The organism is Nonomuraea sp. NPDC050643, from assembly GCF_040654715.1.
In the GTDB taxonomy this organism is placed as follows: Bacteria; Actinomycetota; Actinomycetes; order Streptosporangiales; family Streptosporangiaceae; genus Nonomuraea.
The window spans coordinates 281804-338566 of record NZ_JBFAIM010000005.1; the positions used below are offsets into that span (position 1 = coordinate 281804).

The 56763-nt window shown below is 71.3% G+C and carries 51 protein-coding genes (1 of these 51 running past the window's edge); 27 read left to right on the plus strand and 24 right to left on the minus strand.

Annotated features, from left to right (window positions below):
- Nucleotides 1–784 carry the 3' portion of a pseudaminic acid synthase gene (gene pseI / locus AB0I15_RS09095; RefSeq protein ID WP_358092085.1) on the plus strand. Its footprint begins 260 nt before the window's first position, so only the last 784 of its 1044 coding nucleotides appear in the window; its start codon lies off the left edge, out of view; it ends in the stop codon at nt 782–784.
- Here pseI and AB0I15_RS09100 read toward each other — a convergent pair.
- Entirely contained in the window at nt 781–1800 is a 1020-nt protein-coding gene (locus AB0I15_RS09100; RefSeq protein WP_358092087.1) for a hypothetical protein, read from the minus strand. The two genes, pseI and AB0I15_RS09100, sit on opposite strands and share 4 nt — an antisense overlap.
- Nucleotides 1797–2537 (minus strand): NTP transferase domain-containing protein, encoded by a 741-nt coding sequence (locus AB0I15_RS09105; protein WP_358092089.1) that lies wholly within the window; start codon nt 2535–2537, stop codon nt 1797–1799. Before AB0I15_RS09105 ends, AB0I15_RS09100 begins: the two co-directional genes overlap by 4 nt.
- Nucleotides 2538–2629: 92 nt before the next feature.
- Between AB0I15_RS09105 and pseB the strand changes: the two genes are divergently transcribed.
- Nucleotides 2630–3607 carry a UDP-N-acetylglucosamine 4,6-dehydratase (inverting) gene (gene pseB, locus AB0I15_RS09110; RefSeq protein ID WP_358092091.1) on the plus strand — a complete coding sequence of 326 codons (978 nt, stop codon included), beginning with the start codon at nt 2630–2632 and terminating at the stop codon, nt 3605–3607.
- Nucleotides 3607–4731 (plus strand): DegT/DnrJ/EryC1/StrS family aminotransferase, encoded by a 1125-nt coding sequence (locus AB0I15_RS09115; RefSeq protein WP_358092093.1) that lies wholly within the window; start codon nt 3607–3609, stop codon nt 4729–4731. Before pseB ends, AB0I15_RS09115 begins: the two co-directional genes overlap by 1 nt.
- Here AB0I15_RS09115 and AB0I15_RS09120 read toward each other — a convergent pair whose 3' ends face one another.
- Genes AB0I15_RS09120 through AB0I15_RS09130 form a run of 3 tightly spaced genes read right to left on the minus strand, consistent with a single transcriptional unit; the run spans nt 4732 to nt 9145 of the window.
- Complete coding sequence (locus AB0I15_RS09120) at nt 4732–6618, minus strand: glycosyltransferase family 2 protein (RefSeq protein WP_358092095.1); 1887 nt, start codon at nt 6616–6618, stop codon at nt 4732–4734.
- A gap of 20 nt (nt 6619–6638) precedes the next feature.
- Nucleotides 6639–8261 carry a hypothetical protein gene (locus AB0I15_RS09125; RefSeq protein ID WP_358092097.1) on the minus strand — a complete coding sequence of 541 codons (1623 nt, stop codon included), beginning with the start codon at nt 8259–8261 and terminating at the stop codon, nt 6639–6641.
- Nucleotides 8258–9145, minus strand: coding sequence for a hypothetical protein (locus tag AB0I15_RS09130; protein WP_358092099.1), 888 nt, complete (start codon nt 9143–9145; stop codon nt 8258–8260). Before AB0I15_RS09130 ends, AB0I15_RS09125 begins: the two co-directional genes overlap by 4 nt.
- A 133-nt stretch (nt 9146–9278) precedes the next feature.
- Here AB0I15_RS09130 and AB0I15_RS09135 point away from each other — a divergent pair, with 133 nt between their 5' ends.
- From AB0I15_RS09135 to AB0I15_RS09180, 10 genes are all read left to right on the plus strand, one after another.
- A complete protein-coding gene (locus tag AB0I15_RS09135) occupies nt 9279–9527 on the plus strand; it encodes an acyl carrier protein (RefSeq protein ID WP_358092101.1) in 249 nt (82 codons plus the stop codon).
- The gene (locus AB0I15_RS09140) at nt 9502–10260 is read left to right on the plus strand and encodes an SDR family oxidoreductase (RefSeq protein WP_358092102.1); all 759 of its coding nucleotides are present in this window, start codon (nt 9502–9504) and stop codon (nt 10258–10260) included. Before AB0I15_RS09135 ends, AB0I15_RS09140 begins: the two co-directional genes overlap by 26 nt.
- 43 nt (nt 10261–10303) lie before the next feature.
- Nucleotides 10304–11617, plus strand: a complete 1314-nt coding sequence (locus AB0I15_RS09145; protein WP_358092104.1) for an AMP-binding protein — start codon at nt 10304–10306, stop codon at nt 11615–11617.
- A complete protein-coding gene (locus AB0I15_RS09150) occupies nt 11614–12639 on the plus strand; it encodes an acyl-protein synthetase (RefSeq protein ID WP_358092107.1) in 1026 nt (341 codons plus the stop codon). Before AB0I15_RS09145 ends, AB0I15_RS09150 begins: the two co-directional genes overlap by 4 nt.
- A complete protein-coding gene (locus AB0I15_RS09155; RefSeq protein WP_358092109.1) occupies nt 12639–13844 on the plus strand; it encodes an acyl-CoA reductase in 1206 nt (401 codons plus the stop codon). Before AB0I15_RS09150 ends, AB0I15_RS09155 begins: the two co-directional genes overlap by 1 nt.
- Nucleotides 13841–15952, plus strand: coding sequence for a hypothetical protein (locus AB0I15_RS09160; RefSeq protein WP_358092111.1), 2112 nt, complete (start codon nt 13841–13843; stop codon nt 15950–15952). The genes AB0I15_RS09155 and AB0I15_RS09160 overlap by 4 nt, the downstream gene beginning before the upstream one ends.
- Before the next feature lie 114 nt (nt 15953–16066).
- Entirely contained in the window at nt 16067–17275 is a 1209-nt protein-coding gene (locus tag AB0I15_RS09165) for a glycosyltransferase (RefSeq protein WP_358092113.1), read from the plus strand.
- Nucleotides 17276–17278: 3 nt separating this feature from the next.
- On the plus strand, nt 17279–17980 hold the full coding sequence (locus AB0I15_RS09170) for a class I SAM-dependent methyltransferase (protein WP_358092115.1): 702 nt from the start codon (nt 17279–17281) through the stop codon (nt 17978–17980).
- Nucleotides 17981–18075: 95 nt separating this feature from the next.
- Nucleotides 18076–18717, plus strand: coding sequence for a polysaccharide deacetylase family protein (locus AB0I15_RS09175; protein ID WP_358092117.1), 642 nt, complete (start codon nt 18076–18078; stop codon nt 18715–18717).
- Nucleotides 18718–18746: 29 nt separating this feature from the next.
- Nucleotides 18747–20360: a hypothetical protein gene (locus tag AB0I15_RS09180; RefSeq protein WP_358092119.1), complete on the plus strand. Its 1614-nt coding sequence runs from the start codon at nt 18747–18749 to the stop codon at nt 20358–20360.
- 3 nt (nt 20361–20363) lie between these two features.
- Here AB0I15_RS09180 and AB0I15_RS09185 read toward each other — a convergent pair whose 3' ends face one another.
- The 3 genes from AB0I15_RS09185 to AB0I15_RS09195 are packed head-to-tail and all read right to left on the minus strand — an operon-like array spanning nt 20364 to nt 23625.
- Nucleotides 20364–20831, minus strand: coding sequence for a response regulator (locus tag AB0I15_RS09185; protein WP_358092121.1), 468 nt, complete (start codon nt 20829–20831; stop codon nt 20364–20366).
- Nucleotides 20828–22450 (minus strand): ATP-binding protein, encoded by a 1623-nt coding sequence (locus tag AB0I15_RS09190; RefSeq protein ID WP_358092123.1) that lies wholly within the window; start codon nt 22448–22450, stop codon nt 20828–20830. Before AB0I15_RS09190 ends, AB0I15_RS09185 begins: the two co-directional genes overlap by 4 nt.
- Complete coding sequence (locus AB0I15_RS09195) at nt 22447–23625, minus strand: fused response regulator/phosphatase (RefSeq protein ID WP_358092125.1); 1179 nt, start codon at nt 23623–23625, stop codon at nt 22447–22449. Before AB0I15_RS09195 ends, AB0I15_RS09190 begins: the two co-directional genes overlap by 4 nt.
- Nucleotides 23626–23896: 271 nt before the next feature.
- Between AB0I15_RS09195 and AB0I15_RS09200 the strand changes: the two genes are divergently transcribed.
- Together AB0I15_RS09200 and AB0I15_RS09205 are read left to right on the plus strand one after the other, a co-directional pair.
- On the plus strand, nt 23897–25648 hold the full coding sequence (locus AB0I15_RS09200; protein WP_358092127.1) for a DUF1996 domain-containing protein: 1752 nt from the start codon (nt 23897–23899) through the stop codon (nt 25646–25648).
- 151 nt (nt 25649–25799) lie between these two features.
- Nucleotides 25800–26198, plus strand: a complete 399-nt coding sequence (locus AB0I15_RS09205; RefSeq protein WP_358092129.1) for a hypothetical protein — start codon at nt 25800–25802, stop codon at nt 26196–26198.
- A 7-nt stretch (nt 26199–26205) separates the two neighbouring features.
- Here AB0I15_RS09205 and guaA read toward each other — a convergent pair whose 3' ends face one another.
- Nucleotides 26206–27753: a glutamine-hydrolyzing GMP synthase gene (gene guaA / locus AB0I15_RS09210; RefSeq protein WP_358092131.1), complete on the minus strand. Its 1548-nt coding sequence runs from the start codon at nt 27751–27753 to the stop codon at nt 26206–26208.
- Nucleotides 27754–27848: 95 nt separating this feature from the next.
- Here guaA and AB0I15_RS09215 point away from each other — a divergent pair, with 95 nt between their 5' ends.
- Nucleotides 27849–28769: a hypothetical protein gene (locus tag AB0I15_RS09215; protein ID WP_358092133.1), complete on the plus strand. Its 921-nt coding sequence runs from the start codon at nt 27849–27851 to the stop codon at nt 28767–28769.
- Here AB0I15_RS09215 and AB0I15_RS09220 read toward each other — a convergent pair.
- Together AB0I15_RS09220 and AB0I15_RS09225 are read right to left on the minus strand one after the other, a co-directional pair.
- Nucleotides 28760–29581, minus strand: coding sequence for an SDR family NAD(P)-dependent oxidoreductase (locus AB0I15_RS09220; RefSeq protein WP_358092135.1), 822 nt, complete (start codon nt 29579–29581; stop codon nt 28760–28762). The two genes, AB0I15_RS09215 and AB0I15_RS09220, sit on opposite strands and share 10 nt — an antisense overlap.
- Nucleotides 29582–29641: 60 nt before the next feature.
- The gene (locus tag AB0I15_RS09225) at nt 29642–31135 is read right to left on the minus strand and encodes a DUF885 family protein (RefSeq protein WP_358092137.1); all 1494 of its coding nucleotides are present in this window, start codon (nt 31133–31135) and stop codon (nt 29642–29644) included.
- 88 nt (nt 31136–31223) lie between these two features.
- On the opposite strand from AB0I15_RS09225, the gene AB0I15_RS09230 reads away from it, so the two are divergent.
- Nucleotides 31224–31967, plus strand: a complete 744-nt coding sequence (locus tag AB0I15_RS09230; protein ID WP_358092139.1) for an N-acetyltransferase — start codon at nt 31224–31226, stop codon at nt 31965–31967.
- A 22-nt stretch (nt 31968–31989) separates the two neighbouring features.
- Here AB0I15_RS09230 and AB0I15_RS09235 read toward each other — a convergent pair whose 3' ends face one another.
- The 3 genes from AB0I15_RS09235 to AB0I15_RS09245 are packed head-to-tail and all read right to left on the minus strand — an operon-like array spanning nt 31990 to nt 35154.
- Entirely contained in the window at nt 31990–32997 is a 1008-nt protein-coding gene (locus tag AB0I15_RS09235; protein ID WP_358092141.1) for a pyridoxal-phosphate dependent enzyme, read from the minus strand.
- A gap of 45 nt (nt 32998–33042) precedes the next feature.
- Nucleotides 33043–33624, minus strand: a complete 582-nt coding sequence (locus AB0I15_RS09240; protein ID WP_358092143.1) for a TetR/AcrR family transcriptional regulator — start codon at nt 33622–33624, stop codon at nt 33043–33045.
- Between the two features lie 24 nt (nt 33625–33648).
- The gene (locus tag AB0I15_RS09245) at nt 33649–35154 is read right to left on the minus strand and encodes a succinic semialdehyde dehydrogenase (protein ID WP_358092145.1); all 1506 of its coding nucleotides are present in this window, start codon (nt 35152–35154) and stop codon (nt 33649–33651) included.
- Nucleotides 35155–35227: 73 nt separating this feature from the next.
- Here AB0I15_RS09245 and AB0I15_RS09250 point away from each other — a divergent pair, with 73 nt between their 5' ends.
- From AB0I15_RS09250 to AB0I15_RS09260, 3 genes are all read left to right on the plus strand, one after another.
- Entirely contained in the window at nt 35228–37474 is a 2247-nt protein-coding gene (locus tag AB0I15_RS09250; protein WP_358092147.1) for a WD40 repeat domain-containing serine/threonine protein kinase, read from the plus strand.
- A 31-nt stretch (nt 37475–37505) separates the two neighbouring features.
- Nucleotides 37506–39479: a beta-propeller domain-containing protein gene (locus AB0I15_RS09255; protein ID WP_358092149.1), complete on the plus strand. Its 1974-nt coding sequence runs from the start codon at nt 37506–37508 to the stop codon at nt 39477–39479.
- 153 nt (nt 39480–39632) lie between these two features.
- Nucleotides 39633–40889, plus strand: coding sequence for a S8 family serine peptidase (locus AB0I15_RS09260; protein ID WP_358092151.1), 1257 nt, complete (start codon nt 39633–39635; stop codon nt 40887–40889).
- A 106-nt stretch (nt 40890–40995) separates the two neighbouring features.
- On the opposite strand, the gene AB0I15_RS09265 is transcribed toward AB0I15_RS09260, so the two are convergent.
- Nucleotides 40996–42732, minus strand: a complete 1737-nt coding sequence (locus AB0I15_RS09265; RefSeq protein WP_358092153.1) for a glycerol-3-phosphate dehydrogenase/oxidase — start codon at nt 42730–42732, stop codon at nt 40996–40998.
- An 82-nt stretch (nt 42733–42814) separates the two neighbouring features.
- Nucleotides 42815–43585 (minus strand): DeoR/GlpR family DNA-binding transcription regulator, encoded by a 771-nt coding sequence (locus AB0I15_RS09270; RefSeq protein WP_358092155.1) that lies wholly within the window; start codon nt 43583–43585, stop codon nt 42815–42817.
- Between the two features lie 128 nt (nt 43586–43713).
- Here AB0I15_RS09270 and AB0I15_RS09275 point away from each other — a divergent pair, with 128 nt between their 5' ends.
- Genes AB0I15_RS09275 through AB0I15_RS09290 form a run of 4 tightly spaced genes read left to right on the plus strand, consistent with a single transcriptional unit; the run spans nt 43714 to nt 47465 of the window.
- Nucleotides 43714–44586, plus strand: a complete 873-nt coding sequence (locus AB0I15_RS09275; RefSeq protein ID WP_358092157.1) for an SIS domain-containing protein — start codon at nt 43714–43716, stop codon at nt 44584–44586.
- Nucleotides 44583–45716, plus strand: a complete 1134-nt coding sequence (nagA, locus tag AB0I15_RS09280; RefSeq protein WP_358092159.1) for an N-acetylglucosamine-6-phosphate deacetylase — start codon at nt 44583–44585, stop codon at nt 45714–45716. Before AB0I15_RS09275 ends, nagA begins: the two co-directional genes overlap by 4 nt.
- Nucleotides 45716–46630, plus strand: coding sequence for a 1-phosphofructokinase family hexose kinase (locus AB0I15_RS09285; RefSeq protein ID WP_358092160.1), 915 nt, complete (start codon nt 45716–45718; stop codon nt 46628–46630). The genes nagA and AB0I15_RS09285 overlap by 1 nt, the downstream gene beginning before the upstream one ends.
- A gap of 10 nt (nt 46631–46640) precedes the next feature.
- Nucleotides 46641–47465, plus strand: a complete 825-nt coding sequence (locus AB0I15_RS09290; RefSeq protein WP_358092162.1) for a class II fructose-bisphosphate aldolase — start codon at nt 46641–46643, stop codon at nt 47463–47465.
- Here the strand turns inward: AB0I15_RS09290 and AB0I15_RS09295 are convergent.
- Nucleotides 47455–47889, minus strand: a complete 435-nt coding sequence (locus AB0I15_RS09295; RefSeq protein WP_358092164.1) for a GNAT family N-acetyltransferase — start codon at nt 47887–47889, stop codon at nt 47455–47457. The two genes, AB0I15_RS09290 and AB0I15_RS09295, sit on opposite strands and share 11 nt — an antisense overlap.
- A gap of 142 nt (nt 47890–48031) precedes the next feature.
- Nucleotides 48032–48604 carry a TetR family transcriptional regulator gene (locus tag AB0I15_RS09300; RefSeq protein WP_358092166.1) on the minus strand — a complete coding sequence of 191 codons (573 nt, stop codon included), beginning with the start codon at nt 48602–48604 and terminating at the stop codon, nt 48032–48034.
- Nucleotides 48605–48676: 72 nt separating this feature from the next.
- Between AB0I15_RS09300 and AB0I15_RS09305 the strand changes: the two genes are divergently transcribed.
- Entirely contained in the window at nt 48677–49243 is a 567-nt protein-coding gene (locus AB0I15_RS09305; protein ID WP_358092168.1) for a dihydrofolate reductase family protein, read from the plus strand.
- Nucleotides 49244–49257: 14 nt separating this feature from the next.
- On the opposite strand, the gene AB0I15_RS09310 is transcribed toward AB0I15_RS09305, so the two are convergent.
- From AB0I15_RS09310 to guaB, 5 genes are all read right to left on the minus strand, one after another.
- Entirely contained in the window at nt 49258–49566 is a 309-nt protein-coding gene (locus AB0I15_RS09310; RefSeq protein WP_358092170.1) for an SDR family oxidoreductase, read from the minus strand.
- A complete protein-coding gene (locus AB0I15_RS09315; protein ID WP_358092172.1) occupies nt 49566–50753 on the minus strand; it encodes an RNA polymerase sigma factor in 1188 nt (395 codons plus the stop codon). Before AB0I15_RS09315 ends, AB0I15_RS09310 begins: the two co-directional genes overlap by 1 nt.
- A 61-nt stretch (nt 50754–50814) precedes the next feature.
- A complete protein-coding gene (locus tag AB0I15_RS09320; protein WP_358092174.1) occupies nt 50815–51069 on the minus strand; it encodes a hypothetical protein in 255 nt (84 codons plus the stop codon).
- Between the two features lie 63 nt (nt 51070–51132).
- Nucleotides 51133–52254 (minus strand): GuaB3 family IMP dehydrogenase-related protein, encoded by a 1122-nt coding sequence (locus tag AB0I15_RS09325; RefSeq protein ID WP_358092175.1) that lies wholly within the window; start codon nt 52252–52254, stop codon nt 51133–51135.
- 6 nt (nt 52255–52260) lie between these two features.
- On the minus strand, nt 52261–53742 hold the full coding sequence (guaB, locus tag AB0I15_RS09330; protein ID WP_358092176.1) for an IMP dehydrogenase: 1482 nt from the start codon (nt 53740–53742) through the stop codon (nt 52261–52263).
- A 590-nt stretch (nt 53743–54332) separates the two neighbouring features.
- Between guaB and AB0I15_RS09335 the strand changes: the two genes are divergently transcribed.
- Nucleotides 54333–55322 carry a helix-turn-helix transcriptional regulator gene (locus AB0I15_RS09335; protein WP_358092178.1) on the plus strand — a complete coding sequence of 330 codons (990 nt, stop codon included), beginning with the start codon at nt 54333–54335 and terminating at the stop codon, nt 55320–55322.
- A 39-nt stretch (nt 55323–55361) separates the two neighbouring features.
- Nucleotides 55362–55739: a DUF5319 domain-containing protein gene (locus AB0I15_RS09340; RefSeq protein ID WP_358092180.1), complete on the plus strand. Its 378-nt coding sequence runs from the start codon at nt 55362–55364 to the stop codon at nt 55737–55739.
- A 109-nt stretch (nt 55740–55848) separates the two neighbouring features.
- On the opposite strand, the gene AB0I15_RS09345 is transcribed toward AB0I15_RS09340, so the two are convergent.
- Nucleotides 55849–56484, minus strand: a complete 636-nt coding sequence (locus AB0I15_RS09345; RefSeq protein ID WP_132334441.1) for a sigma-70 family RNA polymerase sigma factor — start codon at nt 56482–56484, stop codon at nt 55849–55851.
- Nucleotides 56485–56763: the final 279 nt, after the last annotated feature.

Sequence of the window (56763 nt, forward strand, 5' to 3'; positions counted from 1 at the left end):
CCACACGCCGTGGGAGTGGCATGAGCCGATCTTCGAACGGGCGCGGGGGCACGGGCTCGCCGCCTTCTCGGCCCCCTTCGACCCCACGGCGGTGGAGCTGCTGGAGAAGCTGGGCGTGCCGGCGTACAAGATCGCCTCTTCGGAGATCGTGGACCTGCCGCTGATCCGGCTCGTGGCCGCCACCGGCAGGCCGCTGATCATCTCGACGGGCATGGCGACGGCCGGGGAGATCGACGCCGCGGTGTCGGCCGCCCGCGAGGCGGGCTGCACGCAGCTCGCCGTGCTGTCGTGCACGGCCGCTTATCCGGCCGAGCCGTCCGAGAGCAACCTGCGCTCGCTGCCGCTGCTGGCCGCGCTGACGGGAGCGGTCGTGGGGCTGTCCGACCACACGCCGGGGCTCGGGGCCGCACTGGCGAGCGTGGGCCTCGGGGCCTGCCTGATCGAGAAGCACGTCACGATGGCGCGGGCCGACGGCGGGGTGGACGCGGCCTTCTCCCTGGAGCCGGCCGAGCTCGCGGCGCTGGTGGTGGAGAGCGAGCGGGCCTGGCGGTCGCTGGGGAGCGCCGTGATCGGGCCGCGCCCGTCCGAGCGCGAGGGGCTGCGCTTCCGCCGCTCCCTCTACGTCGTATGCGACGTCCGCGCCGGCGAGGAGGTGACCCCGGCCAACGTCCGCTCGATCCGGCCCGCCGGCGGTCTGCCGCCCGACGCCGCCGCCGAGGTGATGGGCCGGCGCTTCACCCGCGACGTGCCCCTCGGCACGCCGCTCGGCTGGGACCTGGTCTAGATCGCCCGGCCGGCCATCCTGAGCAGGGCGTCGGCGACACGCTCCCGGCCCCTGCCGTCCACCAGGCCACGGCCCCGGCGGCCGTGCTCCTCGCGGACGGCGGGGTCGGCGAGCAGACGGGACAACACCCCGACGGCCCCCGCGCCCACAGAGGCCGCCGGTGACGGCGCGTCCGTCAGGGACGGTGACCGGCCGAGCCCGGCGGCCACTCCCCGGCCGACGAGCTCCTCGTAGCCGATGAGCTGGTTGCCGGCCACCCAGGTCAGCGCCGTGGGCACGCCCAGGTGGCACAGCTCCCAGATGGCCGAGCCGGCGGCGGTGACCACGAGGTCGGCCCCGGCCATGAGCTCGGGCAGCCGGTCCGTCGGCGGGATCACCGTGATCGGGCCGCCCGCCTCGAACGGCGCCGGGCTGACGACCGTGCCGTGGAACGGCCGCCCGGTCGCCAGGAGCGCTCGCGCCCAGGCCGGGGCGACGCCCGCGCTGTCGGTGCCGCCGAAGAAGCACAGCACCCGGGGCACCCGGCCCCCGCCCGCCGCCCGCCCGAGCCGCCGCACGCTGTCACGCAGCAGCACGTACGGGGCTCCGGCCAGGCGCTCACCGTGGAAGGGCCGCCGTTCGGCGCCGAGGTTCTGATCCAGGTAGAGGTCGGCCTCCTGGCCCAGCGGATCGCCGTCCACGATCGCCAGCACCGGCAGGCCGGCCTTCCGCAGCACCGCCCCCGTCCCCTCCGGCAGGCGGTAGGAGTCGAGCACCACGGCGCCGAGCCTTAGCCGCGCCGCCAGCGCCGCCAGCCCGGCGGGCTCGGCCGGTGCCGGGACCAGCGTGAACCCGCGTCCGTTGAGCTGCGCCAGCGCCCACGCGGAGTCGCGTACCTCGCCGAGGAAGACCACCTCGGTGCCCCGGGCGCTCAGCTCCTCCGCCAGCGCCACGCAGCGCACCAGATGCCCGACCCCGCTCCCCGCCCCGGCGTCGCAGCGGAAGCCGACCCGGACGGGGCGCGCCTCGTCTTTCACGCGTCCTGCAACGCCTTCTGCCGCACGTGGGCGTTGAGCCCGCACACCTCGGGCCGCTCGCGCAGCCAGCCCACCAGGGTCCTGACCGGCAGGCAGCGGTCGCCGAACTCGTCGACCACGGCGGAGATGAGCCGCCAGTCGTCCTCGGTGTCGAGCGTGACCCGCAGGTCGTCGGCGACGGGCCGGTAGGCCAGCCCGAGCAGCCGGGCGTCGCCGGGGTCGGCGTAGATGGAGGAGGTGACGTGGGTGCGGTGGTAGGCGGTGGCCTCCTCGTCGGCCCGCCGCAGCGCGGGCCGGCCCGCGATCTCCACGTCGAGGCCGCGCGGCAGCGTGCCGGCCAGGCTCGTGCCCAGGTAGTCGAGCCCGGGTACGGCCCGGAAGACCAGCGCCGCCTCCCTGATCACGACGGGGTCCAGCAGCGGGCAGTCGGCCGTGAACCGCATCACGGCATCCCAGCGCCGTCCGTCCAGCGCCCGCATGAACCGGGTCAGCACGTCGTCCACGGGCCCCCGGTAGGAGGCGACCCCGAGTCGCTGACACTCCGTGACCACCGCGTCGTCGGCCGGCTCAGTAGTGGTGGCCACGACGAGATCGTCCAGGGCCCCGGCCTCGCGGGCGGCGCGGACCACCCACCCCAGCACAGAGCGTCCGCCCAGGTCGCGCAGTACTTTTCCGGGCAGGCGGGTGGACCCCATGCGAGCCTGAACTATTCCGACAATACGCAACCGAAGCCCCATTCCCCCATGTGACCCTGCGTGGTCGTTCGATCGCGTTATGCTACATGCTGCTCAGACGACTACAGCGCGTAAGCGCGATTTCAGGGGGCCACGTGAGCATTCTCAGTGGATCGTCGATTCTGATCAGCGGAGGAACGGGGTCCTTCGGCAAAGCCTTCATCCGCCACGCGCTCGACTCTCTCGGAGTCCGGCGCCTGGTGGTCTTCTCCCGCGACGAGCTCAAGCAGTACGAGACCAGGCAGCTCTTCAGCGACGACGAGCGGCTGCGCTGGTTCATCGGTGACGTCCGCGACCGCGACCGGCTGTCCCGCGCCATGCACGGCATCGACTACGTGGTCCACGCCGCGGCGCTGAAGCAGGTGGACACGGCCGAGTACAACCCGTTCGAGTACGTCCGCACCAACGTGGCCGGATCCCAGAACATCGTGGAGGCCGCCATCGACTGCGGCGTGCGCAAGGTGGTCGCGCTCTCCACGGACAAGGCGTCCAGCCCGATCAACCTCTACGGCGCGACGAAGCTGGTCGCCGACAAGCTGTTCGTGTCGGCCAACCACTACGCCGCCGCCCACGAGACCCGCTTCGCCGTGGTCCGCTACGGCAACGTGGTCGGCAGCAGGGGCTCGGTGATCCCGCTGTTCCAGCGGCTGGCCGAGCAGGGCGGCAGCCTGCCGATCACCGACAAGCGCATGACCAGGTTCTGGATCACGCTCGAGCAGGCCGTCAGGTTCGTGGTCGACTCGTTCGACCTCATGCAGGGCGGCGAGCTGTACGTCCCCCGCATCCCCAGCATGCGCATCACCGACCTGGCCGAGGCCCTGGCCCCGAACAGCTCGATCTACGAGGTCGGCATCCGCCCGGGCGAGAAGCTGCACGAGGAGATGATCGGCCCCGACGACGGCCGCAGGGCGCTGCGGCTGGCCGACCGCTACGTGGTCCAGCCCACGATCGCGACCTGGGGCTACGCGCCGCCGCAGGCCGGCGAGCTGCTGCCCGAGGGCTTCTCCTACCGCTCCGACACCAACGAGCACTGGCTGTCGGTCGACGACCTGCGCGGCATGGTGGCGGGCTGATGCTGCCCTACGGACGGCAGTCCATCGCGGAGTCCGACATCGAGGCGGTCGCCGAGGTGCTGCGCGGCGACTGGCTGACCACGGGCCCCGCGGTGGCCAGGTTCGAGGCGGAGCTGGCCCGCTGGACGGGCGGTGTGCCCTGCGTGTCGGTCACGTCGGGCACCGCGGCGCTCCACGTCGCGTACGTGGCGGCCGGGGTACGGGCGGGCGACCAGGTGATCACCTCGCCGCTCACGTTCGTGGCCACGGCGGCCACGGCCGCGCTGCTGGGCGCGCGGGTGCTCTTCGCCGACGTGCAGCCCGACACCGGCAACCTCGACCCCGACGCCGCCGCCGCGCTGGCCACCTGCCGGACGCGGGCGATCACGGCGGTGGACTACGCGGGCCATCCGGCCGACTACGACGAGCTGCGGGAGGTCTCCGACCGGATCGGGGCGGTGCTGGTGGCCGACGCCGCGCACTCGATCGGGTCGGCGTACAAGGACCGGCCGGTGGGGTCGCTGGCGGACCTGACGACGTTCTCGTTCTTCCCGACCAAGACCGTGACCACGGCGGAGGGCGGGGCGGTGGCGGCGGCCGACCCCGAACGGCTCGGGCGGGCCGCCCGGTTCAGGAACCACGGCCTGGTACGCGACCCCGCCGGGCTGCGCGCTCCCGGCGAGGGCGGCTGGCATCAGGAGGTGCACGAGTTCGGGCTCAACTACCGGCTGCCCGACGTGCTGTGCGCCCTCGGGATCAGCCAGCTCGCCCGGCTCGAAGGCTTCCGCGAGCGGCGTACGGAGCTGGTCGCGCGCTATCACCGGCTGCTGCGCGACGTCCCCGGGCTGGCGCTGCCCGTCCAGCGCGCCTACGTGCGGCCGAGCCGGCACCTCTACCCGGTCAGGATCCTCGGCGGGCGCAGGCGCGAGGTCTACGACCGCATGCGCGCCGCCGGGATCGGCGTGCAGGTCAACTACCTGCCGGCGTACTGGCATCCGGTGTTCGAGGACCTCGGCTACCGGCGTGGCCTCTGCCCTCAGGCCGAGGCCTACTACGCCGAGGAGCTGTCGCTGCCGTTGTTCCCCGGCCTGACGGACGCCCAGCAGGACCGGGTGGCGCAGACGCTGGCCGGCATCCTCGCCTGATCACCGCTCGGCGAGCATCAGGCAGCCGTCCTCGCCCCTGTCGATGAGGAAGCGCCGGTCCGCGACGGTCGCGACCGGCCGCTCCTTCGTGCGGACCAGGGGCCGGATGGGCCGACCCTGGTCGATGACGACCTCCCACCACGACTCGTGGCCCACGCTCTCGTCGATGTCGGCCAGCGGCACCCGGGCGTGGAAGTCCTGGCCCGCCAGCACGACCGGGAAGTACATCTCCTCGCCGTCGCTCCTGCGCCGCAGCCGCAGCACCGGATCGCCGTCGCCGACGTCGGACATCTCCCCCGAGAACACCAGGTCCCCGCCGTCCACCCGGCACTCGCCGATGACCGCCTGCGCGTTGCGCAGCCGTACGCCCCACGCCCCCTTCGCGGTACGCACGGGCACCAGCCACACCCCCGACCTGCGCCGCGGCGCCGGGACCAGGGGCGGCAGCCAGCGCGGCCCGGCCACCCTGCCGTCGAGCCGCAGCCCGTTGCCCCGCAGCCGCAGGCACAGGTCCCAGTGGCCGCGCCGGGCGAGCTGCGCCCGCGACAGCGCGGCCGGGTCGAACGTGAACGCGAACGGGAACGCGTGCTCGGGCAGCCGGACGCCGTCCTCCTGCTCGACCCGGTCCCACGTGGCCGCGCTCTCCTCCTCCGACAGCAGCACGCTCTCGCCCGTGCCGCGCTCCTCCATCCAGACCCGCACGCGCACCCGGCGCAGGTCGCCCACGTCGAACGTGCCGAGCGCCACCCGGCCCGAGCCGCGCAGCACGCCGTCCCTCCAGTCGAGGCTCACCAGCCTGGCCTGCAGGCCCAGCTCGCCCGAGACCTCCGACAGGTGGCCCGGCATCGCCGGGTGCCTGCCGTACCAGCGTCTGCGCAGCAGGCCGGACGGGCCGACCTTGGGCCACAGGCTGCCCTGCCTGGCCTGGGTGAAGACGCCGGACAGCTCCTCCAGGCGGCGCCGGTGCAGCAGGTGGACCTGCAGGCGGCGCTCGAACGGGATGCTCTGCCAGGCCTCGCGCGACACGCCGTCGAGGTAGCGGACGGCCAGGTCGACCAGCTCCGGGTCCGCCGACGGGCCCATGGCGGCCAGGGCCTCCACGGCTACGCCCATGTCGATGTCGAGCGTGTCGCGGTCGAAGTCGGGCTTGAGCCTGGGCGCGTCGCGGGCGAGCAGGTCGGCCGTCTGCAGCACCGACAGCAGGCGGTCGCGCAGGTTGCCCGGCTCCAGGCGGCGCTGGGTGATCGAGGCACCGGGCTCGTCGCGCTGCCGCCAGTGGTAGACGATCCTGGCCAGCACGTCCACCGAGCGGGCGCCGACGTGGGCGGCCATGGCGACGGGCTGGTCCTCGTACATGCGCTCGGGGAAGCTGAGGCCCAGACGGTCCCAGAAGGAACGGCGGTAGACCTTGTTCCAGAGCATGCGGTCGCGGATCAGCAACGGGTGGCGGGTGATGTGGGTGCGCTTGGCCGGCTTGGCGAACGCCTCCCGGTGCGCCCACGACGGGATGAGCAGATTCCGGTAGAGGCGCATGACGTTGCCGCAGGCCAGGTCGGAGCCGGTGGTCTCCAGCGAGGACACCATGCGCTTGAACGCGTCGGGCGGCACGGTGTCGTCGCCGTCCACGAAGGCCAGGTAGCGGCCGCTCGCGTGGCGCACGCCGATGTTGCGCGCGTGCCCCACACCCCGGTTGCCCTGCCTGATGAGACTGATCCGGCCGTCGCCGGCCTGCCTGGACTCGACGACGGCCGGACCACCGTCGCCGCTGCCGTCGTCCACGCAGATCACCTCCAGATCCGCCAGTGTCTGGGCGGCGATGGAGTCAAGGCAGGGTCCGATGTACTTCTCGACGTTGTAGAACGGGACGATCACTGACAGAACCGGCACTTGCACTCCTCATCGTTTCGTCAGCCGGACAACAGGCGTATGACACGGCGGGCGACCTTGCCGGGGCGCGCCAGGCGGCGGGAGAGGCGGTATCCGAGCGTCCGCCGGTAGGCGCCGGCCTTGCGCTGGGTCCTGCGCAGCTTGGCCTTGGCCCTGACCAGCTCGCGTTCGCGATAGGAGAGCTTGGTCTCCAGGCGCGAGATCCGCGCCAGCGCCGCGGTGAGCTGGTCGGCCAGGCGGTCTCTCGCGCCCAGCAGGTCGCGGTAGGTGGGCGCCTGCTCGGCCAGCTCGGCGGGCCTGCCGAGGTCGGCGTCGAGCTTGCGGGCCCGGTCGAGGTCGCCGGGGTCGCAGGGCCGCCCGGCCATGCCGCACAGGGTCAGCGTGAGCTGGTCGGCCTCCAGCGGCCAGGGCCACGGGTGGTGGTGACCGGCCGCCAGCAGCCTGACGGCGAAGCGCCACAGGATCCGGCACAGGACCACACGCGGCTCGGGCGTCCTGGACGAGCCCGTGGACGACCCGCTGGGCGGGCTGATGGCGGCGAAACGCGCGCCGTCGTGGACCAGGCCGTCGGCCGACGCCGACGGGTCGCCGCCCGCCTCGACCCAGGCGGCCAGGCCGGCGAGCAGCTCGCGGACGGCCTTCACGTCCTCGCGGGCGCACGCCTCGACCAGGATCTCCTCGAGTACGCGGCCCGCGGGGATCTCGTGCTCCTCGCCGCCGGGAAGGCGCCGGGTGCCCGCGGAGGTGAGCTCGTACAGGGACGAGCCCTCCTCGATGAGGCCCAGCGGCAGCTCCACCGCCCGCGCCCGGTCCGTGCCGTGCGGCGGGCGGGTGGCCACGGCCAGCCACAGCGGGGCCAGCTCCTCCCCCAGCCGGTGACGGAACACCAGCCTGGTCAGCCTGAGGGGATCGGCCACCAGCATGCGGTCGCCGTCCCTGGCGCTCAGCGGGAACGTGAGCGCCTCGGGCAGGTCGAAGGCGAGCGCCTCCCTGGACAGCAGCGAGCGCGGCGCCTGCCTGCCCGGGTAGGCCGCGTAGCACCGCTGCACGCTCAGCCCCGCCGACTCCAGCCCGAGGTCGAGCGCCCCGGGGCCGCTGGGATAGCTGGGGTCGAAGCCGTGCGGCGCCCACTGGTCGTCGGCGCCCTCCCGGTCGGCGGGCCTGGCCTCCACGAACCGGTCCACGCCCAGGTCGTTGCGGACGCCGAGCAGCAGCCGCCCGCCCGGCGCGACCAGGTCGGCCAGCGCCTCCAGCGACTCGTTCCAGGCCGCGGCGGGCGCCTCGGCGGAGTGCGTGCGCAGCAGCCCGTCGAGCGCCAGGACCAGGTCGTACGGCTCGCCGGCGTCGAGCGCCTCCAGACGCCCGCAGAAGACGTCGAGCACGGGATGCCGCTCCCCCAGCGCACAGGCGTCAGGGTAGGAGCGCAGCAGCACCGCCGCCGAGGCGGCCCGCGCGACCACGTCGTCCACCAGCACCAGCGGGTGCGGCCCGACCAGCAGCACCCGGCCGCCCGCCGGGACCAGCCGCCTGATCAGCTCCAGGGCCGCGCCCCGCCAGTCCGTGACGCCGGCCAGGTTGCCCATGTCCGACCACAGCAGCATCTCCCCGCCGATCAGCCGGACGTTCTCGGGTGCCTCGTTCATCTGCGGCTCCCGCAGGCGACTGCGCTCTCCCGCGCCCGCTTCCATCCGAACATTCGCCGTAGCTCCTCCGGTGTCGCCTGATACTCGAATCCCAGCTCGCGCCGCGCCACTTCCACCGCCAGCCCGGGATCGACGCTCGTGCCGTGCAGTTCGGGCCAGAGACGCATGCGGCGGGCGGTGCCGCCGTATTCGGGACGCTCGTCCTCGAACTGCATCGGATCCCCGTACACGGCCACGTCGCATCCCACCGAGGCGCCGTAGAACAGCGCGCTGCCGAGCCGGTTGGAGGCCACCCTGCGGTGGCGCCGCAGCTCGACGAGTTGCTTGCGCAGGAAGTCGCGGCCTTTCCCCTCCCAGCGGGAACCGCGCTCGCCATGGCAGATGACCCGGAATCCCCTCGATTCATATGATTGCCGAATGTCCGGATTTGCGAATTCCAGCCAATAAAGGCAGACCGTGACCGGACCAGTCTCGACATTTCGTATTTCGTCGGCGAGCCGGGCGTGGTCACCGCTGACGGAATGCTTTTCCCAGCCGTGAAAGGGATACCAGATCGTACCCTTGCGATCTGGCCGCACACCCAGATCGGGCTCAAGGTAAAGAAGGTAAATCCAGGGCGCCCCGATCAGGTAGTGGCCCCGGCGGCCCATCGACCAACCCCGGCGGCGCAGCACGTCCGACCAGATGAAACGGGGATAACCGGGGCTGCACCAGTGGTCGTTGGGCGGAAATCCATGGAGATAGTTCCATCCATGCTGGAGGAAACCTTGGATGCGCTTTGGCGACTCCTCCGGCAGGCCACAGTATCTGCCGAGTATGCGGGAGTGCCCGTACCAGTGATTGGATTCGTCCATCATTTCCCCCGTACGGTTGCCGTGTCCCATCCGACATTCCCAGCCCCCAACACGGGTCACGCCTCGTTATACGGTTCCATTACCCAGGCCGGAACGTTGGTTTCTCATGGATCGCGATTGCGGCTACACTGCGTCGTGGCTTGAGGACAGAGAGTGAGTGATCATGAGTCATCTCGATCGCCTGCGGGCCGTCTTCCGCACGGCGCTCAACCTGCCCGCCGACACCGACGTCGACGACCTTGAATACCGGGCCATCCCGCAGTGGGACTCCCTGGCCCACATGGCGCTGATCGCGGCCATGGAGGACGAGTTCTCCGTCATGATCGACACCGACGAGATGATCGACATGAGCTCGTTCACGAAGGCGGCCGAGCTGCTGGAGAGACATGGCGTCGGCGCCGCCGCCCGCTGACCCCAGGGTCGCCCTGGTCACCGGCTCGACGACGGGGATCGGCCGGGCCGTGGCGCTCGCGCTGGCCGCCCGCGGTCACGAGGTCGTGCTGCACGGCCGCGACGAGGAGCGCGCCGCGAAGGCGGCGGCCGAGGCGGCGGCCACGAGCGGCGGCCCGGTGGGCTCCGTCCACGGCGACGTGGCCGATCCCGCCCAGGTCTCGGCCATGATGCGGCAGATCCACCTGCGGCACGGGCGGCTCGACGCCCTCGTGGTCAACGCCGGTGTGCACGAGGCCGGGCTGCTCGGCATGACCCGCCACGAGAGCGTCAACCGGCTCTTCGAGGTCAACGCCATCGGCGCCACCCACACGCTGCAGGGCTCGGTCAGGCTGCTGCGCCGGGGCACCTCGCCCGCCGTCGTGCTGGTCTCCTCGGTCATGGGCCGGGCGGGCGGTCCGGGGCAGGCGGTCTACTCCGCCACCAAGGCGGCCGTCATCGGGCTCACCCTGGCCGCCGCCAAGGAGCTCGGGCCCGCCGGGGTCAGGGTCAACGCCGTGGCGCCCGGCTACATCGAGACCGGCATGCTCTCCACGCTCGACGACGAGGCCCGCGCGGCCACGGTCGCCAAGACCCCGCTCGGCCGGCTCGGCGGCCCCGACGACGTGGCCGACGCGGTGGCGTTCCTGCTGTCGCCGGAGGCCCGCTTCATCACCGGCCAGGTGCTCGGCGTGGACGGAGGGCTGGTGCCGTGACGTGCGTGGGAGAAGGGCCGGGTGCCGAGGGAGGGCTGGTGGCATGAGGTTTCCTCATCCGGAGGCGCGGCTCGTCGTCGCGGGAGATCCGGAGGGCGGGCTTTCCGGCGCCCGGCTGGCGGGCCATGTCGCCCAGGCCGCCGAGCGGCTCGCCGGGCTGCGGCCGGGGCCGCTGTTCCGGGGGATGCGCAACGATCTCGCGTCCGTGCTGAGCTACCTCGGCGCGTGGCACGCCGGGCGGCCGATCGTGCTGCTCGACCCCCACCTGCCGGCCGAGACGCTGGCCGAGCTGTCGGAGCGGTTCAGGCCGGCCGCGCTGGCCGGCTTCACCCACGCGCCCGACGGCCCGCCGCCACCGCGCCACGACGTGCCCGACCCGCATCCCGACCTGGCCGTCCTGCTGACGACCTCGGGCTCGACGGGCAGTCCCAAGCTCGTCCGCCTCTCGCGCCAGGCCGTCCTCGCCAACGCCGCCGCCATCGCCCAGGCCCTGTCGATCGGTCCCGGCGAGATCGCGCCCACGACCCTGCCGCTGCACTACAGCTACGGCCTGTCAGTGCTCAACAGCCATCTGGCGGCCGGCGCGACGGTGGTGCTGACCGAGGACACGCTGATGACGCGGTCGTTCTGGACGCTCCTCGACGCGCACCGGTGCACGTCGATGGCCGCCGTCCCCTACCAGTACCACATGCTGCGCCGCCTGCGCTTCGACGGCGCCGGCCATCCCTCGCTCACGACGCTCACCCAGGCGGGCGGGCGGCTCGCGCCCGACCTGGTGAAGGAGTTCGCCGGGCAGGTGGAGCGCCTCTACCTCATGTACGGCCAGACCGAGGCCACGGCCCGCATCGCCGTCCTGCCCCCCGACCGCCTCGCCGGCAGGCCGGGCTCGGCCGGGCTCGCCGTCCCGGGAGGGCGGCTGACGATCGAGGACGGCGAGGTCGTCTACCACGGGCCCAACGTCATGATGGGCTACGCCGACACTGCGGCCGACCTGGCCAGGGGCGACGACCTGGGCGGGGTGCTGCGCACGGGAGACCTCGGGTCGCTCGACCCGGAGGGGTTCCTGACCATCACCGGCCGGCTCAAGCGCATCGCGAAGGTCTACGGCGTCCGCGTCAACATGGACGACGTCGAGCGGCTGCTGCGCGACTCGGTGCCGGTGGCGGTCACCAGCGGCGACGACCGGCTGACGATCTGGGCCGAGGGGCTCGACGTGCCGGGGTGCGTGGAGCTGGCCCGGCGGCTGGCGGCCGAGCTGCGCATCCACTGGGGCGGCTTCGACGTACGCGGCATCGACCGGCTGCCGCTGCTGGCCACCGGCAAGGTGGACTACCGGGCGCTGGAAGCCGGAGCGTGAGCGTGTTCACCCTGGCCGCCCCCGAGCGCGAGTCCGTGCTGCTGCCCGAGCTGGCGGAGCTGACCGAGCGCCACCGCCGGGCCTGCCCGCCCTACCGCCGCATCCTCGACGCCACCGGCGCCGCGCCCCCCTATGAGCGGGTGAGCGACCTGCCGTGGCTCCCGGTGCGGCTGTTCAAGACGCACGAGCTGCGCAGCGTGCCCGAGGAGCAGGTCTTCAGGGTCCTGACCTCGAGCGGCACCACGGGGCAGCGGCCGAGCCGGATCTACCTCGACCGGGAGGCCGCGGCGGCGCAGACCCGGATGCTGGCCGCCACGCTCAGGGTGGTCCTGGGCGAGCGGCGGCTGCCGATGCTGGTGGTCGACAGCCGCTCCGTCGTGCGCGACCCCACGCTGAGCGCCCGCGGCGCCGGCGTGCTCGGCATGATGAACTTCGGCCGGGACCACACGTTCGTGCTCGACGAGCAGGGGCGGGTGGACGCCGAGGCGGTCAAGACCTTCCTGGCGCGGCACGGCGGCGAGCGGTTCCTGGTGTTCGGGTTCACGTTCATGGTCTGGCTCTATCTGCGCGACCTCGGCGTGGACCTGTCGCAGGCGGTCCTCGTGCATTCCGGCGGCTGGAAGAAGCTGGCCGAGCAGGCGGTCGACAACGCCGAGTTCCGGCGGAGGCTGGCGGCCGAGTGCGGGCTGAGCAGGGTGCACAACTTCTACGGCATGGTCGAGCAGATCGGCACGATCTTCCTGGAGGGCCCCGACGGCGACGGGCTCTACTGCCCCGACTTCGCCGACGTCGTGATCCGCGACCCCGAGACCTGGCAGGAGGCGCCGCCCGGCGAGCCGGGGCTGATCGAGGTGGTCAGCACGCTGCCCACGTCCTACCCGGGCCACGTCCTGCTGACCGAGGACCTGGGCGTGGTGCGCGGCGTCGACGACGGCGGCTGGCCGGGCAAGCGCTTCGAGGTCCTCGGCAGGCTCCCGCGAGCCGAGGCGCGCGGCTGCAGCGACACCTTCGGGCAGGGCTGATGCTCGACGTCAGATTCCCGGCCGCCGGGAGCGTGCCCGTCAAGACCCTGCTCGGGCAGGTGGGCGGCGTCCTGGAGGTGGGCGACGAGCGGGTCCGCGCGTTCCTCACGGCCTTCGGCAGGCGCCTGCTGCGGCCCGCGCTGGCGCGCCGCCATCCGGAGCTGGGCTCGCTCGGCTTCTTCCTGCGCCCCAGCGAGCTGGCCCGCACCCTGGAAGGGCTCGGGCACGAGCACGTACGCGTCCCGCGCGGCCTGGTCTTCCACGTCCCGCCCGCGAACGTCGACACGGTCTTCGTCTACTCCTGGGCCCTGTCGGCCCTGATGGGCAACCGCAACGTCGTACGCCTGTCGCCCCGCTCCGGCCCGGTCGCCGAAACCATCGTGGAGACCCTGCACGAGGCGCTGGCCGAGGCCGACCCCGTCGTCGCCGCCAGCCAGCGGATCGTCTCCTACGACCGCTCCGACGAGATCACCGCCGCGCTGTCGGCCGCCTGTGACCTGCGGGTGGTGTGGGGCGGCGACGACACCGTGCGCGAGATCCGGCGTCACCCGCTGCCGCCGCACGGCCGTGACCTGACCTTCCCCGACCGCTCCTCGTTCGCCGTCGTGCGCGCGGCGGCCTGGCTGTGCGCGCCGAGGGCCGCGCGGGTCACGGTCGCCGAGGGGTTCGTCAACGACACCTACTGGTTCGACCAGGCCGCCTGCTCCTCGCCCAGGACCGTGTTCTGGGTGGGGGCCGAGGGCGACTGCGACGCGGCGCGGGCCGACTTCACCGGGCACGTCTCGCGGGTGCTGACCGTGCGCGGGTGGGGGGTCGACGCGGCGATGGCCGTGGAGAAGCGGGTCTCCACCTACGGGCTGGCGGCCGACGGGCTGGCGGAGAGCGTGGAGTTCCTGGGGAACGCGCTGGCCAATGTGCGACTGGCGGCCGCCGCCGCGGCGCCGCGGCGGTGGCTGGGGGCGGGGACGTTCGCGCACGCCCGGCTCGGGGCGCTGGCGGAGCTGGCCGGCCTGGTCGAGCGGCGTGACCAGACGATGACGCATTTCGGGTTCGGCAGGGCCGAACTGGAGGAACTGGCCAGGGGGCTGGCCGGGCGGGGGGTCGATCGCATGGTGCCCGTGGGCAGCGCGCTGAGCTTTCACCGGGTGTGGGACGGCGTGGATCTGCCGGCCGAGTTCACGCGACTGGTGACCGTGATCCGATGACGCTGGCGCCCGACCGTGCCCACGTCCGCCGGCCGGTCCCGTCCGCGCGGCGGGGGCTCTGGTGGGCGCCCGCCGGGGCCGTCCTCCTCGGTGCGGTGGCGGTCTTCCTGTGGTGCGGGGTGTCCGCGCGCGATCTGGCCGTGTTCGCCGTCTACCTCGGCGCCGGGGTGGCGCTGCCGGGGACGTTGTCGTGGCGGGCCCTGACCGGGGGCGGGAGGTCCCTGGCCGAGGACGTCGCGGCGGGGCTGGCCCTGGGCTACGCGGTCGAGGTCCTGACCTACATCCCCGCCCGGGCGGCCGGGGCGCCCCTGCTCGTGCTGGTGCCGCCGGCCGCCGTGCTGGCCGCGTTCGCGTGCGTGCCCCGGTTGCGGCGGCACTGGCGGGGGGCGGCCGTCAAGGAGCGCATGCCCGCCTGGTGCGCCTGGGCGCTCGCGGGGGTGGTGGTGTACCTGATCGGGTGGAGCACGTTGTTCCTCTACCGGATGCCGCTCTCCGTCGCGTACGTGGACATGCCCTATCACCTGGCGCTGGTCGGCGAGATCAAGAACCACGTGCCGCCCACGCTGCCGTCGGTGCTGGGCGAGCGGCTGTCCTACCACTGGTTCGTCTACGCCGACATGGCCGCCACGAGCTGGGTCACCGGGATCGAGCCCGTGACGCTGGTCTACCGGCTGTCCACGCTGCCGATGACGGCGGCCCTGGTCGTGCTGGTGGCGGTGCTGGGGCGGCGGCTGGGCGGGCGCTGGGGGGCCGGGGTCGCGGCGGTCGGGGTGACGTACTTCCTGTTCGGGCCGGTGCTGGTCGAGGGCGTGGTCTTCACGACGCGGTCGATGTTCACCGCCTGGGCCAGCCCCACGCAGACGTTCGGGGCGCTGCTGTTCGCCCCCGTGGTGCTGCTGCTCGCCGGTGGGCGGGGTCGGGTGGCGATGGTGGTGCTGCTGCTGACGCTCACCGGGGCGAAGGCCACCTATCTGCCGTTGCTGCTGTGCGGGTTGCTGCTCGTGGCGGTGCTGCGGCGGGGGCGGTATCTCTGGGCGGCGGCGATCACGCTGGGCTGCCTGCTGTTCGCCCAGTTCGTGGTGTTCGGGAAGGGAGCGCAGGGGACGGCGGTGTCGCCGTTCGCGACCATGCGGGCGCTGTGGGGGGTGATGGCGCGGGTCGAGCCGCCGGAGCTGGCCTTCGTGCCGATGACGCCGCTGGTGGTGCTGACCGCGGTCCACCTGTTCTGCCTGGCGTGCGTGTGGGGCGGGATCGCGGGGCTGGGCGCGCGGGCGCTGGAGCCGCCGGTCCTGCTGCTGCTGGGGATCGGGGCGGCGGGCGTCGGCGCGGCCGTCCTGCTGGGGCATCCGTCGGACTCCCAGCTCTACTTCCTCGAGGCGGTCCGGCCCTACCTGTCGATCGCGGCCGTGTGCGGGGTGCTGGCGGCGCCACGGCCCCCGTGGCCGCTGGCGGCCGGCATGGCGGGGCTGGGGGCGGGGGCGGCGCTGCTGACGGCGGGGCTGGAGTTCCCCGGCGGGGCGCTGGTCCGGGTCGCGACGCCGTACCTGATGCTGGGGGTGGCGGCGCTGCTGGTGTGGCGGCGCGGCCTCGTGGCGGCGGTGGCGGCGTTGCTGGCGGGCTACGCGGTGCCGACCTCCGTGCGGGACGTGGCCGGGCACGTCACACCCGAGCGGGACGAGCGTGAGCGGCTGATCCCCGACGGGGCGCTGGAGGCGGGGCGGTGGCTGCGCGAGCACTCCGCGCCCGGCGACGTGGTGGCCACCGATCTGCACTGCCGCAACACCTGGCGGGTGCACTGCGACAGCCGCCACTACTGGGTGTCGGGGTTCACCGAGCGCCGGGTGCTGGTCGAGGGCTGGGCGTACGCCGAGAGCACGTTGTCGCGGGCCGAGCTGTTCAGGACGCCGTACCTGACGGTGCCGTTCGCGGATCCCGCCCGGCTGACGGAGAACGACGCGGTGTTCTGGGCGCCGTCGGCGGAGAACGTCCGGCTTCTCGCCCAGAAATACGGCGTTAAGTGGCTTTTCACCGGGATAAATCCGGAATTGGGGAAATTCGCGCGGCTACGGTTCCGGAACGCGACCTCCTCGGTTTATCAAGTGGGCTGAAGGTAAAGGAATCTCCGCCCCGTGGAATGGTGATCAGAAACCGTACGCGCCCCCCTGGACTCCCCCACCAGCATGTCCGTGGACCCACGGCCACGAGCAAGAGCAGGGGAGTCTATGGACACGCGTGCCGCCATGGAGCCGAGCCCCCACGTCCTCGACCCGGCGACCCGCCTGGCGAGTGTGGACATCGTCATTCCCGTGCTCAACGAGGAACGCGCCCTGCCCGGCTGCGTACGCACGCTGACCGGGTTCCTCGACGGCTTCCCGCTGCCGTGGCGCATCACGATCGTGGACAACGGCAGCACCGACGCCACCTGGCCGGTCGCCACCGAGCTGGCCGGGGAGTTCGACCGCGTCCACGCCCGGCGGCTGGACATCCGGGGCCGGGGCGCGGCGCTGCGGGCGGCCTGGCAGGACAGCCCCGCGGACATCGTCGCGTACATGGACGTGGACCTGTCCACCGATCTCGACGCCCTGTTCCCGCTGGTGGCCTCGGTGGCCAGCGGGCACTCCGAGATCGCCATCGGCACCCGGCTGGCGCACGGCTCGCGCACCCGCCGCTCGCTGCGCCGCGAGCTGGTGTCGCGGGGCTACAACGCCCTGCTGCGGTTCGGCTTCGGCGTCCGCTTCAGCGACGCGCAGTGCGGCTTCAAGGCCGCCAGGACCGGCGTGGTCAGGCCGCTGATGGACAAGATCGAGGATGACTCCTGGTTCTTCGACACCGAGTTGCTGCTGCTGGCCGAGCACAACGGGCTGCGCGTGCACGAGGTGCCGGTGGACTGGATCGAGGACACCGACTCGCGCGTACGGGTGGTCAGGACCGCCATCGACGACCTGAAGGGGCTGGCCAGGGTCGCCTGGTCGATGTCGATGGGGCGGGCGGAGGTCGAGGTGACGCGCTCGGAGCCGACGCCCACGCATCCGGACGCGGTGCTGGCCCGGCCTCGGGCGGTGACGATGGCGAAATTCACCTCATTCGCCGCCATAGGCGTTATTTCCGGAATTCTCTACACGCTTCTCTACCTTCCGCTCCGTGAGATCTGGTCGCCGGCGATGACGAATCTGGCGGCGCTCATTCTGACCGGGGTCATCAATATCGAGGCCAACCGCCGGTGGACCTTCACCCGGCGCACCACGGCGCATTTCCGCGCCGCGGTGCTCTTCCTGGCGAACTACGCCCTCACCACCATGGCCGTGCTCTCGGTGCCCCCTGGCGCCGGCCGGCTGGGGGAGGTGGGCGCCGTCGTGGCCACGTACTGCCTGCTCACCCTGATCCGGTTCACCGCTCTGGACCGATGGGTCTTCTCCCGTACAAGGAAATGATCGATGGAAACCTCTGAGATCCACCGCCTGATCGCGCTCGAGGACACCCACTGGTGGTACCGCGAACGCCGGGCCGTCCTGCGCAGGGAGCTGCGCGAGCTGGGCGGACGTCCCGGGCGGGCGCTGGACATCGGCGCGGCGGGCGGCGGGAACACCAGGGTGCTGGTCGAGGCGGGATGGGACGCCATGGCCGCGGACAACTGCGAGACGGCGGTGGAGATGGCCAGGCAGCGCGGGCTCAAGGCGGTCCGCGCGGACGCGCGGGCGCTGCCGTTCGAGCCGGGGAGCGTGGACCTGGTGACCGCGTTCGACGTGCTGGAGCACATTCGCGAGGACTACCTGGTGACCGAGGAGATCGCCCGGGTGCTGGCGCCCGGCGGGCACGCGCTGATCGCGGTGCCGTGCGACATGGCGCTGTGGTCCGCCCACGACGACGCCGTCGGCCACGTACGCCGCTACGGCCGCGACTCCCTGACCGTCGTCGTGGAGAAGGCCGGGCTGACCGTCGATCGCGTCTGGAGCTGGAACGTCCTCCTGCGTCCGCTCGTGGTCCGGCACCGGCGCCGCTCCAGCGGCAGCGACCTGCGGAAGACGCCCTTCCTGGTCAACGCCGGGCTGTCGGCGGTGGTCCGGGCCGAGCGGTACCTGCCGGTCAGGTCGCTCAAGGGCGTGACCCTGTTCCTGCGGGCCCGGCTCGGCAGGTGAGGGTGCCCAGATCGAGACATTAGGCCGTCGTTCAGGTGGGTGAAGTTGGCTCTAGGCTGTGGCATGTGGTGATTCATGCCCTTCTCGCGGCCTCTGTGGCCTTTACCTCCCTGCCCGCGCAAGCCGCGGCGGTCGACTGCGACCGGGTCAAGTGCCTGGCGCTGACCTTCGACGACGGCCCGTCCGAGCACACGCCCACGCTGCTCAAGGCCCTCAAGAAGGCGGGCGCGAAAGCCACCTTCTTCCTGGTCGGCAAGCGGGTGGAGGAGCGGCCGGAGATCGCCGGACAGGTGGTCAAGCAGGGGCACGCGATCGGCAACCACACCTACTCCCACGCCTCGCTGCCCACGCACCGCGACGACGAGATCCTCGATGAGCTCAAGGTCACCCAGGAGGCGATCGAGCAGGCCACGGGGGTGCGGGCGACGATGTTCCGGCCGCCGTACGGGCACACCGACGAGCGGGTGCTCGCGCTGGCCGACCAGGTGGAGCTCGCGCAGATCCTGTGGACGGGCACGACGCTCGACTGGCAGTTGCGCGACACCAAGAAGATCAAGGCCGCCGTGCTGAAGCTGGCCAAGCGCGACGGCGTGATCCTCATGCACGACGTGGTCCCCGCGACCGTCAAGGCCATGCCCGCGGTGCTCAAGGAGCTCAAGAAGCGGGGTTACCACCTCGTCACCGTGCCGACGCTGCTACGCGGCGAGGGGCCGACGGCCGGGGTCAGCTACTTCTAGCGTCCCCGGCGAATCGGGATTGGGAACCCATGGCTAGTGACACCAAGCCGAGGCCGTGGGTCGCACTCGCGACCTTCCTGACCATCCAGGTGGTGCTCGGCTGCTGGTGGGCGGCCCTCTACCCCGGCCTGTTCAGCCGGGACTCGGTCCTCTACCTCCACCACACCATCGTCGGGCCCTGGGTGGGCGATCACTCGGTGCTCTACGACACGCTGGTGTGGCTGAGCCACACCCACACCAACGACCTGGGGGCCGTCACCTTCGCGCAGACGACGGCCATGGCGGGGACGCTGACCTACCTGGCGCAGTCGCTCAAGGCGCTCGGCGCGCCACGGCTGCTGACCACGGTGGTGGCGATGCTGCTGCCGCTGGCGCCGCCGGTGGGCGCGTTCACGGTGGCGCTGTGGAAGGACGTGCCGTTCACGATCTGCGCCGTGGCGATCGCCGGGGTGTGCGCGCGGATCGCGGCCAGGCGTGCCGTCACGTGGCCGACCCTGGCCGGGCTCGGCGTGCTGATGACGGTCATGGGGCTGTTCCGCGCGAACGGCTTCCTCGTCGCGGGCGTCGCCACGCTGGCGCTGGTGGCGATCGTCAGGACCATGCGGATACGGCTCCTGCTGGCCGGCACGTTCGCCGCCGCGCTGCCGCTCGTGCTCACGAACTCCGTGTTCCCGCAGTACGGCATCGTGGCCCCGTCGAAGACGTACGTCTACCACACGGCCTTCGGTGACATCGCGGTCGCCTACCGGGAGCATCCCGAGCTGTTCACGCCGCAGGACATCAGCCTCATGTCCACGGTGGCGCCGCTGAAGCTGTGGTGGGAAGGGGGCACCTGCTACACGATCAACCCGCTGATCTGGCGGCGGGACTTCAGCTGGTACATGGCCGACCTGCGGTCCGGCGAACTGCTGGAGTTGTGGCGGCGGCTGCTGGTCACCGAACCGGAGCTGGTCGTGGACACCCGGCTGTGCCGGGGCGCCATCGCGTGGCGGCCGGTGCAGGACGATCTGGCGACCGGGGGGATGACGTACCGGTTCTCGCGGCGGCCCACGGCGGACTCGTACGTGGGGCAGTACAAGATCTCGGACTTTCCCGAGCGGTGGGTGTTCTCGCTGCGGCCGCTGTCGCTGGAGCTGTACCTGGTGGCCGATCCGTGGCTGACGGGGTCGCTGGCGCCCGAGTACGACTGGGTGTTGTGGCGGGGGGCGTTGTGGGCGTACGTGTCGTACCTGGCGGCGGGGCTGGCGGCGTGGGCGCTGCGGAACCGGTACGCGCTGGGGGTGGCGGCGGTGGTGGCCGGGCAGCAACTCACCGTCCTGGCCAACATCTCGGCGCAGGACTTCCGCTATATGGCCTCGCCCATCCTCATCGGGGCGCTGCTGGTGCCGTTGCTGCTGGGGAGCGTGGGGCGGCTGCTGCTGGCGCTGGTACGGGGGGTCTGGCGGCGACTGCGGCCGTCGAATCGGGCCGCCCCCATGCCGGCACCCGGCCCCTCCCCCGAACCCGACCCGGCACCGGACCCCGAACCGGACCCTGAGCCCTCATCCGAACCTGAGCCCTCGCGCGAACCCGAACCCAAGCCCGCGGTGTCGGAGGATGACGAGCCCACCGAGCCGATCGGCCCGCCGATCCCCGCCGGCTGAGGGTCAGGGGCCGTCGTGGCCGCCGGGGGCGCGGACCCGGCCGGGCAGCCGGACCACCGTGACGAAGAACTCGTCGATCTGCCGGATGACCTCCATGAAACGGTCGAGATCGACGGGCTTGGTCACGTAGGCGTTCGCGAACAGCTTGTAGCTGCGCAGGATGTCCTCCTCGGCCGACGAGGTCGTGAGGACGACGACGGGGATCGAGCGCAGCTCGGGGTCGCCCTTGAGCTTCTCGAGCACCTGGCGGCCGTCGTATTTGGGCAGGTTGAGATCGAGCAGCACCAGGTCGGGCCGGGGCGCGCCCACGTGCGCGCCCCGCTGGTAGACGAAGTCGAGCGCCTCCAGGCCGTCTCTGACGACGTGGAGGTTGTTGCGGATCTTGTTGTCCTCGAACGCCTCGCGCGTGATGAGCTCGTCACCGGGGTCGTCCTCGACGAGAAGCACTTCGATGGGCTGCCCGGTCGTCATGAGCTGGTTCCTTCTTCGTCGGTGCCGTCGGCCACGCGCCGGGAACGGGGCTGGGTCGAGTCGGCAGGCAGAGTGAAGCAGATGCGGGCTCCGCCCGTGTAGGCGGTGTCGAGCCAGATCCTGCCCCCGTGATTCTCGACGATCTTCTTGCACATCGCCAAACCGATGCCCGTGCCACCGTAGGTCTCCCGGCTGTGCAGACGCTGGAAGAGGACGAAGACCTTCTCGGCGAACTCGGCCTCGATGCCGATGCCGTTGTCCGCCACCCAGAACCGCCAGCCGTCCTCCTCGGACGGCTCGCAGCCCAGCCGGATGAGCGGTGTCCGGCCGGGGTCGCGGAACTTGATGGCGTTGCTGATGAGGTTCTGCCAGAGCAGGCTGAGCATCGTGGGGTCGCCGACGACGCTGGGCAGCGGGCCGCTACGTTCGATCTTGGCGTCGGACTCCTCGATGGCGGCCGACAGGTCGTCGAGCACCTTGTCGAGCCTTTCGTCCAGCTCGACGGGCTCGCGGTCGTCGTACATGCGGCCCACGCGGGAGAAGCTCAGCAGGTCGTTGATGAGGACCTGCATCCGGGTGGCGCCGTCGACGGCGAAGCGGATGTACTGAGTGCCCCGCTCGTCCAGCACCTGCCCGTAGCGCTTCTCCAGGAGCTGGCAGAAGGTCGCCACCTTGCGCAGCGGCTCCTGGAGGTCGTGGGAGGCGACGTAGGCGAACTGCTCCAGCTCGGCGTTCGAGCGGCGCAGCTCCATCGCCTGGTCGTCGAGGTCGGCCGCCTGCTCGCGAAGCTGGACCTGCTGCCGGTGCGAGTCGGCCAGGGCCTGCACGATCCGCAGCCGCATCAGGTCGACGTCTCGGGCGACCTCCTGGATGTCGGCGGGGCCGGAGGCCGGGATGGCGCGGTCGAAGTCGCCGGCCGCGATGTGGCGGGAGGCGCCGCGGAGCTGGTCGAGCGGCCGGCCGATCGCGCGGCGCAGCAGGACGGCCATCGCCAGCGCGGCCAGCGGGAACACCACCAGCATGGCGATGAAGGCCCAGTTGCGGATGCGCTCGGCCTCGGTCAGGGCCGCCTTGGCCTGGGTGCGTACGTGGGTCAGGGAGTCGTTCTGGCGCTCCAGCAGCGCCCTGATCTCGTCGAACGCCTGCTTGCCGCTCTCGACCGTGGCCGCGGGCACCGTGCCGTCGCGGCGCTCCTCCTCGGTCATCGGCTCGGCGTAGTCTCTGCGCCAGGCGTTGGCCCGGTCGTGGATGGCGTTCAGGCCGGCGAGGAGGTCGGGCCGCTCGGAGAGCATGGCCGCCACCCGCTCGTGGCTGCGCCGCTCGGCGACCACGCCCTCGGCGTACGGCTGCAGGAACGCCTGGTCGCCGGTCAGCAGGAAGCCCCGCACCCCGGTCTCCTGGTCGACCAGGGCCTTCTGCAACCTGCCCGCCTCGATGCTGGCCGGCGAGATGCGCGCGGTGAGCTGGTCGGAGAGCTTGCTGGTGCGGTCGAGCATGACGGCGCCGACCACGGCGCACACGACGATCAGGATGGTGATCGCGGTGATCATCAGCACGAACCAGCCGTGCACCGTCAGGCGCCGCCAGCCGCCGGTCGGCGCGGGGGAGGTTTCGCTCATGTCAGGTCTTTCCAGCGCAGGTGTACGACGGCCAGGTCATCGGCGTGCGCCTCGGGCGCGGTGATCGACTCGACGTCGGCGATCAGCGCGTCGAGGAAGTGCTCGCCGTCGAGGTGGGAGTGCCGGTGAGCCAGCTCCAGCAGGCCCTCCTCGCCCAGCCAGCGCGGCTGCGGGCCGGGCAGGCGGCGTTCGAAGAGGCCGTCGGTGTAGAGGGTCAGGCCGCCGCCCTTGGGCAGCTCCAGCACGTCCTGGTGCCAGTCCGCCTCGATCGGCAGGCCCAGCGCGAGGCTGTGCTCGGGCTCGGCCAGGGACACCGCGTCGCCGTCGTGCAGCAGCATGCCGGGATGGCCCGCCCGCCACACCCTGACCGTGCGCTGGTCGGGCTCCAGCACGAGCGTGGACATCGTCACGAAGATCTCCGACCCGCCGCGCTCGGCCTTGAGGATGCGCTCGAGCTGGCGCAGCAGGGCGGAGCCGGTCACGCCGCTGAGCACCAGTGCCCGCCAGGCGATGCGCAGGCAGACGCCGAGCGCCGCCTCGTCGGGGCCGTGGCCGCACACGTCGCCGATCACGGCGTGCACGACCTTGTCGTCGGACTCGACGACGTCAAAGAAGTCGCCGCCGAGCGTGGCCGAGCCCCTGCTGGCGCGGTAGCGGGAGGCCACCTCGATCGGCATGCTCTGCAGCAGCGGCGAGGGCAGCAGGCCGCGCTCCAGGCGGGCGTTCTCCTTGGCGCGCATGCGCTCGGCGTGCAGCGCGACGGCGGCCTGCTCGGCCTGCTTGCGCTGCATGGCGTAGCGCAGCGTCCGGCCCAGCATCTCGCCCTCGACGCGGCCTTTGACCAGGTAGTCCTGGGCGCCCGCGGTCACCGCGGCCAGGCCGGCCTGCTCTTCGGCGAGCCCGGTGAGCACCACGACGGCCGCGTCGCCGGCCTCCTCGATGACGGCCGACAGCGCGGAGAACTCGTAGGCGTCGGGCAGGCCGAGGTCGAGCAGCACGCAGTGGGGACGCAGGCGGACCAGCGACCGGCGCGCCTGGTCCACCGAACGTGCCCACTCCAGGCGGACGGCCAGACCGCTGTCCTCCAGCAACGCCTCGACGATCAGCGCGTCCTGCGGATCGTCCTCGACGAGCAGCACTAACGGCTTCAGGTCGTGTTCACTCGCATGGGCCATTGCGGCCTTGCCCACCCTTCTTGACCGCGCACAGAGCACCCAAGTCGTCGACATCCTCAGGTGTCCCACTGCCAACCACGGTCCCGAGTTGGCCCAGGGGTGCCCTCTCTTCCCACCATCTTCGCGTGTATGCGCGCGCGGGCCGATCATTTTCGGCTGTGGGCCGACGTATCGGACGGCATGTTTTCCGGTTGTCGGCTGAACCCTTCCGAGGGCGGGTCCCGTACCTCCCCAAGACCGGACTTTCCTGCCCATCGGAAGGAGCAGTCACATGCGGAATTCATCGGGGGGACGTTTCAGACCGTGGTCAGGGGCCGTCTTCTTAGGCGCGGGCATCGCGCTCGTGCTGGCGGGGCCCCCGGTTTCGGCGGGGACCGGCGTGGTGAGGCTCGACGTCAGCATGAAGAGCGCCGTGGGTCAGACCATCACCTGCCCGAACGTGGCGGACCAGCTTCCTGAGGTCCCCGCCGCCGCCCAGGCCGAAGTCGACCGCAACCTCGCCCAGCTCGACGAACAGCTCCAGGAGGCCAACAACCGACTAGCCACCTCCGCAGGAGAAGGCGGCCCCAACTTCGTCCAGAACGCCATCCTCGGACCCCTCGCCTCCAAACGAGGCGCCGCCATCGACCGCATCGCCCTGGCCATCGGCCGCGTCGCAGCCCGCCCCACCGGCCTGGACGGCCTGGCCACCTGCACACTCGGCGGCGGCAACACCGGCTCCCCCGCACCGCAGGACACCGGCACGCCCGCGCCCGAGGACACCGGCACCCCGGCTCCCGAGCAGTCACCGCCCACCGACGACGGAACGGCCACCCCGCCCCCAGGAGACGGCGGAGCCCAGACCATCACCTGCCCGAACGTGGCGGACCAGCTTCCCGAGGTCCCCGCCGCCGCCCAGGCCGAAGTCGACCGCAACCTCGCCCAGCTCGACGAACAACTCCAGGAGGCCAACAACCGACTAGCCACCTCCGCAGGAGAAGGCGGCCCCAACTTCGTCCAGAACGCCATCCTCGGCCCCCTCGCCTCCAAACGAGGCGCCGCCATCGACCGCATCGCCCTGGCCATCGGCCGCGTCGCAGCCCGCCCCACCGGCCTGGACGACCTGGCCACCTGCACACTCGACGCCGCGGGCACCTCCGACACCGGAGCGACCGGCCCGTCGGCCGCCGACTTCGTCGACATCGAGGACGTCGCGGTCACCGAGCAGCCGAGAGCGGGCGAGAACGCCTCGACCGGCACGTTCGTCTCCCAGTGCGGCACGAACAGCGAGGGGCGCAGCAACCCGGGCAACGTCATCACCGCTCCCGGTGTGTCCGAGGGCGCCCAGACCCAGTACGACTACGTGGGCAACATGTCCGCCGACGCCCTGTCCACCAACGAGAGCCTCGCCGAGTCGAACACCACGTGCCGCAACGAGGCCGACCAGTCGACGTACTTCTGGCCGGTCCTGCGCGTCAGCGGGTCCGGCGACGGCACGGCCGAGGCGGACGGCGGCGCGCCCGTACAGCCGTCGCAGGTACGGCTGGAATACCGCGGCAACGCCGACTCCGAGGTCACGGCGGCGCCGCAGTTCCTCAGGATGCTCTCCGGCGACCCCAGGGCCGCGACCAACGACGGCGCCAACGCCCGCCCGACGTTCACCTGCACCGGTTTCACCGACCGCCTGACCGACAAGTATCCGATCTGCCCCTCCGGCAGCGACCTGGTCCGCGTCCTCGACATGCCGAGCTGCTGGGACGGCCAGAATCTCGACAGCGCCGACCACCGCACGCACCTCGCCTTCCCCGACGAGAGCGGCGCCTGCCCGAGCGGCACGGAGGCCGTGCCGCAGCTACGGATCACGCTCACCTACGACGACGTCCCCGCCGCCGCACCGGACGGTACGGACGTCCCCTTCGTGGTGGACGGCCTCGACGGCGAGCAGAACAGCCCGAACACCGACCACGCGGGCTCCATCAACGTGATGTCGAAGCAGCTCATGAACAAGGTCGTGGACTGCGTCAACAGCGACAGGAGGTGCTGACGCCGTGAACCCGCGCAGGGCCGGACATCGGGTGATGTCCGGCCCTGCGCGGTTGCTGGAGAAAAATCAGATGATCTGCTGACACATCGATCAGTGACGGTGTGTCATGGGAGGTGTACGGGCACGTAACGACCGGTACAGGAAAGAGATCGTGACCGGAACCCCCCAAGAACCGAACGACTCGACATCGGCCCGCCCCAGGGAACTGAGGCTGGCGTTCGTCCTCTTCCTCGTGTCCGCCCTGCCCACGGCGCTCGCCCTGGTGCCCTCCTACCAGTCCGCGCTCACCGGCCTGTACCTGCTGCTCTATCTCTGGTTCGGAATCCGGGCGACGCGCGGCCGGCAGGGCAGTCGGATCGGCGTGACGATCGTGACGGCGGTGGCCTGGCTCCTCCTCGCCCCCGTCTTCCTGGACGCCTTCTCCGGGACCACGGACGAGCTCTACGGACTGGAGTACGCCATCCTCGGCCTGCTCGGCCTGGCCGCCGGCACCTACGCGGTGGCCCTGCTCTACGGCCGGAACGGCAACGCCTATTTCGTCAGCCGCTGAGCGCGGGTCACTCCCACTCGATCGTGCCCGGCGGCTTGCTCGTCACGTCGAGGACCACGCGGTTGACCTCGCGCACCTCGTTCGTGATCCGGGTCGAGATGCGGGACAGCACGTCGTAGGGCACCCGAGCCCAGTCGGCCGTCATCGCGTCTTCGGAGGTCACCGGACGCAGCACCACCGGGTGCCCGTAGGTGCGCCCGTCTCCCTGCACCCCCACCGACCGTACGTCGGCCAGCAGCACCACCGGGCACTGCCAGATCTGCCGGTCGAGGCCCGCCCGCGACAGCTCCTCGCGCGCGATCGCGTCGGCCTCGCGCAGCAGGGCCAGGCGGTCGCGCGTGACCTCGCCGACGATGCGGATGCCGAGACCCGGGCCGGGGAACGGCTGGCGCCAGACCATGGCGGCCGGCAGGCCGAGCTCCTCGCCCGCCCGCCTGACCTCGTCCTTGAACAGCGCCCGCAGCGGCTCCACCAGCTTGAACTGCAGGTCTTCCGGCAGGCCGCCGACGTTGTGGTGGGACTTGATGTTGGCGGTGCCGGTGCCGCCGCCCGACTCGACCACGTCGGGGTAGAGCGTGCCCTGGACCAGGAACTCCACCGGGCCGTCGGCCATGATGGCGCGCTGCTCGTCCTCGAAGACGCGGATGAACTCGCGACCGATGATCTTCCGCTTCTCCTCGGGGTCGGTGACGCCTTCGAGGGCCTTCAGGAAACGGTCGGCGGCGTCGACCACGCGCAGCCTGACGCCCGTGACGGCCACGAAGTCGCGCTCGACCTGCTCGGCCTCGCCCTTGCGCAGCAGGCCGTGGTCGACGAAGACGCAGGTCAGCCGGTCGCCGATGGCGCGCTGCACGATCGCGGCGGCCACCGCCGAGTCGACCCCGCCCGACAGCGCGCAGATGGCGCGGCCGTCGCCGACCTGGCGGCGCACGGCCTCGACGGAGTCTTCGACGATGTTGAGCATGGTCCACGACGGACGGCAGCCGGCCGCGTCGAGGAAGTGCTTGAGCACCGCCTGGCCGTGCTCGGAGTGCAGCACCTCCGGGTGGAACTGCACGCCGTAGAGGCCGCGCCCGGGGTGCTCGAAGGCGGCGACCGGCGTCTCGCTCGTCGAGGCGGTCACCGCGAAGCCGTCGGGGGCCGCGGCGACGCTGTCGCCGTGGGACATCCAGACCGTCTGGCTCGCGGGCAGGCCGGCGAAGATGACGCCCTCGTCGAGGACCTTGAGCGCGGTGCCGCCGTATTCGGCGACGCCCGTGCGGGCCACCTCGCCGCCCAGCGCCTGGGCCATGGCCTGGAAGCCGTAACAGATGCCGAACGTCGGCACGCCCGTCGAGAACAGCCCGTGCGGCACCGGCGGGGCGCCCTCGGCGTAGACCGAGGAGGGGCCGCCGGACAGGATGATCGCCTTGGGGTGCTTGGCCATCATCTCCTCGACCGGCATCGTCGAGGGGACGATCTCGGAGTAGACGTGGCACTCGCGCACACGCCTGGCGATGAGCTGCGCGTATTGTGCGCCGAAGTCGACCACCAGCACTGTGTCGAATTCAGACACTCGAGACCCTCCCAAAGGCGAATGCGGTGACCACAGTGTATCGGCCTTGCGCTTTACACCTGGCCTGGCACGGGCACACGTGCTAACACAGAACAATGGATCTTGTCTGGCCGGTGACGGCGTGGACTCTGTGGCTCGCCACACTGGCCGCCGCCTTCAGGGCGTCCAGCCGCGACCGAGCCGTGGCGGCGCCTGACGCCCCGGTGCCCGCCCCCGTGGCCGAGCTCTTACGCGGCATGCGGGCGCAGGACGTGTTCCATTCGGCGCTGTTCGAGCTGGCGGGACGCGGCTGGGTGACGATCGAGGGCGACCGCCTGTCGCTGGGGCAGGCCCGGGAGGAGCCGCCGCTGCCGTACGAGCGGTGGGTGCTGGAACGGGTGCGCACGCGCCTGACGGGAGCCCCGGAGACGCCGGAGATCGTCCTGATGCCCGAGAGCGCCGATCTGGACGGCGGGTTCCTCCCGCTCGTCCGGCAGCGCGCCATCGACCTCGGCCTGGCCCGGCGGCGCTGGCCGACCGTGCTCGTGCCCCTGCTGCTCGCGACGGGGCTCCTCGTGCCCTGGTACGCCACCGTGGCGGCGGCCGGCCTGTCGTGGCCCGGGATGATCGCGACGATGGTGTCGTTCGTCGCGGGGATCTCCCTGCTCATGGGCGGGCGGGGGTTCCTGCTCACGGCGCGCGGCAAGGAGATCGCCCGGACCGGACCGGTGAACCCGCGGCAGGAGTGGATCTTCACGGGCAGCGGCTGGCAGGGCGGGGAGATCGAGCCCGCCGGCTCCCAGCCACGGCGCCCGGGGCGGCAGGAGGTCACCGGGCACGTCGTCAAGCGCTGGGTGGACGACGAACCCGGCCACTTCTACATCGCGCTGCACGACGGCAGCTCGCACAAGGCCACGGCGTTCGTGGTCGAGCAGGACCTCTATCAGGACGTGCTGCCGGGCGACTCGGTCCGGCTGCTGGTCAAGCCGCTCGACGGCACGGTGGTGCGCATGCTGGCCCACGACCGTCACCGGTGACCGGGCAGGTGGCCGGTGAGCAGGGTCTCGGTCTGCAGGCGCAGGCGGGCGGCGTATCCGGGGTCGGTGAGCAGCAGGAACCGCTCCTCCTGGATGGCCGTCACGACCAGGCCGGCGACCTCTGACGGGTCCATGCCGTCCTGGGCCGCCCGGCTGATCGACTCTCGCCGGTCCAGCTCGTCCGGCGTGGGGGTGTCGGCGTGGCCGGGCGGGCGTACGCGCTCGGAGTCGCCGATGCGGGTCCTGACCGCGCCGGGGCACAGCGCGGTCACGCGGAGCTTGGACCCGGTGGCGACCAGGTCTTGGGCGAGCGACTGGGAGGCGGCCAGGGCGGCGTATTTGGTGAGCGCGTACCCGCCCGTGCCCTGCGAGGCGAACAGCCCGGCCACGGACACCGTGTTGACGATGTGCCCCTCGGTGTCCTGCTCGATCATGCGCGGCACGAACTCGTGGATGCCGTGCAGCACGCCCCACAGGTTCACGCCGAGCAGCCAGGCGAAGTCCTCCTCGCCGCGGGTCCACATGTGGCCGCCCTGGAAGACGCCGGCGTTGTTGCAGAGCACGTGTACGGCGCCGAACTCCCCGAAGCAGCGGTTGGCCAGGTGACGCACGGCCGCCGCGTCGGAGACGTCGGTGATCTGGGTGAGCACCTTGCCGTCCCCGGCCAGCGCGGCCGTCTCCGCCAGCCCGCCGTGGTCCACGTCGGCGAGCATCAGCGTCATGCCTTCGCCGGCGAACCTGACGGCCATCGCGCGCCCGATACCGCTGGCCGCACCCGTCACCACCGCGACCTTGCCGGAGAGCTCCCGCACGGACCGACCTCCATGGCGAACTGGCGAACTGGCGAATGCCTTACCCGACCGGCCCCGACGCTACAGGATGGCGCCGATCAGTCCCAGGGGCGGCGAGCCCAGGTCGAGCAGCGCCTTGTGGAAGCGCTGCAGGGTGAACCCCGCGCCCCACTCCTTGCGAGCCCGCTCGCGCAGGTCGAGGATGAGCAGCTTGCCCCAGGTGTAGCGCCCGTACGTCGGGTCGAACGTGGCCCGCCGGGCCTCCGACAGCGCCGCCGGGCCCGCCAGGTGCGTGTCGGCGGCGAATCGCGCGGCGCCCTCCTCGACCGTCATCTGACCGGTGTGCACTCCGATCGCGCAGGCCAGCCGGGTGACGCGGATGAGCGCCTCCACCCAGACGCCGATCTCGAAACGCGGGTCGCCGGACTCGAAGCCCTCCTCGACGCACAACTCCTCGGCGTAGTGCGCCCAGCCCTCGACGAACGCCATCGACTGCAGCAGCCTGCGCACCTCCGACGGCGCCCGGCGCAGGGCCCTGGCGTGCGAGAAGTGGCCGGGGGCGACCTCGTGCACGTTGATGGCCGGCAGCGTCGTCCGGCTGAAGACCTCCAGCCACTCCTCCTGGTCCTGCTCCGGCCAGGTGGGATCGGGCGGCGTGATGTAGTACCACGACGGGCCCTCGGGCTCGCCGGGCGAGTTCCACGCCATCATGGCCATGGCCCAGCGGCGCGACTCGGGCGCCATCCCGACCAGGCACTCCCCGTCGTGGTAGGGCACGAGGTCCTTCTCGCGGGTGAACGCGATGGCCTTCTCGGTGCCGAGCCTGGCCGCCTCGATCACGCCGTCGGCGTCGGGGTGGTCCTTGACCAGCTCGCGTACGACGTCGAGCGGGGCCCTGCCCTTCTCCCCCAGTTTGGCGCAGGACTCGGCGAGCAGCGCCATCAGCCGGTCGCGCTCGGCGTCGGCCCGCTCCGCCAGCCGCCCGAGATCGACGGGCAGCCCCTCGGCCGTGCCCATCAGCCCGGCCAGCGCCTCGCCGCCGAGCGCCGCGTCGGGGGCGCCCTCTTCCGCGGCCCGCTCGAGGTGGGCGACGAGCCGTCCGTGCGCCTGGAGCGCGGCCTCGTCCGTGACCCCCGCGGACAGCCCCTTGACCGCGCCGAGCAGGGACTTCGCGACGGGGGCCGGCACCTGGTCGAGCGCGGCGAGCGCCTGGTCCACGGCCTCGGGCCAGAGCGCGAGGTGGGCCGCCTTGGCCGCGGCGCGCTCCTGCTCCGGGGCGTAGTCGCGGTCGTAGCAGGCCAGGTCGAGGTTGGACAGGTGGATCAGCGGGTTCTTGCGGTGCAGTTCGAGGTCGCCGAACTGGTTGCGCAGACTCTCCTCGAACACCTGGAGGTGCCTGGCGTCGTGTGCGTCGTCGGGCGCGGCCCCCTCGCCGAGCCGCGCCAGCCCGGCCCGTACGCCCTCGGGCGACAGGTCCTGGATCCGGCCGTCGTACTCGTGCCTGCCTCCGCCCTCGCGCGCCTCGGCCACGATCAGGTCGGTGATGGCTCGCAGCCTGGCGTCAAGTTCTGTCATGCCGCCGACGCTAGCGCACCGCGAGAATGCCTTTAAGTGCTGATAAATAGCACCTTCTGTGGACGATCCTGATGCGAGGATGCTCTCCATGGCCCTCAAGATCACCACGCTCGAGGAGCGTCCCGAGTTCGCGTCGTCGCTGTGGGACATGGACCACACGTGGCCGGAGTTCGTGCTGAACGATCCGATCGCGGACCTGTTCTACGCGATCGCCACGACGACCTACGCCGGATACGTGCTCGTGGCCGACGACGACGCCGAGCCCGGCCGGCTGGTGGCGCGGGGGTGCATGATCCCGTACCTGGCCGAAGGGGGCGAACTGCCCGAGGACGGGTGGGACGGGGTGATCAGGTCCGGCTGGCTGGCGCGTACGCGGGGGCTGCCGGCCGACGGCATCTCCGCCCTGGAGATCAGCGTGCGAAGTGACCTGCAGGGCAGGGGCCTGTCCTCCGTGATGCTGGCGGCGATGCGCGAGCGCGCCGCCCGCCTCGGCCACACCGAGCTCGTCGCACCCGTCCGCCCCAACCGCAAGCATCTCGAACCGCGCACCCCCATGACCGAGTACGCCTCCAGGACCCGCCCCGACGGCCTGCCCCACGACGCCTGGCTGCGGGTGCACGTGCGGGCGGGCGGGAAGATCGTCAAGGTGGCGCCGCGGTCCATGGTGGTCGCGGGCACGCTGGACGAGTGGCGCAAGTGGACGGACCTGCCGTTCGACCGTACGGGCGCGGTCGAGGTGCCGGGGGCGCTCACCCCGGTGCACTGCGACGTCGACCAGGACCACGCCGTCTACGTGGAACCGAACGTCTGGGTCAGCCACCCACTGACCTGAACGGCCCGCCCGGGTGCCCGGGTCAGCCGCTCACCGTGCTGAACACCCGCCGCAACCGGTCCGTGAACGGCGTGGGGTCCAGCCTGCGCTCGGCGGCCCAGCCGACGTCGTGGTAGGTCGCCAGGTGCCGGTCGGCCGCGTCGCCGATCAGGGACACCACCGTGCCGGTCTCCCCCTTGGCCCGCATGCGCTCGACCAGCTCCAGCGCCGCCCAGAGCGCCGTGCCCGACGAGCCGCCCACGACCAGCCCGGTGACCTCCCGCAGGTGCCGGGCCGCCGCCACACTGGCCGCGTCGGGCACCGGGACCACCCGATCGACAAGGTCGGGACGGAACCCCGGCTCGACGCGCGGACGCCCGATGCCCTCGATCCGCGACGGCATCCCGGTGGCGTAGTCGGGCGTGTCGAGGGTCCAGCCCGGGAAGTAGGCCGAGTTCTCGGGGTCGGCCACCGCCACCCGGCAGCCCGCTCCCCGCTCCCGGATCCACCGGCCGAGCGTGGCCGAGGTCGCGCCCGTGCCCGCGCCCGTCACCACCCAGTCGGGGCGCACCTGGCCGAACAGCTCCTCCGCCAGGTCGTGCTCGGCCGCCCGCCCGAACTGGTCGAGGAAGTGACCCTCGATCTCGCGCGCCGCGTCGTAGATGGCCAGTGGCGGGGTCACGAACCGGCACTCCCCGCCCAGCGCCTCCACCGGCCGGGCCCGCTGCTCGCCGCGCTCGCCGGGCATGACCACGATGTAGGGCAACCCGAGCCGTTGGGCGTGCCAGGCCTGGGCCACGGCCGCGTTTCCGCCCGTCGCCTCGACCACCGTCGTTCCCTCACCGATCAGCCCGTCGAGGACGCCCTGGCGGAACAGGGCCCTGGCGTGCCGGTGCCGCAGGCTCCCGGTCGGCTGCGCGGACTCGTCCTTCAGCAGCAGCCTGATGCCGGGCATCCGCACCGGGAGATCGATCAGCGGGGTGGGCTCCCCCGCCGCCAGCACGTCGAGGGCCCGCAGGTTCCAGCTCACCCCGCCCACTGTGCCAGGCATCCACGGCGAGCACCTCCCCGTTCGCCACGGGCCGAGCGCCCGGCGTCAGGCCCCGATCCCGGCGAGGACCCGCCACGTGGAGCGGTGGCACAGCGCGCGGAAGGCCGGCTCGTCCATCCCGATCCGCCCGCTCAGGTACTGCTGCACCAGCCCCTGCGCGCAGGACGTGACGACCAGCGCGGTCTCCAGCGGATCGTCCTGCTTCAGCAGCCCGGCCCTCATGCCCTCCTCGACCAGCGCCGACACGACGCTGAACGGCGGTCCCTGCCCGTCACGGAAGTCCTCGGGAAAGCGCCGCGCCCCCGCCCAGGCGTCGGAGATCAGGAACCGGTAGAGGTGCGGGCTCCCCAGCGCGAAGTCGAGGAAGTGGTCGAGCGCCACCGACACCCGCTCCGCCAGCCCGCCGCCGGGCAAGCGCCGGGTCCACGACTCCTCCAGCTCACGCGCGCAGCGGTCCGCGACGGCCCGCAGCAGCGCCTCCCGGTTCGGGAAGTGCCGGTAGATGGCCATGGCCGTGATGCCCACGGCGTCACCGACACGCCGCATGCTGACGGCGCCGGCGCCCTCCTCCACGAGGATGCGCCGCGCGACGTCCACAATGCGCCCGGCCGTGCCCTGATCACTCACGTATACAGCGTATACCGCGGCGGCTCACTTCAGCCTGAGCCGCCGCATCGCCTTCAGCGTGGTGGCCAGCGCCCCGGCCCACTTCTCGTACGGCAGCCCGTTCGGCGGCTCGAACCCCAGCCAGCCCGCCTGCGAGGCCACGGTCTTGGCCTCGGTGTAGCGCAGCAGCCCCTCGGCGCCGTGCCTGCGGCCGAGCCCGGACGCCTTCATGCCGCCCATGGGGGCGTCGTACGAGGCGTAGGCGGAGGCGTACCCCTCGTTGATGTTGACCGTGCCGGCCTTGACCCGGGCGGCCAGCCGGCGGGCGCGTGGCAGGCTGGCGGTCCAGATGGAGGCGTTGAGGCCGTAGATGGTGTCGTTGGCCAGCTCGGCGACCTCCTCGTCGGAGGAGAACGGATAGAGCGCCACCACGGGACCGAACGTCTCGTTGCGGCACAGCTCCATGTCCTCGCCGACGCCGGTGAGCACGGTGGGCTCGTAGAACAGCGGGCCGAGGTCGGGCCTGGCCTTGCCGCCGGTCAGCAGCGTGGCGCCCTTGGCCACGGCGTCGTCCACGTGGGCGCTGACCGCGTCGAGCTGGCGCTGCGAGGTGAGCGAGCCCATCTCCACCGACCAGTCGTGTCCCGCGCCCAGCTTGAGCGCCCTGACCTGCCTGACGAAGCGCTCGGCGAAGGCGTCGAACACGGACGCGTGCACGTAGAGACGCTCGATCGACAGGCAGAGCTGGCCGGCGTTGGTGAAGCAGGCGCGCAGCGCCCCCTGTACGGCCACGTCGAGATCGGCGTCGTCGAGCACCACCATCGGGTTCTTGCCGCCGAGTTCGAGCGAGCAGCCGATGAGCCGCTTGGCCGCCTCCTCGGCGATCTTCCTGCCGCCCCGCGTGGACCCGGTGAACGCCACGTAGTCGGCGTGGTCCAGCAGCGCGTCGCCGATGTCGGCCGGCTCGCCCAGCACGACCTGCCAGATCTCGCGCGGCATGCCCAGCTCGGCGAGCAGGTCGATCGTCCACAGCGTGGACATGGCGGTCTGCGTGTCCGGCTTGTGCACGATCGCGTTCCCGGCCAGCAGCGCGGGGACCGCGTCGGTGACGCCGAGCGAGAGCGGATAGTTCCACGGGGAGATCAGCGCGACCACGCCCTTGGGCTGGCGCAGTTCGGTCACGCGGGTGGCGCCGGGGAAGATGCCCTTGCGGGCGCGCGGGGCGAGCAGGCGGGCGGCGCGGCGGGCGTAGTAGAGACTGCAGCCGGCGACGTCGAGCACCTCCTCGAAGGCGTGCTTGCGGGCCTTGCCGGTCTCGTTCTGGACGATGTCGAGGATCTCGTCGCGGCGGTCGAGGATCGCGTCGTGCAGCGACACGAACGGCCTGGCGCGCGCCGCGGCGGATCTGCCCGCCCAGTCGAGCTGGGCGGCCCGGGCCTTCTCGTATGCCGTCCGTACGTCGTCGGCATCCGAAATGGGCAGCTCAGCGAGGGTTTCGCCGGTAAAGGGGGCGATGATGTGCCGTGTCCTACCACTGGACGTCACGTGCATGGCAGAAGGATATTCCGCCCGGCTACCGGCCGGTAGTTTTTGCGGAAGCGCGGCAAAGGGCCAGAATCCCTACATGGCATCGTTCGCTCCGCTACGACCCGGCGATCCCCAACGGCTGGGAGGCCTGGATCTCCTCGGCCGGCTCGGCGAGGGCGGTCAGGGCGTCGTCTACCTCGCCAAAGACTCCGCCGGCGCCCAGGTGGCCGTCAAGTGGCTGCGGCCCGACCTGTCGGGTGACCAGGTGAGCGTGGAGCGGTTCCTGCGCGAGGTCCAGGTGGCCCAGCAGGTGGCGCCGTTCTGCACGGCCACCGTCCTCGGCACGGGGCTCGAACTGGACCGGCCGTACATCGTCAGTGAGTTCATCGAGGGGCCCTCCTTACATCGGGTGGTGCAGGAAGAGGGGCCGCGCACCGGATCCGTGCTGCACCGGCTGGCCATCGGCACCGCCACCGCCTTGGCCGCCATCCACCAGGCCGGGATCGTGCACCGCGACTTCAAGCCGGCCAACGTGATCATCGGCGCCGACGGGCCCCGGGTGATCGACTTCGGCATCGCGCGTGCGCTGAACGCCACCTCGACGATCAGCAGCATGGTCGTGGGGACTCCTTCGTACATGCCGCCCGAGCAGATCATGGGGCACACCGTCGGGCCGGCCGCCGACATGTTCTCGTGGGCCAGCGCGATGGTCTTCGCCGCCTCGGGACGGGCGCCGTTCGGCAGCGACACGATGCCCGCGGTGATCAACAGGGTGCTCAACCAGCAGCCCGACCTGGGCGCGCTCGCCGAGGGGCCGCTGCGCGAGGTCGTGGTCGCGTGCCTGGCCAAGGACCCGGCGCAGCGGCCCACGGCCGAGCAGGTGATCATGCGGCTGCTGCAGCACTCGGCGCCGAACTCCGGCGGCATGCTCGCGCAGGCCGCCGCGGAGGCGGGCCCGATGCCACCCTTCGCACCTCCCACGGGCTCACCGGGCCCGCACACGGGACCACCTTCAGGGCCGCACTCACACCCGCACTCAGGCCCGCCGTCGGGGCCGCCGTCGGGGCCGCCGTTCGGGCCGGCCTCGGGCCCCGTCCCCTACGCGCACCCCACCGCGCACAGCGGCCCGATGGGCCCCGCTCAGCACGGCCACCCCGGCCCGCCCCAGCCTCACCCTCAGGGCCACTGGCAGCAGCAGCCCTACAGCTCGGCCACCTACACCCGCCCGTCGGCCAGGAACGGCAGGGGCCCGCTGATCGCCGGCATCACGATCGCGGTCGCGCTGCTGCTGCTCGCCCTGGTGGTCGTGATCGTCCAGATCGACAAGGCGTCCTTGGCCGGCCCTTCGAACTCCCCGACCCCGGGGGAGACGAGGAACACCAAGCGGCCCAGCCAGTCCCCGACCACGGCCCAGGCGACCGTGCCGCCCACCGGAACCAAGACCTCGCTCCCCGGCGCCACGATCTCCCTGTACGAGAACCCGGCCGACGCGATCGTCCTGACCTCCTACGAGATCTACAACAAGAAGGGGGACGACTGGATCGACTACGCCCGAGGCTCCCTGAACGGCACGTTCACCAAATACGCCGCCAACTGGGAGTCGCTGGTCTCCCCCGACGGCCGCTACATGGCGAGCAGGGGCAGGAGCTACAGCTCCGACGACTACGACTTCATCGTCATCACCGACCGCCAGAACAGCGGCAGCCGCTCCACGATCAAGACCGTCAAGAAGCCGCTGATCAGCAGCATCAGGGGCTGGTCGAAGGACGGCTCGAGGATCCTGCTGAACATCGAGAAGAAGAGCGGCGACAACTGGACCTACCTCGGCTTCGTCATCGTCGACCGGGCCACGGAGCGGGCCACCAGGGTCGACGTCGCCGACACCTCCATCCGCGAGACGGCCTTCGGCTTCGACGGCGACGACACGGGCGCGGTCAACGTCTACGGCGACGAGAAGAACCGCGGCCTGCGCTTCTTCGACGCCGAGGGCGAGGCCACGCACTCCGCGGAGCGCATCGGCACGCTGTCGGCCGGCACGCAGGACATCTTCTCGCCCTCCGGCAAGACGTTCGTCACCAACTGCCCCGGCGGCGGCGACAGCGACCACTGCATCTGGGACACCACCACGGGCGAGCGCGTCCGGAAGTTCGAGTCCGACTGCGACAAGGTGCTCGGCTTCTACGACGAGACCCACCTCTACTGCTGGGAGCAGGACAACAGCAGCACGACCGACGACATCCAGGTGATCGATTTCGGCGGCAGACTGCTGCGCAAGATGCTGGAAGTGCCGAACGACATCGATTTCAGCCCCGTTTTCACCATCAACCCGAACAGGGGCTCCTGAACCATCTCGCCCGGAAAGCCGTGATGAGGGCATGAAGACGCTGATCCGCACGGCCGTGACCGCCGCGGCACTCGCGACGGTCACAGCCGCCTGCACCTCATCGACGGGAGGGACTCCGGACCCCCAGCCGCCGCCGAAGACGAGTCTCGGCGCCATTCGCCTGGTGTCCTACACCAGCTGCGAGGACGCGCTGGCCGGCCTGCGCGAGCGCGCCGCCGAGAACGTCTCCGCGTACGGCCTCGGCAACGCCATGCCCATCGCCTACATGGAGGACGCCTCGGCGAACGTCCCCCAGGCCAAGGGCAGGGCGGCCCAGACCCCCGAGCACTCCACGACCAACGTGCACGAGGCCGGCGTGGACGAGCCCGACCTGGTCAAGACCGACGGCAACCGGGTGTTCACGGTCGCGGACGGAACCCTGCGGATCATCGACACCGCCACCAGGAAGATCATCTCCTCGCTCGATCTCATCGAGAAGGACGGCCCCCGCATGCCGGCCGACCTGCTGATCTCGGGGGACCGCGCGCTGGTGCTGATGCGCGGCGGCGACATCATGTACAAGGCGCGCTCGTTCGTCCCGCAGGGCGACACCCGTTATGTCCTGGTCGACCTGTCGGGCAAGCCCAAGATCCTGAGCACGATCAAGCCCCAGGGCTCGTACGTGGACGCCAGGATGATCGGCTCCACGGTCAGGCTCGTCACCCGCAGCCAGCCCGAGATCGAGTTCCCCCAGCCCACGGGCGAGTTCAACGAGGCCGAGCAGCGCAAGGCCAACCAGGCCGCGGTCCGGAAGGCCCCCGTGGACGCCTGGCTCCCCAAGATCGAGATCACCGACGCGTCGGGGACGGTCAAGAAGGACTCGGTCAAGTGCGAGCGGGTCAGCCACCCCGCCGACTACAGCGGCACCTCGATGCTGACCGTGCACACCATCGACCTGGCGCAGGGCGTCACGGCCGCGGGCACCGACCCGATCAGCCTGGCCGCCGACGGCGACACCGTCTACGGCACCGGCCAGAGCCTGTACGTCGCCAGCAACCCCCGCTGGTGGTTCCCGGCCCCCATCGTGGACACCCCGGTCGCCCCTGCCGAGGACCCCACCCCGGGTGAGCCCCCGGTGTCCCCGTCCCCGACACCCACCCCGACACCCACCCCGACACCCACCGTGCCGCCCGAGGAGACGGAGGTTCACCGGTTCGACATCGCCTCGCCCGGCCCGCCCGCGTACGTGGCCTCGGGCAAGGTCCCCGGCCGGCTGCTGAACCAGTACTCCCTGTCGGAGTACGACGGCCACCTCCGCATCGCCACCACGCTCACCTCCTCCGACGGCAAGAACAGTTCGAGCGCCGTCTACGTCCTCAAGGCCGACACCCTGGCCAAGACGGGCGAGGTCGGCGGGCTGGGCGAGGGCGAGCGCATCTACTCGGTGCGCTTCATCGGCGCGGTCGGCTACTGCGTCACGTTCAAGCAGGTGGACCCGCTCTACACGCTCGACCTGCGGGACCCGGCGGCCCCGAAGGTGACGGGCGAGCTGAAGATCACCGGCTACTCGGCGTACCTGCACCCGGGCGGCGAGGGGCGGCTGATCGGCATCGGCCAGGAGGCCAGCGAGAAGGGCAGGACGCTGGGCACGCAGGTGTCGCTGTTCGACGTCAGCGACCCGGCCGCGCCGCGCAGGCTGTCGCAGCTCTTCCAGAAGGACTCGGGCTCGGGGGCCGAGTGGGATCCGCACGCGTTCCTGTACTGGCCCAAGACCGGCCTGTCGGTGATCCCGCTGACCTCGCGGACCGAGTCGGGCGCGCTCGTGCTGAAGATCGACGACGCGGGCGTGAGCAAGGTCGGCATGATCAAGCATCCGACGAAGAAGCAGGAAGGCGAGTTCTCGTACGAGCCCGGCATCGAGCGCTCGATGATGATCGGTGACGCCGTCTGGACGCTCTCCTACGAGGGCTTCCAGGTCAACGACGCCGCCACGCTCGCCTCACAGGCGTGGATCCCCTTCCGTTAGGCAAGCAAAGGGTGCCGATTCATAGCGAATCGGCACCCTTTTTATGGACTTATCCGGACAAATGATGAAAGCTTTACTAACACTGTCATGTCGGATCGGGCCGAAAGTGTCAGATCACGAACGGCCCCGGTCCCTCTATCCGGAAAGGCCGCCATGCGATCACGCACCCCCCTGCTCGCATCGCTCGTCACCGCACTGGCGCTGTTATCGGCGCCGCTCCCCGCCGCGGCCCAGGAGGCCGCCGCCCCCGACGGGACGTACATCGTCCAGCTCAAGCCCACGCTCGGCAAGGCGCCCCGCTCCGCCGCCCAGGACCAGGTGGCCCAGCTCGGTGGCGAGCTCATCGGCGTCTACGAGCACGCCTTCAAGGGCTACACCGCCCGGCTGAGCGAAAGCGCCGCCGAACAGCTCAGGCAGAACCCGAACGTGCTCACCGTGGAGGCCGACGCCGAGGTGCACGCGTTCGTCCAGACCGTCCCCACCGGCGTACGACGGATCTTCGGCCCCAGCAACCCCAACCTGGACATCGACAGCACCGACGACGTGCGCATCAACGTGGACGTCGCCGTCGTCGACACCGGCGTGGACCAGACCCACCCCGACCTGAACGTGGTCGCGCGCGCCAACTGCCTGACCGGAGTCTGCGTGAACAACTCCGGCACCGACGACAACGGCCACGGCTCGCACGTCGCGGGCACCGTCGGCGCCATCGACAACACGATCGGCCCGGTGGGCGTCGCGCCCGGCGCCCGCATCCACGGCGTCAAGGTCCTCAACGCGGCCGGCTCCGGCACCCTGGCCGGCATCGCGGCCGGCATCAACTGGGTGGTGGCCCGCGCCTCCACCATCGAGGTCATCAACCTGAGCCTGGGCTGCAACGGCTGCTCCAGCAGCGCGATCAGCACCGCGATCACGAACGCGGTCAACGCCGGCATCGTCGTGGTCGTGGCGGCGGGCAACAGCCACGCGAACACCTCCTCGTTCTTCCCCGCCAACCACCCGGACGTGGTCACCGTCTCCGCGCTGACCGACAACGACGGTTTGGCCGGCGGCACCGGGGGCAGCACGCTCTCGTGCCGCAGCGAAACCGACCTGGACGACACCTCGGCGTTCTACTCCAACTTCGGCGCGACCGTGGAGATCACGGCGCCGGGCACCTGCATCTACTCGACCTGGCGGGGCGGCGCCTACAGCACGATCAGCGGCACCTCGATGGCCAGCCCGCACGTGGCGGGCGCGGCGGGCATCCTCACCTCCGGCACCAACAAGCCGACGACCAGGGCGGGCTCGCTGGCCGTACGCACCGCGCTGATCTCGACCGGCAACTCCAACTGGACCGACGACTCGGGTGACGGCGTCAAGGAGCCGCTGCTCGACGTGCACGACGCGACGCGCTATCCCCCGTCGTGAGTCGTTGACCTGAGAACCACCCTGGAATGGGCGGTCCGCGGACCCCGCAGCGCCGCGGGCCGCCCCCTCCTCAGCCCCCGGCCGGCACCCCGCCTCGACGGTTCGCTCACGTGTGCTCCGGCACGACGACGGGGACGATCTCGGGCGCGCCCAGCCTGATCGCGTCGGCCTCCTGGTCGGAGTCCTGCTCCTGGGAGCGGCGTTCGGCCTCGACCCGCTTGGTGTAGTATTCCACCTCGCGTTTGACCTGCTCACCGTCCCAGTCGAGCGGTCCGGCCATCAGCTCAGCGGCCTCCTGCGCCACGGCCAGCCCGCGGTGGAAGGTCTCGATGGAGATGCGCGTACGCCGGGTCAGCACGTCGTTGAGATGCCGCGCCCCCTCGTGGGTGGCGGCGTAGACGACCTCGGCCCGCAGATAGTCGTCGGCCCCGCTCAACGGCCGCCCCAGCGACGGGTCGCCCTCGATCAGCTCCAGCACCTCGTCGATGAGCGAGCCGTAGCGCTGCAGCAGGTGCTCGATCCTGGCCACGTGCAGCCCGGAGCTCTGCGCGAGGCGGTGCCTGGAGTTCCACAGCGCCTGGTAGCCCTCGGCCCCCACCAGCGGGACGCGGTCAGTGCACGAGCGCGGCACCCGCTGGTCGAGCCCGTGGGCCACGGCGTTGACCGCGTCCTCGGCCATGACCCGGTAGGTCGTGTATTTTCCGCCGGCGATCATCACCAGGCCCGGCACGGGGTGCGCCACCACGTGCTCCCTGGACAGCTTGGAGGTCTCCTCGGACTCGCCGTACAGCAGCGGCCGCAGCCCCGCGTACACGCCTTCGACGTCGTCGCGGGTCAGGGGCACCGACAGCACGGCGTTGACGTGGTCGAGCAGGTAGTCGATGTCCACGCGGGAGGCGGCCGGGTGGCCCTTGTCGAGCGTCCACTCCGTGTCGGTGGTGCCGACGATCCAGTGGCGGCCCCAGGGGATCACGAACAGCACCGACTTCTCGGTGCGCAGGATGATCCCGGTCCTGGACTGGATCCGGTCGCGCGGCACCACGAGATGGATGCCCTTGGAGGCGCGTACGTGGATCTGGCCCCGCCCGCCGACCAGCTCCTGGATGTCGTCGGTCCAGACCCCGGTGGCGTTGACCACCTGCCGGGCGCGTACTTCCAGCTCGTCGCCGCTCTCCAGGTCGCGCACGCGCACGCCGGTGACCCGCTCGCCCTCCCGCAGGAATCCCACCACCTGCGCCCTGGGCGCGATGTGCGCGCCGTAGGTGGCCGCGGTGCGCAGGATCGTCATGACGTAGCGGGCGTCGTCGACCTGGGCGTCCCAGTATTGGACGGCGCCGGTGAACGCGGTCTTCTTCAGCGCCGGGGCCAGCCGCAGCGCGCGGGCCCTGGACAGGTGCCGGTGCCCGGGCACCCCGCGGTTGACGCCGGTCGCGAAGCCCAGCGTGTCGTAGAGGGCCACGCCCGCGCCGACGTAGGGCCGCTCCCACCCGTAGTGGGTCAGCGGGAACAGGAACGGCACCGGCCTGACCAGGTGCGGCGCGATCCGCTGGAGCAGCAGTGCCCGCTCGCGCAGCGCCTCGCGTACCAGCTCGAAGTTGAGCTGCTCCAGGTAGCGCAGGCCACCGTGGATCAGTTTGGACGAGCGTGAGGACGTGCCCGAGGCGAAGTCCCTGGCCTCGACCAGGCCGACGGCGAGCCCGCGGGTCACGGCGTCGAGCGCGATGCCCGCACCCACCACACCCCCGCCGACCACGACGACGTCGAGCTCCTGCTCGGCCATGCGCTCCAGCGCCTCGGCCCGCTCCGCGGGCCCGAGCCGGGCCGCGCCCCTTCCCGACGTCATAACTCCCCCTGAGACGGCATTGTCACCTGCGTTCCATACCTACCCGCGCAAGCCTCGCCCTGTAACGCCCGCTCTGTCCCCGTCAGGCGCGTACGACCTTGACGCCCGCGTCGGTGAGCTGCCCCGCGAGCGCGTCGGAGAGCTGGGCGTCGGTCACGAGCGTGTCGATCTGGTTGAGCGGGCAGATGCGGGAGAAGGCCCGCTTGCCCACCTTCGATGAGTCGGCCACCACCACGACCTGCGCGGCCCGGCTGATCAGCAGGTGGTTGACGCCGGCCTCGCCCTCGTTGTGGGCCGAGGCGCCCAGCTCGACGTCGAGCGCGTCGACCCCGAGGAAGGCCACGTCCAGCGTCACCTGCTCCAGCACGCCGTTGGCCAGCGGCCCGATCAGCTCGTACGACTGCTGCCTGGCCACCCCGCCCGTCACCACGATCTTGACGTGCTGGCGGACGGTGAGCTCGGCGGCGATGTTGAGCGCGTTCGTCACGATCGTGAAACCGCTCTCCAGCGTGGAGAGCGTGGCCAGGGTGCGCGCGAGCTCGGAGGTCGTGGTGCCGCCGTTGAGGCCGACCACGGCGCCGGGCGTCACCAGCTCGGCCGCCGCGGCCGCGATGCGGTGTTTCTCGTCGGCGTGCCTGGCGGTCTTGTAGCGCAGCGGCAGGTCGTAGCTCACGCTCTGGGCCACCGCGCCGCCGCGCGTGCGCATGAGCATCTGCTGCTGCGCGAGCTGATCGAAATCCCGCCGGATGGTCGCGGTGGACACGTCGAGCGCCTGAGCGGCCTCCTCCACAGACAGCCTGCCCTCCTGGGCGAGCAGCTCGAGGATGGCGTTCCAGCGGTCGTAGCGGGACACGAATGCCTCCCAAGGGATGAGGTCAGACGCAAGCGTGGCACAACCTGGGACGCCAGGGCCACCGGTGTTCAGAGCTGCACTTTGCTGATATAAAAACAGCAGAAACAATCAATTTGGGGAGGCAAGTGGTGACCACCCACACCGAGGCCGAGATCGCGTCGCAGCCGTCGTGCTGGCGGCGCGCCGTCGCCGACGTGCCCGCCGACGCCCTGCCGCGCGAGGGCGAGCGGGTGGCCGTCGTCGGCTGCGGCACGTCGTGGTTCGTCGCGATGGCGTACGCGGTCCTGCGCGAGCAGGCCGGGCACGGGGAGACCGACGCGTTCGCCGCCTCCGAGTTCCCCTCCGGCCGCCGCTACGACCGCGTGCTGGCCCTGTCGCGCTCCGGCACCACGACCGAGGTCCTCGAGCTGCTGGGGAAGACGTCGCTGAAGAGCACGGCCATCACCGCCGACCCCGACACACCGATCATGACGGCCGCCGACGAGGTCATCGTGCTCGACTACGCCGACGAGCGCTCGGTCGTGCAGACCAGGTTCGCCACCACGCAGCTCGCCATGCTCCGCGCCGCCCTGGGCGAGGACCTGACCCAGGCGATCGCCGACGCCGAGCAGGCCGTGGCCGCGCCGCTGCCCGCCGAGCTGGTCGAGGCCGAGCAGTTCAGCTTCCTCGGCGCCGGCTGGTCGGTCGGCCTGGCCCAGGAGGCCGCGCTCAAGATGCGCGAGGCGTCCCGGTCGTGGACGGAGGCGTACCCGGCGATGGAATACCGGCACGGCCCGATCAGCATCGCCGCCCCTGGGCGCGTGACGTGGATGCTCGGCGCCGCGCCCGAGGGGCTGCGCGCGCAGGTCGAGGAGACCGGCGGCACGTTTTTCGAGACCGGGCTCGACCCGATGGCCGAGCTGATCCGCGCCCAGCGCGTGGCCGTCGCCCGGGCCTTCGCCCGCGGACTCGACCCTGACGAGCCCATGCACCTCACGCGATCTGTGATCCTTTCTTCATGAGCCTTACTCTTGCCGACGCCAGGATCGTGACCCCCGAAGGAGTTCACGAGGGGTGGCTGACCATTGAAGACGGCCGCATCACGCATGTCGGCCACGGATCCGCCCCAGGTCCGGGCCTCAGCGTGGGCGGGCGGCACGTCGTGCCCGGCTTCGTGGACATCCACAACCACGGCGGCGCCGGCGGGTCCTTCCCCACAGGTGAGCAGGACAAGGCGCGCGACGCCGTGGCGCTGCACCGCCGCCACGGCACCACGACGACCGTGGCGAGCCTGGTCACCGACTCGATCGAGGGGCTGACCAGGGCGGCGTCGGCGCTGGCCGAGCTGTGCGACGAGGGACTGCTGGCGGGCATCCATTTCGAAGGCCCCTACATCGCCAGGGCCCGCTGTGGCGCGCACGACCCGTCGCTGCTGCGCGAGCCGTCGCCGCAGGAGTTCGCGGGGCTGGTCAAGGCCGGGCGCGGGCACGTTCGCATGGTGACGATCGCGGCCGAGCTGCCGGGGGCGCTCGACACGATCAGGATGGCCGTGGCCGAGGGCGTGATCGCGGCCATCGGGCACAGCGACGCCGACTACGAGCAGACGATCGAGGGCATCGAGGCGGGCGCGACCGTGGCCACGCACCTCTACAACGCGATGCCGCCGCTCGGGCACCGCGCCCCCGGGCCGGTGGCGGCGCTGCTCGACGACGAGCGCGTGACGGTCGAGCTGGTCAACGACGGCGTGCACGTGCATCCGGCCATGCTGCGGCTGGCGTACGAGGTGGCGGGCCCCGGCAGGACCGTGCTGATCACCGACGCGATGTCGGCCGCCGGCCTCGGCGACGGCGACTACCTGCTGGGCTCCATGCGCGTACGGGTCGACGGCGGCGTGGCCCGGCTGGTCGAGGGCGGCTCGATCGCGGGCTCCACGCTCACCATGGACGAGGCGTTCCGGCGCGGCGTCCAGGAGGTGGGCATGTCCCTGCCGGACGCGGTGCAGGTGGCCTCGCTGACCCCGGCGCGGGTGCTGGGCCTGGCCGGCCGGATCGGCTCGATCGCCGTCGGCAAGGCGGCCGACCTGGTGGTGCTCTCCGATTCCCTGGAGGTCGACGGCGTGCTGAAGGACGGCGTCTGGATCACGGAGCCCTGATGATCCTCACGGTGACGCTCAACCTCGCTCTCGATGTGACCTACCAGGTGCCCGGCGTCGACTGGGACGGCGTCAACCGGGTCAGCGCGGTGCACAGGCGCGCGGGTGGGAAGGGCGTCAACGTGGCCAGGGTGCTGGCGGCGCTCGGCCACGACGTGCTGGTCACGGGCCTGGCCGGCGGGCCCACCGGGCAGGCCGTGCAGGACGACCTGCGCGCGGCGGGCCTGCGCCACACGCTGTCGCCCGTCGCCGCCGACTCCCGCACCACGCTCACGGTCGTCGACACGCCCGGGGCCGCCGGGCGGACGGCGCTGTTCAACGAGCCCGGCCCCGAGGTCACGCCCGACGAGCTCCGGAATTTCGTGACCACCTATGAGGCGCTGCTGGCGACGGCGAAGGCGGTGGTCATCTCGGGCAGCCTGCCGCGCGGCGTCCCCGCCGACACCTACGCCACCCTGGCCGCCGTCGCGGCGGCCCAGGGCGTGCCGGCCATCGTCGACGCCGACGGCGAGCCGCTGCGCCATGCCCCCAAGGGCCGCCCCTCGGTCGTCAAGCCCAACGCCGAAGAGCTGGCCAGGGCCGTGCCCGGCGGCACCCCGGCCGAGGGCGCGCAGGAGCTGCGCGCGCAGGGCGCCGAGGCCGTGGTGGTGTCCATGGGCGCCGACGGGCTGCTGGCCGTCACCGGTGAGGGCACGTTCAGGGCGCGGATGCCGTACACCGTGCGGGGCAACCCGACCGGGGCGGGCGACTCGCTGGTGGCCGGGCTGGCGCTCGGGCTGGTCGAGTCGGCGCCGTGGCCCGACCGGCTCAGGCGGGCCGCGGCCCTGGGCGCCGCCGCCGTGGCCACGCCCGTGGCCGGGGAGTTCGACCCAGACGTCTACGCCGACATCCACCCTCAGATCGTCATCACGTAAGGAGCACCCCATGCCCCTCGCCACCATCGGCGACATCGTCCGCCAGTCGCCCGCAGGGGTGGGCGCGTTCAACGTGATCCAGCTCGAGCACGCCACCGCCATCGTGACCGGCGCCGAGGCCGTGAACCTGCCGGTCGTGCTGCAGATCAGCGAAAACTGCGTGCGCTACCACGGCTCGCTCGAGCCCATCGCGCTGGCCGCCCTCTCCGTGGCCAGGCAGGCCGCGGTGCCGGTCGCCGTCCATCTCGACCACGCCACCGACCGGGCGCTCGTCGAGGAGGCGGTGACGCTGGGCCTGGGCTCGGTCATGTACGACGCCTCCGCCCTGCCCGACGAGGACAACGTCGCCGGCACGGCCGAGGTGGCGGCCTGGTGCCACGAGCGCGGCGTGTGGGTGGAGGCCGAGCTGGGCGAGGTCGGGGGCAAGGACGGCGTACACGCGCCGGGAGCCCGTACCAAGCCGCACGAGGCGGTGGACTACGTGGCGCGGACCGGCGTGGACGCCCTGGCCGTGGCCGTGGGCACCTCGCACGCCATGACGACCAAGGACGCGGTGCTGGACCTGGAGCTGATCGCCGAGCTGCGGGCGGCCGTGCCGGTGCCGCTGGTGCTGCACGGCTCGTCGGGGGTGCCCGACGACGTGCTGCGCGAGGCCGTACGGCAGGGCATGAAGAAGATCAACATCGCGACCCACCTGAACAAGGCGTTCACCGGCGCCGTGCGCGACTATCTGGGCCACGACCAGCGTGTCGTTGACCCGCGCAAATACGTCAAGGCGGGCAGGGACGCGGTGACGCGGGAGGTCACGCACCTGCTCGGCGTGCTCACGGGCTGAGCCGCTTGCGCATCAGCACCGCCGCGCGGCCCTCGATGCCCTCGCGGCCGGTCTCGACATAGCCGAGTGACTCGTACAGGGCGATGTTGGCGGCCATCTTGACGTTGGTGTAGAGGCGCAGCGCGGGCAGTCCCAGCCGGCGCGCCTCCTCCTCCGCGTACGCCATCAGCGCCCGCCCGATGCCCTTGCCGTGCAGGCCGGGGCGTACGGCGACGTTCTCCACCAGCAGGACGCCGTCCTCGGGGACGAGCACGATGATCCCTTCGAGTCCGTCGGTGACGTGCACCCGGCCCGCGGCGATCAGCGCGGCGTAGTCGGCCTCCATCGGCAGCGGCCGCATGCCGATGACCTCGATCCACGGCTCGTAGGCGTCGTGGACCAGCCGCTCCACGGCCTCCCTGTCGCCCGCTCCCGCCAATCTCATGCCGTGCCCCCGCCGCCCGCTGCCACCGATGTCACGCGCTCAATGGTGCCAGGAGCCGTTCGGCCTGTCGCTCGAAGGCGCCGGGCCGCGCATCCCGCGCTGCCAGGGACGCGGTGAGGCGGTCTCCAGCACGCGCCGCAGGTCAGGGCACCAACCGCTCGACGGCGCTGGCCACCAGCCTGTGGACCTCCTCTTCCCCGAAGACGTCGGGCAGCGTGAGCCGCTCGACGACCAGCCAGTTCATGGCCAGGTAGAGCAGCACCACGGCGGTGGCGTCGCCGGGCATGCCCGACTCGAGGTGATGGCGGATGTTGGCGTCCACGTCGCCCCGGATGTGCTCGGTCAGCACGGCCCGCAGGTCCGGCCGTCTGGTCGCCTCCAGCCGTAGCTCCAGCAGGGCCAGATAGCCGGACCTGAACGACGAGACCCGCTCCACCACCTCCCGCATGAGCTCGGTCACCCGGTCACGGTCGCGCGGCCCCGTCAGGCTGTCGGCGATCGTGGCGGCGTCGGGCTGCAGCCGCTCGTAGATCCGCCCGCCGGCCTGGGTGAACAGCTCGTCGCGACTGGCGAAGTAGTTGGAGGCGGTGCCGATGGGCACCTCCGCCTGCGCGTCCACGGCCCTGAACGTCAGCCCGCGGGCTCCCTCCCTGGCCAGCACCTCGATCGCGGCATCGACCAGCGCCGCCCGTCTGGCGACATTCTGCCTGACCACCTTGACACCACTCCATTTGTAGTACTACGGTCAAATCACTTCAAACATAGTACTTCAAATGGAGTTGATTGTATGCGAAAGCTCGTTTACTACGTCGCCACCTCGATCGACGGCTACATCGCGGGCCCCGGCGGAGAGGTCGACTTCTACCCGGTGGCCGATGACATGGCGGCCCACCTGAACAACGAACACCCCGAAACCATCCCCACCCCCGTCCGCGAGCGGATCGGCTTCGACGCGCCCAACAAGCGCTTCGACACCGTCGTCATGGGCCGCGGCACCTACGAGCCCGGCCTGGCCGAGGGCTACACCAGTCCGTACGCCCACCTGAGGCAGTACGTGGTCTCCGGCACCATCAAGAGCATCGACGACCCGGCCGTGGAACTGGTCGCCGGCGACCCCCTCGAGCTCGCGCGCCGCCTCAAGCAGGAGGACGGCATGGACATCTACCTGTGCGGCGGCGGCAACCTGGCCGCCCAGCTCCTGCCCGAGATCGACGAGCTGATCATCAAGTGCTACCCGGTGGTGGCGGGCGCGGGCATCCCGGCCTTCCACGGCGTGTTCTCCCCCACCACGTTCACGCTGACCGGCAGCCGCACCTTCAGCAACGGCACCATCGTGCTCACCTACAGCCGTTAGCCATCAGGATGTGATCACCACGGCACGGGCCGGCCGTCGCGGAAGAACCCGCCGGTGGGCCCGCCGTCGGGCAGGTTCGCCGCCCACAGCACGCTCCGGGCCCCGTCGGCCACCGGCCGCCCGCCGGGCCCGCCCATGTCGGTCGCCACCCAGCCGGGGCAGACCGCGTTGACCAGGATGCCCTCCCCGCGCAGCTCGGCGGCCAGCATCTTCGTCAGCGCGTTCAGCACCACGAGATCACCGGCCAGCGCCATTCGCCTGGCCACCTCACGCCCGATGCTCCGGTTGGCCCCGGTGACCACGCAGACGCGCCGCTCCGCCATCACATCCTCCTCCGCAGGAACTCCCGCTCCACCTCGTTGCCCGACCGTGCGATCGCCGCCTCGTACGCCGGCCCGGCCTCGTCCGTCCGCCCCAGCCGCCGCAGCAGATCCGCCCGTACGGCATGGAACAGGTAGTAGCCGCCCACCTCCAGCTCGTCCACCAGCCGCAGCGCCACCGCCGGTCCCTCCACCTCGGCCACGGCCACCGCCCGGTTCAGCGCCACCACCGGGCTCGGGTCGAACGTCAGCAGCAGGTCGTAGAGCTGCACGATCTGCCGCCAGTCTGTCTCCCCGGCGCTCGGGGCGTCGCTGTGCACGGCGTTGATGGCCGCCTGCACCTGGTACGGCCCCGGCTGATCGCGCCGCAGGCACCACTTCACCAGGCTCTGCCCCTCCTCGATCAGCCCGCGGTCCCACCGGCCGCGATCCTGCTCGGCCAGCGGCACGAGCCCGTCCTCCGCCGTACGGGCCGCGCGCCGCGACTCGATGAGCACCATCAGCGCCAGCAACCCCATGACCTCGGCCTCGTCCGGCATGAGCGCGGCCAGCAGCCGCCCGAGCCTGATGGCCTCGGCGCACAGGTCCTCCCGGACGAGCCGGTCGCCGGAGCCGGCCGTGTACCCCTCGTTGAAGATCAGGTAGACCACCGCCAGCACGGCCCGCAGCCGGCCCGGCAGATCGGCCTCCCTCGGCACCCGGTACGGGATCCGCGCGGCCCGGATCTTGTTCTTGGCCCTGACCAGCCGCTGCGCCATGGTCGCCTCGGGCACCAGGAACGCGCGGGCGATCTCCGGGGTCGTGAGCCCGCCCAGCAACCGCAGTGTGAGCGCCACCTGCGCGTGCGTGGCCAGCGCCGGATGGCAGCAGGTGAAGATCAGCCGGAGCCGGTCGTCACGCACGGGCCCCTCCTCCAGCGGTTCGCCGGGGGCGTACAGGAGCGCGGCCTGCGCGTGCTTGTCGCTGCGCGCCGACTCCCTGCGCAGGCGGTCGATGGCCCGGTTGCGGGCGGTGGTGATGATCCAGCCCGCCGGGCTCGGCGGCGGCCCCGACTCCGGCCACTGGCGCACCGCGACGGCGAAGGCCTCCTGCACGGCCTCCTCGGCGAGGTCGATGTCGCCGAAGACGCGTACGAGCACGGCGACCGCCCGGCCGTACTCTTCACGGAACACCTGCTCGACATCCGGCATACCGCCTCACCGTAGTCCCCGCCTGTCACCCCCTACACGAACGCCGGACGTCCACATCGACCTACTCGCCTGCTCTGATCTGCCGCTCCATGGCCTCCACCGCGTTCTTGGCGTGGAGCAGCGAGGCCCCGGTGACCCTGCGGTAGATCTTGATGGCCATGATGGTCTTCCCGTTGCGCAGCTCCTGGTAGAACTGCGGCGGCAGAGCCGACCCCTCGGGAATGGAGTCGATGATCCTGGGGTCGATGCCGAGGTGACGCTGCAGGTAGGCGACCTGCTTCTCAAGCCGGGCGATCCTGTCCTCAAGGGATTCCATGCCAGAAACCCTATGCTTTCGACATGCTTTCGGCCGCCGCGAACGGCGGCCGAAAGAGCGGCTTCAGCGCTGGATCGGCGCGACGACGACCTCGACGCGCTGGAACTCCTTGATGTCGGAGTAGCCGGTCGAGGCCATGGTCCGCTTCAGCGCGCCCATGAGGTTCATCGAACCGTCGGCCACGCTCGACGGCCCGTGCAGGATCTGCTCCAGCGTCCCGACCGTCCCGAACTCGACCCGCCGCCCACGCGGCAGATCGGGGTGGTGCGCCTCGGAGCCCCAGTGGAACCCGTGACCGGGCGCCTCGGCCGCGCGGGCCAGCGGCGAGCCCACCATCACGGCGTCGGCCCCGCAGGCGATCGCCTTGGCGATGTCGCCGGAGGTGCCCATGCCACCGTCGGCGATCACGTGCACGTAGCGCCCGCCGGACTCGTCCATGTAGTCGCGCCGCGCCGCCGCCACGTCGGAGATCGCGGTGGCCATCGGCACCGCCACACCCAGCACGTTGCGCGTGGTGTGCGAGGCGCCGCCGCCGAAGCCCACCAGCACGCCGGCCGCGCCGGTGCGCATCAGGTGCAGGGCCGCGGTGTAGGTGGCGCAGCCGCCCACGATGACCGGCACGTCGAGCTCGTAGATGAACTGCTTGAGGTTGAGCGGCTCGGCCCGGCCCGACACGTGCTCGGCCGAGACGGTCGTGCCGCGGATGACGAAGATGTCCACGCCCGCGTCGATCACGGCCTTGTGGTATTGGACCGTGCGCTGCGGCGACAGCCGGACGGCGGTGGTCACGCCGGAGGCCCGGATCTCCTCGATCCGCCGGCCGATCAGCTCTTCCTTGATCGGCGCCGCGTAGATCTCCTGGAGCCGCTTGGTGGCGGCCTCGGAGTCGAGGACGGCACACTCCTCCAGCAGCGGCAGCGGGTCTTCGTAGCGCGTCCAGATCCCCTCGAGGTCGAGCGGGGCCAGGCCGCCGAGCCGGCCGATCTCGATGGCGGTGGCCGGCGAGACCACGCTGTCCATGGGAGCGACGACCACGGGCAACTCGAACCGGTAGGCGTCGATCTGCCAGGCGATCGAGACCTCCTCCGGGTCACGGGTGCGCCGCGAAGGCACCAGGCCGATCTCGTCCAGCGAGTATGCTCGCCGCCCGGCCTTGCCCCGGCCGATCTCCACCTGCTGAGTCATCAACACTTACCTTCTGTGATAGTTCGGAGCTTCCACGGTCATCTGGATGTCGTGGGGGTGGCTCTCCTTGAGGCCCGCTGCCGTGATCGGCATGAGCTCGCAGTCGGTGTGCATCTGGGGGATCGTGCGGCAGCCGGCGTACCACATGCCCTGGCGCAGACCGCCGATGAGCTGGTGCGCGACGGCCGCGACCGGGCCTCGGTAGGGCACCTGGCCCTCGATGCCCTCGGGGATGTACTTGTCCTCGCCGCCGACGTCCGCCTGGGCGTAGCGGTCCTTGCTGAAGGAGGTGCCGCCGCGCTCGCGGTTGCGTACGGCGCCCAGCGACCCCATGCCCCGGTAGGACTTGAACTGCTTGCCGTTGATGAAGATCAGCTCACCGGGCGACTCCTCGCACCCGGCGAGCAGCGAGCCCAGCATGACCGCGTCCGCGCCGGCGGCGATCGCCTTGACGATGTCGCCGGAGTATTGCAGCCCGCCGTCGCCGATCACCGGCACACCGGCGGGGCCGCACGCCTTCGACGCCTCGTGGATGGCCGTGACCTGCGGCGCACCGACCCCGGCCACCACCCGGGTGGTGCAGATGGAGCCCGGGCCCACACCCACCTTGACCGCGTCGGCGCCCGCGTCGACCAGCATCTGGGCGCCGGCCCTGGTCGCGATGTTGCCGCCGATGACCTCGACCTTGCTGTTGGCCTTGACCTTGGCGATCATGTCGGCCAGCCCCTTGGAGTGACCGTGGGCCACGTCCACCACCAGGACGTCGACCCCGGCCTCGATCAGGGCCTTGGCCCGCACCTCCGCGTCGCCGCCGACGCCCACGGCCGCCCCGACGACGAGCCGACCACCGGCGTCCTTCGTGGACAGCGGATATTGCTCGCTCTTGGTGAAGTCCTTGACCGTGATCAGGCCGCTCAGCCGGCCCTCGCCGTCGACGAGCGGCAGTTTCTCGATCTTGTTCTGCCTGAGCAGGGCGAAGGCGTCGTCACGTGAGACCCCCACCGGCGCGGTGACCAGCGGCATCTTGGTCATGACCTCGCGCACGGGCCGCGAGTGGTCGGTCTCGAAGCGCATGTCGCGGTTCGTCACGATGCCGACCAGCGTGCCGGACATATCGGTCACGGGCACCCCGGAGATCCGGTACGTGGCGCACAACCGCTCCACGTCGGCCAGCGTGTCGTCGGGGCTGCAGGTGACGGGATTGGTGACCATGCCGGCCTCGGACCGCTTGACCAGATCCACCTGCTGGGCCTGCTCCTCGACCGACAGATTGCGGTGCAGGATGCCGATGCCGCCCTGCCGCGCCATGGCGACCGCCATGCGGGCCTCGGTCACGGTGTCCATGGCCGCGGAGATCAGCGGGATGGACAGGGTGATGCCCCGGGACAGGCGCGAGCGGGTGTCGGCCTCCCCTGGTTGCAGGTCTGAATATCCCGGCACCAGCAGCACATCGTCGAAGGTCAAACCCATCTCGGTGAACTTGGACATGCTGCGGCCCCCTCCTGCCGTTGCGCTGATTCAGCTAAGTCTAGGGCCTGTCTCCAAAACACCGTCTGACGGCCTCACTCCGTGAGACGCGCGGCCGGTGCTCGGTGAGACGCCTGGCCGGTGCTTTCGCGAGACGGGGAACCGATACCCCGCGAGACGAAGCCTGGAACCCCAAGCCTGGAATTCCGGGCCGCAGGGCCTGGCCGGCCACCCACTGATGCCGGGAGCACGATGACCCCCACGGTCCGTCGTACTCCCGGCATCGAAAAGTGCCGGGGGATGGGACGGTCGGTGATCCGTCCCATCCCCCGGCCACCGGCATCCGGGCACGGCGGCGCTACACGCCACCGAACCCCCCTCCGCGTCCTGATGGCCGGGCAACCGCGCCCTTTGGTGGATGCCGACGCTAGGTAAAGCCTGCGTTACTCAACGGCACATCGCAATGTGAAAACGTGCAATTGCACGAAGTTGCACGCCGGCCCCAAGAAGTCGGCGCAACGAAGGGACACACGCGTTATGCGGGGTTATCCTCGCGTCACGCCCGTGTCCCCCCGACGGAGCTGCACATAATGCGCAACGAGCCCCGAACCGTGTCCGATCCCTTCGAGACGCTGGGCCTCGACCGTGCCCAAACGGCGCTCTACTCGGCCGTCCTGCGCCTGCACAGCGCCTCCCGCTCCGACCTGGCGCAGGCGATGGACGATCCCGTCGACAAAGTTGGCCGCCAGCTCGACGACCTCGTCAAGCTGGGAGTCATAGACGAACAGTCCGGGCAATACCTGGCCAGGCACCCCGCCGCGGCGCTCGGCCGGCTCATCGCCGAACGCCTCGACCGGCTGGCCGAGGAGAGCCGCATGATCGACTCGGCGCTCGGCTCCATTCGCGGCCTGATCCGCGACTACGACGCCGGCCGCGACTACCGCAGCGGCCCTTTCACGGTGGAGAAGGCGAGCGGGGCGGACGTCCTGTACGAAAGCGTGCTCGGCATAGCCGTGCAATCGCCGCCCATGGAATTACTGACCGCCGTTCCGGATGAACGCACCATGACTGACTTTGCCCGGAAATTTGCGGATCCATGGATTGACGCGCAAAAACGAAACCTTCTCACCGTTCAGGCAATCGTCCCGGTCTCCACCCTCGTCCTGCCCGGCGTCCGCGACCACCTCACCCAGCTTCTCGAAACGGGCGGCAAAGTACGCACCCTCGACCGGGTGCCGAGCTGGTTCATGACCGCGGGCCCCGACGTGGCGGGCCTGCCCGCGTACTGGGGCGGCAACCTGCCCGACCACGCGTACAACTTCTACCTGGTGCGCACCTCCGTCGTCGTGGGCGTGCTCAGGTCGCTCTTCGACGAGCTGTGGGCCAGGGCCATGCCCCTTCCGTGGGGCCGCAGGGGCGACGGCATGATCCAGGTGTTGCGCCTGGCCGCGCAGGGAATGTGCGACGACTCGATCGCCCGCCAGCTCGGCGTGTCCGTACGCACCGTCCGCGCCAGATTCGCCGACGCCATGACCGAGTTGGGCGCTCAATCCCGCTTCCATGCAGGTGTGGAGGCCGCCAGGCGTGGATGGCTGAGGTAATCCCCACCGCTGAGGCCGCTTCGGTCATATGGTGGGAAGGTGCTGGAAGACGTCCCCCGCGATCCGTTCGCGGACGACCCTAACGACCCTTCCTCTGCGATGGGCGCGCTCGACGACGCCGAGCCGCTCACGGCCGCCGAACGCGACGAGGCCATCACCGACCTCGCCGACGTCGAGGTCTTTCGCTCCCTGCTCGAACCGCAGGGCGTGCTGGGGCTCGTGCTCGACTGCCCGGAATGTGGCGAGCAGCACTTCTTCGACTGGGAGCTGCTGCGCGGCAACCTGCGACAGATGATCGAGAAAGGTCAGCCGCAGGTGCACGAGCCGGCCTTCCACCCCGACCCGGCAGACTACGTCAGCTGGGACTACGCCAGAGGCTACGTCGACGGCGTCATCGACACGGAGGAGCGCCGCTGACCGACATCATCGAGCAACGCGGCCAGCAACCGCACGGCCGGGTCGCCTGACCCGGACGTCTCTCCACGACCGAGCGCATCGAGCAGCGCGTCGGTCTCGTCCTCTGGCGTCAAGCGGACTCCAGCTCCGCCATCTGCCGCAACCTGGCCAGCGCTCGATGCTGTGCGACGCGGACCGCACCCGGTGACATACCGAGTACATTACCGGTCTCCTCGGCCGACAGGCCCGACACCACCCGCAACAGCAGCAACTCGCGCTGATTCTCGGGCAGCCTGGCCAGCAACCTCCGTGCGTGCTCCACCTCGATGTAGCGGACGACCGTCTCCTCGGGCCCGGGCCCGTCGTCCGGCCCGTCCGGCAGATCCTGAGTCGGTACGGCCGACCGCACCGAACTGCGTAGCGCGTCGGCCACCTTGTGCGAGGCGATCCCGAACACGAAGGAGGCGAAGGGCCGCCCCATGTCCCGGTATCGCGGCAGCGCGGACAACACCGCGATGCACACCTCCTGGGCTACGTCATCGGCAATGTGATATTGCCCTGAAACCCTGCCCAGCCTGGCACGGCAATACCGCACCACCATCGGACGCAACTCCCCGAGCAGAGATTCGATCGCACTGCGATCTCCCTGCACGGCGAGGCTCGTCAGTTCCCTAAGGTCGGAGTCATCCGTCCGTGCCGGAAGTCTCGACGCGAGCCTTACCCCAATTTTGGCGTCGGCGACGCTTCCCTCGCTCACGATAGGCATGATGCCCGCACTGATCCGGCCTGTCGTCATAGCGAACGGCTACGGATTGGTCACATTGAAGCGACGATAACCAGCAGTAATCAAATGACCACACTAAGCCTTATCTGCTGACATAATGTTTCATCCCATAACCCGGAATGCACGACAATTGTCAGACCCTAGACGCTTATCCCCCACACCCGGTTTACTCCAATATTCCACCTTTTCCCCCACTTCCCCCCATCCCACCCCGAAACCGAGCACCGAAGCCGCCACCTCCTCGGCCCGCGCCACCCTCGC

Coding starts and splice junctions, on each gene's coding strand:
- AB0I15_RS09105 (WP_358092089.1), bottom strand. CDS start 2,537: ATGGGGCTTCGGTTGCGTATTGTCGGAATAGTTCAGGCTCGCATGGGG.
- AB0I15_RS09115 (WP_358092093.1), top strand. CDS start 3,607: ATGCTGCCCTACGGACGGCAGTCCATCGCGGAGTCCGACATCGAGGCG.
- AB0I15_RS09125 (WP_358092097.1), bottom strand. CDS start 8,261: ATGAACGAGGCACCCGAGAACGTCCGGCTGATCGGCGGGGAGATGCTG.
- AB0I15_RS09130 (WP_358092099.1), bottom strand. CDS start 9,145: ATGGGACACGGCAACCGTACGGGGGAAATGATGGACGAATCCAATCAC.
- AB0I15_RS09135 (WP_358092101.1), top strand. CDS start 9,279: ATGAGTCATCTCGATCGCCTGCGGGCCGTCTTCCGCACGGCGCTCAAC.
- AB0I15_RS09140 (WP_358092102.1), top strand. CDS start 9,502: ATGGCGTCGGCGCCGCCGCCCGCTGACCCCAGGGTCGCCCTGGTCACC.
- AB0I15_RS09145 (WP_358092104.1), top strand. CDS start 10,304: ATGAGGTTTCCTCATCCGGAGGCGCGGCTCGTCGTCGCGGGAGATCCG.
- AB0I15_RS09155 (WP_358092109.1), top strand. CDS start 12,639: ATGCTCGACGTCAGATTCCCGGCCGCCGGGAGCGTGCCCGTCAAGACC.
- AB0I15_RS09160 (WP_358092111.1), top strand. CDS start 13,841: ATGACGCTGGCGCCCGACCGTGCCCACGTCCGCCGGCCGGTCCCGTCC.
- AB0I15_RS09165 (WP_358092113.1), top strand. CDS start 16,067: ATGGACACGCGTGCCGCCATGGAGCCGAGCCCCCACGTCCTCGACCCG.
- AB0I15_RS09170 (WP_358092115.1), top strand. CDS start 17,279: ATGGAAACCTCTGAGATCCACCGCCTGATCGCGCTCGAGGACACCCAC.
- AB0I15_RS09180 (WP_358092119.1), top strand. CDS start 18,747: ATGGCTAGTGACACCAAGCCGAGGCCGTGGGTCGCACTCGCGACCTTC.
- AB0I15_RS09185 (WP_358092121.1), bottom strand. CDS start 20,831: ATGACGACCGGGCAGCCCATCGAAGTGCTTCTCGTCGAGGACGACCCC.
- AB0I15_RS09190 (WP_358092123.1), bottom strand. CDS start 22,450: ATGAGCGAAACCTCCCCCGCGCCGACCGGCGGCTGGCGGCGCCTGACG.
- AB0I15_RS09195 (WP_358092125.1), bottom strand. CDS start 23,625: ATGGCCCATGCGAGTGAACACGACCTGAAGCCGTTAGTGCTGCTCGTC.
- AB0I15_RS09200 (WP_358092127.1), top strand. CDS start 23,897: ATGCGGAATTCATCGGGGGGACGTTTCAGACCGTGGTCAGGGGCCGTC.
- AB0I15_RS09215 (WP_358092133.1), top strand. CDS start 27,849: ATGGATCTTGTCTGGCCGGTGACGGCGTGGACTCTGTGGCTCGCCACA.
- AB0I15_RS09225 (WP_358092137.1), bottom strand. CDS start 31,135: ATGACAGAACTTGACGCCAGGCTGCGAGCCATCACCGACCTGATCGTG.
- AB0I15_RS09230 (WP_358092139.1), top strand. CDS start 31,224: ATGGCCCTCAAGATCACCACGCTCGAGGAGCGTCCCGAGTTCGCGTCG.
- AB0I15_RS09235 (WP_358092141.1), bottom strand. CDS start 32,997: ATGCCTGGCACAGTGGGCGGGGTGAGCTGGAACCTGCGGGCCCTCGAC.
- AB0I15_RS09245 (WP_358092145.1), bottom strand. CDS start 35,154: ATGCACGTGACGTCCAGTGGTAGGACACGGCACATCATCGCCCCCTTT.
- AB0I15_RS09250 (WP_358092147.1), top strand. CDS start 35,228: ATGGCATCGTTCGCTCCGCTACGACCCGGCGATCCCCAACGGCTGGGA.
- AB0I15_RS09255 (WP_358092149.1), top strand. CDS start 37,506: ATGAAGACGCTGATCCGCACGGCCGTGACCGCCGCGGCACTCGCGACG.
- AB0I15_RS09260 (WP_358092151.1), top strand. CDS start 39,633: ATGCGATCACGCACCCCCCTGCTCGCATCGCTCGTCACCGCACTGGCG.
- AB0I15_RS09265 (WP_358092153.1), bottom strand. CDS start 42,732: ATGACGTCGGGAAGGGGCGCGGCCCGGCTCGGGCCCGCGGAGCGGGCC.
- nagA (WP_358092159.1), top strand. CDS start 44,583: ATGAGCCTTACTCTTGCCGACGCCAGGATCGTGACCCCCGAAGGAGTT.
- AB0I15_RS09285 (WP_358092160.1), top strand. CDS start 45,716: ATGATCCTCACGGTGACGCTCAACCTCGCTCTCGATGTGACCTACCAG.
- AB0I15_RS09290 (WP_358092162.1), top strand. CDS start 46,641: ATGCCCCTCGCCACCATCGGCGACATCGTCCGCCAGTCGCCCGCAGGG.
- AB0I15_RS09295 (WP_358092164.1), bottom strand. CDS start 47,889: ATGAGATTGGCGGGAGCGGGCGACAGGGAGGCCGTGGAGCGGCTGGTC.
- AB0I15_RS09305 (WP_358092168.1), top strand. CDS start 48,677: ATGCGAAAGCTCGTTTACTACGTCGCCACCTCGATCGACGGCTACATC.
- AB0I15_RS09310 (WP_358092170.1), bottom strand. CDS start 49,566: ATGGCGGAGCGGCGCGTCTGCGTGGTCACCGGGGCCAACCGGAGCATC.
- AB0I15_RS09315 (WP_358092172.1), bottom strand. CDS start 50,753: ATGCCGGATGTCGAGCAGGTGTTCCGTGAAGAGTACGGCCGGGCGGTC.
- AB0I15_RS09320 (WP_358092174.1), bottom strand. CDS start 51,069: ATGGAATCCCTTGAGGACAGGATCGCCCGGCTTGAGAAGCAGGTCGCC.
- AB0I15_RS09325 (WP_358092175.1), bottom strand. CDS start 52,254: ATGACTCAGCAGGTGGAGATCGGCCGGGGCAAGGCCGGGCGGCGAGCA.
- guaB (WP_358092176.1), bottom strand. CDS start 53,742: ATGTCCAAGTTCACCGAGATGGGTTTGACCTTCGACGATGTGCTGCTG.
- AB0I15_RS09345 (WP_132334441.1), bottom strand. CDS start 56,484: ATGCCTATCGTGAGCGAGGGAAGCGTCGCCGACGCCAAAATTGGGGTA.